This is a genomic window from Leucobacter sp. 1207-22, assembly GCF_052850455.1.
Window position 1 is genome coordinate 461,373 of sequence record NZ_VXCR01000002.1, and the last position, 57,671, is coordinate 519,043.

The 57,671-nt window shown below is 59.9% G+C and carries 54 protein-coding genes and 3 tRNA genes (2 of these 57 cut by a window edge); 21 read left to right on the plus strand and 36 right to left on the minus strand.

All coding sequences use genetic code 11. From position 1 onward, the window contains the following. The 5 genes in view from FW756_RS05360 to FW756_RS05380 are tightly spaced (at most 9 nt apart) and all read right to left on the minus strand, a layout consistent with a single transcriptional unit that may run on beyond the window. A protein-coding gene (locus FW756_RS05360) for a serine hydrolase (protein ID WP_446429125.1) crosses the window boundary here: on the minus strand, positions 1 to 694 show its beginning. Its footprint begins 1,490 nt before the window's first position; 694 of the gene's 2,184 nt are visible here — the first part of the coding sequence; the start codon lies at positions 692 to 694; its stop codon lies beyond the left edge, outside the window. Positions 695 to 703: 9 nt separating this feature from the next. Next, positions 704 to 1,795: a dipeptidase gene (locus FW756_RS05365; protein ID WP_446429126.1), complete on the minus strand. Its 1,092-nt coding sequence runs from the start codon at positions 1,793 to 1,795 to the stop codon at positions 704 to 706. Positions 1,796 to 1,797: 2 nt separating this feature from the next. Beyond that, positions 1,798 to 2,928, minus strand: coding sequence for an o-succinylbenzoate synthase (gene menC / locus FW756_RS05370; protein WP_446429127.1), 1,131 nt, complete (start codon positions 2,926 to 2,928; stop codon positions 1,798 to 1,800). Between the two features lie 3 nt (positions 2,929 to 2,931). Next, positions 2,932 to 3,606: a MurR/RpiR family transcriptional regulator gene (locus FW756_RS05375; RefSeq protein ID WP_446429128.1), complete on the minus strand. Its 675-nt coding sequence runs from the start codon at positions 3,604 to 3,606 to the stop codon at positions 2,932 to 2,934. After that, a complete protein-coding gene (locus tag FW756_RS05380) occupies positions 3,603 to 4,475 on the minus strand; it encodes a GNAT family N-acetyltransferase (RefSeq protein WP_446429129.1) in 873 nt (290 codons plus the stop codon). Before FW756_RS05380 ends, FW756_RS05375 begins: the two co-directional genes overlap by 4 nt. 91 nt (positions 4,476 to 4,566) lie before the next feature. On the opposite strand from FW756_RS05380, the gene FW756_RS05385 reads away from it, so the two are divergent. From FW756_RS05385 to FW756_RS05410, 6 genes are all read left to right on the plus strand, one after another. Beyond that, positions 4,567 to 5,703, plus strand: a complete 1,137-nt coding sequence (locus tag FW756_RS05385; protein ID WP_446429130.1) for a M20/M25/M40 family metallo-hydrolase — start codon at positions 4,567 to 4,569, stop codon at positions 5,701 to 5,703. A 365-nt stretch (positions 5,704 to 6,068) separates the two neighbouring features. Next, on the plus strand, positions 6,069 to 7,838 hold the full coding sequence (locus FW756_RS05390; protein ID WP_446429131.1) for an ABC transporter substrate-binding protein: 1,770 nt from the start codon (positions 6,069 to 6,071) through the stop codon (positions 7,836 to 7,838). 11 nt (positions 7,839 to 7,849) lie between these two features. Continuing rightward, complete coding sequence (locus FW756_RS05395; protein ID WP_446429132.1) at positions 7,850 to 8,917, plus strand: ABC transporter permease; 1,068 nt, start codon at positions 7,850 to 7,852, stop codon at positions 8,915 to 8,917. Positions 8,918 to 8,934: 17 nt separating this feature from the next. Next, positions 8,935 to 9,843: an ABC transporter permease gene (locus FW756_RS05400; RefSeq protein ID WP_446429133.1), complete on the plus strand. Its 909-nt coding sequence runs from the start codon at positions 8,935 to 8,937 to the stop codon at positions 9,841 to 9,843. Further along, positions 9,843 to 11,543: an ATP-binding cassette domain-containing protein gene (locus FW756_RS05405; protein ID WP_446429134.1), complete on the plus strand. Its 1,701-nt coding sequence runs from the start codon at positions 9,843 to 9,845 to the stop codon at positions 11,541 to 11,543. Before FW756_RS05400 ends, FW756_RS05405 begins: the two co-directional genes overlap by 1 nt. A gap of 9 nt (positions 11,544 to 11,552) precedes the next feature. After that, positions 11,553 to 12,773: a D-alanyl-D-alanine carboxypeptidase/D-alanyl-D-alanine-endopeptidase gene (locus FW756_RS05410; RefSeq protein WP_446429135.1), complete on the plus strand. Its 1,221-nt coding sequence runs from the start codon at positions 11,553 to 11,555 to the stop codon at positions 12,771 to 12,773. 105 nt (positions 12,774 to 12,878) lie between these two features. Here the strand turns inward: FW756_RS05410 and FW756_RS05415 are convergent, their stop codons facing one another. Next, entirely contained in the window at positions 12,879 to 13,817 is a 939-nt protein-coding gene (locus FW756_RS05415; protein ID WP_446429136.1) for a S66 peptidase family protein, read from the minus strand. 237 nt (positions 13,818 to 14,054) lie between these two features. Between FW756_RS05415 and FW756_RS05420 the strand changes: the two genes are divergently transcribed. The 3 genes from FW756_RS05420 to FW756_RS05430 are packed head-to-tail and all read left to right on the plus strand — an operon-like array spanning position 14,055 to position 17,133. Next, positions 14,055 to 15,374, plus strand: coding sequence for a M20/M25/M40 family metallo-hydrolase (locus FW756_RS05420; RefSeq protein WP_446429137.1), 1,320 nt, complete (start codon positions 14,055 to 14,057; stop codon positions 15,372 to 15,374). 50 nt (positions 15,375 to 15,424) lie between these two features. Then, the gene (locus FW756_RS05425; RefSeq protein ID WP_446429138.1) at positions 15,425 to 16,318 is read left to right on the plus strand and encodes a serine hydrolase; all 894 of its coding nucleotides are present in this window, start codon (positions 15,425 to 15,427) and stop codon (positions 16,316 to 16,318) included. After that, positions 16,315 to 17,133 carry a serine hydrolase gene (locus FW756_RS05430; RefSeq protein WP_446429139.1) on the plus strand — a complete coding sequence of 273 codons (819 nt, stop codon included), beginning with the start codon at positions 16,315 to 16,317 and terminating at the stop codon, positions 17,131 to 17,133. Before FW756_RS05425 ends, FW756_RS05430 begins: the two co-directional genes overlap by 4 nt. Here the strand turns inward: FW756_RS05430 and FW756_RS05435 are convergent. The 14 genes from FW756_RS05435 to rplS form a co-directional block, all read right to left on the minus strand. Beyond that, positions 17,130 to 17,840: a hypothetical protein gene (locus FW756_RS05435; protein ID WP_446429140.1), complete on the minus strand. Its 711-nt coding sequence runs from the start codon at positions 17,838 to 17,840 to the stop codon at positions 17,130 to 17,132. The genes FW756_RS05430 and FW756_RS05435 overlap by 4 nt on opposite strands. Then, positions 17,837 to 18,769, minus strand: coding sequence for an ABC transporter ATP-binding protein (locus FW756_RS05440; protein WP_446429141.1), 933 nt, complete (start codon positions 18,767 to 18,769; stop codon positions 17,837 to 17,839). The genes FW756_RS05435 and FW756_RS05440 overlap by 4 nt, the downstream gene beginning before the upstream one ends. Continuing rightward, complete coding sequence (locus FW756_RS05445; protein ID WP_446429142.1) at positions 18,766 to 19,170, minus strand: GntR family transcriptional regulator; 405 nt, start codon at positions 19,168 to 19,170, stop codon at positions 18,766 to 18,768. Before FW756_RS05445 ends, FW756_RS05440 begins: the two co-directional genes overlap by 4 nt. A 186-nt stretch (positions 19,171 to 19,356) precedes the next feature. Continuing rightward, positions 19,357 to 19,980: a hypothetical protein gene (locus FW756_RS05450; protein ID WP_446429143.1), complete on the minus strand. Its 624-nt coding sequence runs from the start codon at positions 19,978 to 19,980 to the stop codon at positions 19,357 to 19,359. A 95-nt stretch (positions 19,981 to 20,075) separates the two neighbouring features. Further along, entirely contained in the window at positions 20,076 to 20,987 is a 912-nt protein-coding gene (locus FW756_RS05455; protein WP_446429144.1) for a TIGR01777 family oxidoreductase, read from the minus strand. Then, positions 20,972 to 21,400, minus strand: a complete 429-nt coding sequence (locus FW756_RS05460; protein ID WP_446429145.1) for a pyrimidine dimer DNA glycosylase/endonuclease V — start codon at positions 21,398 to 21,400, stop codon at positions 20,972 to 20,974. The genes FW756_RS05455 and FW756_RS05460 overlap by 16 nt, the downstream gene beginning before the upstream one ends. A gap of 12 nt (positions 21,401 to 21,412) precedes the next feature. Beyond that, positions 21,413 to 22,288, minus strand: coding sequence for an EamA family transporter (locus FW756_RS05465; RefSeq protein ID WP_446429146.1), 876 nt, complete (start codon positions 22,286 to 22,288; stop codon positions 21,413 to 21,415). A 6-nt stretch (positions 22,289 to 22,294) separates the two neighbouring features. Further along, the gene (locus FW756_RS05470; protein WP_446429147.1) at positions 22,295 to 25,366 is read right to left on the minus strand and encodes an aminotransferase; all 3,072 of its coding nucleotides are present in this window, start codon (positions 25,364 to 25,366) and stop codon (positions 22,295 to 22,297) included. A gap of 124 nt (positions 25,367 to 25,490) precedes the next feature. Beyond that, positions 25,491 to 26,087, minus strand: a complete 597-nt coding sequence (gene rdgB / locus FW756_RS05475; RefSeq protein WP_446429148.1) for an RdgB/HAM1 family non-canonical purine NTP pyrophosphatase — start codon at positions 26,085 to 26,087, stop codon at positions 25,491 to 25,493. Then, positions 26,084 to 26,827, minus strand: coding sequence for a ribonuclease PH (gene rph, locus FW756_RS05480; RefSeq protein WP_446429149.1), 744 nt, complete (start codon positions 26,825 to 26,827; stop codon positions 26,084 to 26,086). Before rph ends, rdgB begins: the two co-directional genes overlap by 4 nt. After that, the gene (gene murI, locus FW756_RS05485; protein ID WP_446429150.1) at positions 26,827 to 27,654 is read right to left on the minus strand and encodes a glutamate racemase; all 828 of its coding nucleotides are present in this window, start codon (positions 27,652 to 27,654) and stop codon (positions 26,827 to 26,829) included. Before murI ends, rph begins: the two co-directional genes overlap by 1 nt. A 28-nt stretch (positions 27,655 to 27,682) precedes the next feature. Beyond that, on the minus strand, positions 27,683 to 28,357 hold the full coding sequence (locus FW756_RS05490) for a ribonuclease HII (protein ID WP_446429151.1): 675 nt from the start codon (positions 28,355 to 28,357) through the stop codon (positions 27,683 to 27,685). After that, positions 28,347 to 29,051, minus strand: a complete 705-nt coding sequence (gene lepB / locus FW756_RS05495; protein WP_446429152.1) for a signal peptidase I — start codon at positions 29,049 to 29,051, stop codon at positions 28,347 to 28,349. The genes FW756_RS05490 and lepB overlap by 11 nt, the downstream gene beginning before the upstream one ends. Positions 29,052 to 29,181: 130 nt before the next feature. After that, positions 29,182 to 29,529 carry a 50S ribosomal protein L19 gene (gene rplS, locus FW756_RS05500; RefSeq protein WP_446429153.1) on the minus strand — a complete coding sequence of 116 codons (348 nt, stop codon included), beginning with the start codon at positions 29,527 to 29,529 and terminating at the stop codon, positions 29,182 to 29,184. A 309-nt stretch (positions 29,530 to 29,838) separates the two neighbouring features. Here rplS and FW756_RS05505 point away from each other — a divergent pair, with 309 nt between their 5' ends. Further along, positions 29,839 to 31,248: an MFS transporter gene (locus FW756_RS05505; RefSeq protein ID WP_446429154.1), complete on the plus strand. Its 1,410-nt coding sequence runs from the start codon at positions 29,839 to 29,841 to the stop codon at positions 31,246 to 31,248. Positions 31,249 to 31,426: 178 nt separating this feature from the next. Here the strand turns inward: FW756_RS05505 and FW756_RS05510 are convergent, their stop codons facing one another. From FW756_RS05510 to FW756_RS05520, 3 genes are all read right to left on the minus strand, one after another. Beyond that, on the minus strand, positions 31,427 to 32,431 hold the full coding sequence (locus FW756_RS05510; protein WP_446429155.1) for an Fpg/Nei family DNA glycosylase: 1,005 nt from the start codon (positions 32,429 to 32,431) through the stop codon (positions 31,427 to 31,429). Between the two features lie 104 nt (positions 32,432 to 32,535). Next, the gene (locus FW756_RS05515; RefSeq protein WP_446429156.1) at positions 32,536 to 33,027 is read right to left on the minus strand and encodes a ribose-5-phosphate isomerase; all 492 of its coding nucleotides are present in this window, start codon (positions 33,025 to 33,027) and stop codon (positions 32,536 to 32,538) included. Between the two features lie 24 nt (positions 33,028 to 33,051). Beyond that, on the minus strand, positions 33,052 to 33,654 hold the full coding sequence (locus FW756_RS05520) for a mycothiol-dependent nitroreductase Rv2466c family protein (RefSeq protein WP_446429157.1): 603 nt from the start codon (positions 33,652 to 33,654) through the stop codon (positions 33,052 to 33,054). A gap of 131 nt (positions 33,655 to 33,785) precedes the next feature. On the opposite strand from FW756_RS05520, the gene pepN reads away from it, so the two are divergent. Genes pepN through FW756_RS05540 form a run of 4 tightly spaced genes read left to right on the plus strand, consistent with a single transcriptional unit; the run spans position 33,786 to position 38,775 of the window. Further along, entirely contained in the window at positions 33,786 to 36,365 is a 2,580-nt protein-coding gene (gene pepN / locus FW756_RS05525) for an aminopeptidase N (RefSeq protein ID WP_446429158.1), read from the plus strand. Positions 36,366 to 36,367: 2 nt separating this feature from the next. After that, complete coding sequence (locus FW756_RS05530; RefSeq protein WP_446429159.1) at positions 36,368 to 37,267, plus strand: mechanosensitive ion channel family protein; 900 nt, start codon at positions 36,368 to 36,370, stop codon at positions 37,265 to 37,267. After that, positions 37,264 to 37,704 carry a globin gene (locus FW756_RS05535; RefSeq protein ID WP_446429160.1) on the plus strand — a complete coding sequence of 147 codons (441 nt, stop codon included), beginning with the start codon at positions 37,264 to 37,266 and terminating at the stop codon, positions 37,702 to 37,704. The genes FW756_RS05530 and FW756_RS05535 overlap by 4 nt, the downstream gene beginning before the upstream one ends. Positions 37,705 to 37,725: 21 nt before the next feature. Further along, positions 37,726 to 38,775, plus strand: a complete 1,050-nt coding sequence (locus tag FW756_RS05540; protein WP_446429161.1) for an NAD(P)H-dependent flavin oxidoreductase — start codon at positions 37,726 to 37,728, stop codon at positions 38,773 to 38,775. Here FW756_RS05540 and pdxR read toward each other — a convergent pair. Continuing rightward, positions 38,772 to 40,244, minus strand: coding sequence for a MocR-like pyridoxine biosynthesis transcription factor PdxR (gene pdxR, locus FW756_RS05545; protein WP_446429162.1), 1,473 nt, complete (start codon positions 40,242 to 40,244; stop codon positions 38,772 to 38,774). The two genes, FW756_RS05540 and pdxR, sit on opposite strands and share 4 nt — an antisense overlap. 150 nt (positions 40,245 to 40,394) lie before the next feature. Here pdxR and FW756_RS05550 point away from each other — a divergent pair, with 150 nt between their 5' ends. Continuing rightward, the gene (locus FW756_RS05550) at positions 40,395 to 40,856 is read left to right on the plus strand and encodes an N-acetyltransferase family protein (protein ID WP_446429163.1); all 462 of its coding nucleotides are present in this window, start codon (positions 40,395 to 40,397) and stop codon (positions 40,854 to 40,856) included. A 95-nt stretch (positions 40,857 to 40,951) separates the two neighbouring features. Beyond that, positions 40,952 to 41,812, plus strand: a complete 861-nt coding sequence (locus FW756_RS05555; RefSeq protein WP_446429164.1) for an ABC transporter ATP-binding protein — start codon at positions 40,952 to 40,954, stop codon at positions 41,810 to 41,812. Positions 41,813 to 42,100: 288 nt separating this feature from the next. On the opposite strand, the gene FW756_RS05560 is transcribed toward FW756_RS05555, so the two are convergent. Together FW756_RS05560 and FW756_RS05565 are read right to left on the minus strand one after the other, a co-directional pair. Beyond that, positions 42,101 to 43,075 (minus strand): hypothetical protein, encoded by a 975-nt coding sequence (locus FW756_RS05560; RefSeq protein WP_446429165.1) that lies wholly within the window; start codon positions 43,073 to 43,075, stop codon positions 42,101 to 42,103. 4 nt (positions 43,076 to 43,079) lie between these two features. Further along, a tRNA-Arg gene (locus FW756_RS05565) sits at positions 43,080 to 43,152 on the minus strand. Between the two features lie 161 nt (positions 43,153 to 43,313). Between FW756_RS05565 and FW756_RS05570 the strand changes: the two genes are divergently transcribed. Further along, positions 43,314 to 44,522 (plus strand): MFS transporter, encoded by a 1,209-nt coding sequence (locus FW756_RS05570; protein WP_446429166.1) that lies wholly within the window; start codon positions 43,314 to 43,316, stop codon positions 44,520 to 44,522. 86 nt (positions 44,523 to 44,608) lie between these two features. Here FW756_RS05570 and def read toward each other — a convergent pair whose 3' ends face one another. Next, a complete protein-coding gene (gene def / locus FW756_RS05575) occupies positions 44,609 to 45,172 on the minus strand; it encodes a peptide deformylase (protein WP_446429167.1) in 564 nt (187 codons plus the stop codon). A 100-nt stretch (positions 45,173 to 45,272) separates the two neighbouring features. Here def and orn point away from each other — a divergent pair, with 100 nt between their 5' ends. Continuing rightward, complete coding sequence (gene orn, locus FW756_RS05580; protein WP_446429168.1) at positions 45,273 to 45,929, plus strand: oligoribonuclease; 657 nt, start codon at positions 45,273 to 45,275, stop codon at positions 45,927 to 45,929. Positions 45,930 to 45,998: 69 nt separating this feature from the next. Here the strand turns inward: orn and FW756_RS05585 are convergent, their stop codons facing one another. Beyond that, the gene (locus FW756_RS05585) at positions 45,999 to 46,439 is read right to left on the minus strand and encodes a DUF1801 domain-containing protein (RefSeq protein ID WP_446429169.1); all 441 of its coding nucleotides are present in this window, start codon (positions 46,437 to 46,439) and stop codon (positions 45,999 to 46,001) included. A gap of 131 nt (positions 46,440 to 46,570) precedes the next feature. Between FW756_RS05585 and FW756_RS05590 the strand changes: the two genes are divergently transcribed. After that, positions 46,571 to 46,957, plus strand: a complete 387-nt coding sequence (locus tag FW756_RS05590) for a GntR family transcriptional regulator (RefSeq protein ID WP_446429170.1) — start codon at positions 46,571 to 46,573, stop codon at positions 46,955 to 46,957. 113 nt (positions 46,958 to 47,070) lie between these two features. Here the strand turns inward: FW756_RS05590 and FW756_RS05595 are convergent. The 7 genes from FW756_RS05595 to thrC form a co-directional block, all read right to left on the minus strand. After that, a tRNA-Glu gene (locus FW756_RS05595) sits at positions 47,071 to 47,146 on the minus strand. 173 nt (positions 47,147 to 47,319) lie between these two features. After that, positions 47,320 to 47,766 carry a DUF779 domain-containing protein gene (locus FW756_RS05600; RefSeq protein ID WP_446429219.1) on the minus strand — a complete coding sequence of 149 codons (447 nt, stop codon included), beginning with the start codon at positions 47,764 to 47,766 and terminating at the stop codon, positions 47,320 to 47,322. 100 nt (positions 47,767 to 47,866) lie between these two features. Continuing rightward, the gene (adhP, locus tag FW756_RS05605) at positions 47,867 to 48,886 is read right to left on the minus strand and encodes an alcohol dehydrogenase AdhP (RefSeq protein ID WP_446429220.1); all 1,020 of its coding nucleotides are present in this window, start codon (positions 48,884 to 48,886) and stop codon (positions 47,867 to 47,869) included. A gap of 125 nt (positions 48,887 to 49,011) precedes the next feature. Then, positions 49,012 to 50,535: an acetaldehyde dehydrogenase ExaC gene (exaC, locus tag FW756_RS05610; protein WP_446429221.1), complete on the minus strand. Its 1,524-nt coding sequence runs from the start codon at positions 50,533 to 50,535 to the stop codon at positions 49,012 to 49,014. 151 nt (positions 50,536 to 50,686) lie between these two features. Then, complete coding sequence (locus tag FW756_RS05615; protein WP_446429171.1) at positions 50,687 to 52,021, minus strand: GAF domain-containing protein; 1,335 nt, start codon at positions 52,019 to 52,021, stop codon at positions 50,687 to 50,689. Positions 52,022 to 52,281: 260 nt separating this feature from the next. After that, positions 52,282 to 52,354, minus strand: a tRNA-Glu gene (locus tag FW756_RS05620). A 283-nt stretch (positions 52,355 to 52,637) separates the two neighbouring features. Next, the gene (gene thrC / locus FW756_RS05625) at positions 52,638 to 54,068 is read right to left on the minus strand and encodes a threonine synthase (RefSeq protein ID WP_446429172.1); all 1,431 of its coding nucleotides are present in this window, start codon (positions 54,066 to 54,068) and stop codon (positions 52,638 to 52,640) included. Positions 54,069 to 54,260: 192 nt separating this feature from the next. Here thrC and FW756_RS05630 point away from each other — a divergent pair, with 192 nt between their 5' ends. After that, positions 54,261 to 55,109 carry a DsbA family protein gene (locus FW756_RS05630; protein WP_446429173.1) on the plus strand — a complete coding sequence of 283 codons (849 nt, stop codon included), beginning with the start codon at positions 54,261 to 54,263 and terminating at the stop codon, positions 55,107 to 55,109. Positions 55,110 to 55,228: 119 nt separating this feature from the next. Continuing rightward, positions 55,229 to 55,615: a large conductance mechanosensitive channel protein MscL gene (gene mscL, locus FW756_RS05635; protein WP_446429174.1), complete on the plus strand. Its 387-nt coding sequence runs from the start codon at positions 55,229 to 55,231 to the stop codon at positions 55,613 to 55,615. Between the two features lie 93 nt (positions 55,616 to 55,708). On the opposite strand, the gene FW756_RS05640 is transcribed toward mscL, so the two are convergent. Continuing rightward, positions 55,709 to 57,671: the 3' portion of a BCCT family transporter gene (locus FW756_RS05640; RefSeq protein WP_446429175.1), read on the minus strand. 38 nt of this gene lie beyond the right edge of the window; 1,963 of the gene's 2,001 nt are visible here — the last part of the coding sequence; the start codon falls outside the window, past its right edge; its stop codon occupies positions 55,709 to 55,711.

Consider the following 57,671-nt stretch of genomic DNA (forward strand, 5'->3'; position numbering starts at 1 on the left):
TCGCGAAGGCATCGATCAGTCTCCGGCTGGCTGAGGTGTTCTCACCGTGTACCGCGCGGGCCTCCGCAATAAGGTCAGCGATGTCGAGGCCCTCCTCGCGGAGTGCAGCGTCATCCCAATTCTCGAGGTCTGCGGCGCTCGCTTCGGGATGAAACTGCACCCCACGTACGTGGTTACCGATCACGAACGCCTGATTCTCAATCGCGTCACTCGACGCGAGCAGTACCGCGTCGGCGGGAAGTCGCGTGATCATGTCCTCGTGGTTTTCAATCATCGGCGCTGTGCCGCCAATGGCACTGATCACACGGTCGTCACGACCGGCGTGAGTGGTGTGGATCGCAGTCGCGCCGCGTTCCTTCGGCCCAGTTTTCGCCCGCACTTCGCCGCCAGCAACAGCAGCGATAACCTGTGCGCCGAGGCAGATGCCGAGTGTTGGCAGGTCCTGCTCGATCGCTTGCCGGACAAGTTCACGTTCAGCTGGCAGCCAGGGAGCCCGCACATCGTCGTCTGGCATGAGGCCGCCGCCAAGGAGCACCAGGCCGTCAAAGCCGTCAAGTGATTCTGGGAGGCCGTCTGCACCGTGGGCGGCAACGACCTCAACGCCAGCGGCTTCGAGCCAGGTCGCGAGACGCCGCGGACCGGAACTCGGTGAGTTCACAACGACAAGAGCTTTCGGGGTTCGCGAGGTAGTCATCGATGCTCCTTAGTTTCGCTGTTCGGTATCGACTGCCGGAACGATCACTTCTGCGTTGGCTTCACCGGCAGCGCCGGAAAGGAATGCGCGATAGTCATCATCCGAGGCTTCAAGCACACGAAGCACGTTGCCGTGCGCGAGACCTCGGAGCTCCGTTTCGGTCCACCCGCGACGCTCAAGCTCGGCAAAAAGTGCCGGGTAGCCAGACACGTCGTCGAGCCCCGCAGGCATCGCGTCTGTACCGTCATAGTCAGCCCCAATACCGACGGCGTGGACGCCAGCGATCTTGCGAATGTGGTCAATGTGGTCTGCAACATCGCTGATGCCGACGGGTGGGGCCTCGCCGTGTTCACCGGCTTCCACCCAGAGTCTGCGTGCTTCATTGAGGAACGATGGCACGAAGGCCACCATCACCACGCCGCCGCCTTCGCCAATGCTCGCAAGCACGTCATCAGGCACGTTGCGCTGGTGATCGCAGATTGCGCTCGCACCAGAGTGGCTCACAATCACGGGTCGACTGCTCACTTCGAGCGCGTGACGCATTGTGTCTGGCGAAACGTGAGCGAGATCTACGAGCACACCGATCCGGTTCATCTCTCGCACGACGTCTCGACCAAACTCAGTGAGTCCGCCGTGTACAGCTTCATCGGTCGCCGAATCAGCCCAGTCGATTGTGCGAGACCAGGTCAAGGTCATGTAGCGTGCACCAAGTCGGGCGAACTGGCGAAGTGCTGCGAGCGATCCGCCGACCTGCGCGCCGCCCTCAATGCCGATGAGTGAAGCGATTTTTCCGTCAGCCATTGCCGTTTTCGCTTCAGCACTCGTTCGCGAGAGTCGAAGCTGATCGGGGTAGGTGTCGACAAGCCGATACACAAAGTCGATCTGTTCAAGCGTCGCGACCACCTGCTCCGCGCCCTCAAGGACAGGATCAACCCACACCGACCAGAACTGACCGCCGACGTTGCCAGCCGCAAGGCGTGGCAGGTCGGTATGAAGCTTCGGCGCTCCTTGGTCGAGGCCGTCCGTCGAATAGGCTCGGTCAATTCGACATGCCCAAGCAAGATCGTTGTGTCCATCAATGACGGGAAAACGGTTCGTCATCATCATTTCTCCTCAGCAGAGTCATACACTGCGGTTGCAAGTTCTCGAATCCGGCCGGTGTCTACTGCGAAGCCGAGTCCGACATCGCGCGGCACCGACACGACACCGTCAACGGCGACGACTGGCGGATCAATAATGTCTCGTTCGTAGTACTTGTCTGAACCAGACACGTCTGACGGCAACTGGAAGTTTGGCAGTGACGAGATAGCGACGTTCGCTGCACGCCCCACGCCAAACTCATGCATTCCACCGCACCAGACCGGCACACCTGCATCAGCAGCAACATCATGTGCGCGTTTCGCCTGTGTCAGGCCCCCCATGCGCGACACCTTTATGTTGAGGATCCGCCCAGCGTCCAAGCGCAGCATGGCTTCAAGGTCCTCGATTGTGACCACCGATTCATCGAGACAAATCGGAGTCTCAATCGACTGCTGCAATTCGGCGTGCGCGAGAAAGTCTCGCACGCCGAAGGGCTGCTCGATCATGGTCAGGTTGAACTGGTCGAGCTCCCGAAACACCTGCATTGCCTCTGCTGTTCGCGGGTACGCACCGTTCGCGTCAACGTGCACATCGAGGTCGGGGAACGCGCCGCGCACCGCGCGAACGGCTTCGACGTCCCAGCCAGGTGCAATTTTCAGCTTCACTCGCCCGTATCCGCTACTGCTGTGCCGTTGTACCTCGGCAAGCAGTGCGTCGAGTGACGGTTCAATTCCGAGGGATACGCCAGCGACCACCTCGGTTCGTGTACCGCCAAGTGCACTCGATAGCGAGACGGCATGGCGCTGCGCGAAGAGATCCCAAGCCGCACCAGAGAATCCGGCCTTCGCAAACTCGTGCCCGCGTACCCTGGCCCACTTCGACTCAAGCGCTTTCGGCTCATCCCACACGGCACCGCGTACTGCCGGCGCGAGATATTTGGTCGCAATCAGCCATGCAGTGTCGACGGTCTCCGCGCAGAAATACGGATCGCTCGGTGAGGCAATTTCTCCCCAGCCGACTCGGCCGTCGGTATCGGTGAGCTCTACCAACACATGTTCAATACCTGACTTTCGGTGCGAACTCGTCTGGAAACTGTGCCGCAGCGGCAGTCCCATCGTGAACATTCGCACACGCGCGATTTCACTTGCAGACATGGTCTAATCCCCCGTTCCGCGTTCCGGCTGATACAGCGCGATCTTCGAGGCGAACTGATCCCGAACAGCAAGCCGACGGCGCGCACCTTTCGCGCTCGCCGTCGTGAGTGTGCTCAGCAGGTGACACACCGCTGCAACTGCAGTAGGCGAGTCGGCATACGAAACAGAGCCTGTCCGAACTTTGATGAGCGCTGTAGCAACTTCAGCGAGCGGGCACTCCTCGCTGTCTGTGATGACCACAAGCTGGCCACCTGCCTGCGTGAAGAGCCTGCCCAATTTGATCGTTTCTTCCCTGTACCGCCGCATCGAGAACACGATGAGCACGTCACTCGAACGCACATCGGTCAGAACGGTGATTGGCGAGAGGCCTCTGCCATCGATCAAAAACACGTTGGAGAGTGTTGCCGAAAGATCCGCGTTCAGCAGTTGCGCGTAGGCTGCAGATTTACCTTCACCACCGATGTAACGGCGTCGTGCACTGAGAATCAGGGCTGCTGCGCGCGGCACATCACCCGTCTCTGCGAGTTCTTCGAGAGTTTGTGAGAGCGAACTGAGTTCGCTCTCGATCACCTGAGCTTGAATGCCCTCGGCAGACAGGTTGGTCTTCAGCCGTTCACCAAACCGGTCTTTGGGTGACACTAGGGAACGGTTGAGTGCGTCTTCCTCTTCGTGCTTCATGCGCTCTCCTCAGAGGGTGTGGGCGGGCGTTCAATTCCAGCGCTATCAACGTTGGTGGCGCTGGGTACTGCAAGATACGCTGCGGAAAGTTCATCGACACGTTTGCAATCGACGAGCACCATGCCGTCAGCAATCAGTGCGCTGAGGGAGTCAGCGAGGGCGCGTCTCACGCGCGGGGTTGCCGCGGTGTCTTGATCTGTCGGCAGTGCGACCCAGATGCCATGCTCGGTCTGGACTGGGACTGCCCACTGATCCGTAGTGAGCCGTGGCGGCACTGTGCCACGAACGTCACGATGTGGCGCGACCGATCCGCCAATAGACCATTCGACGACAAGCCGATCAGTTTCGTCTCGGCCGTAGTAATTGCTCAGAAACCCCGTTCCGGTGGCACCGAGGGTCCCGAAGTTGAAGTGGCCGTTGCGGGCGAGAATGGGGTCGAAGGTCCACCGCATTGTCTGATGGCCCCAGCGCTCAGCGACCTCACGTTGCAGGTACTTGAGTTCTCGCCCGATGCCGGAGCCCTGGTAGGCGGGATCAACCACTGCAGACTGCGAGTAGTGGTAGTCGTTTCCGTGTGCGTCGCGCCCGGCAAACCCGTAGGCGAAGCCAACGAGCTTCTCGGCCCGGGTGAAAACGCCGACTGCTGAACCACCGTTGTCCTTGATTGCGAACATGAGGTTGGGGTTGAGCGCAAAACTCGGGTCGTCGTACCCGAACACACGAACGTAGAGTTCGTGCGCCGCACGGAAATCTTCGTAGGTACTGAGTTCACGACCAAACAGCCCTCGCCCGCCCTGAGTATTCAGGTGCGCAAGTGAGGTCCGTGGGTTGGGAGCAACAGTGGTCCCGATCGACATCGTTGTGATCATGATTCGTATCCTATGTCCCGTCGCATCGTCGGGCAAGAGCCATTATTTTCGCCTATTGCCAGAGTTCGAACTCTGGGATACGTTTCGTAACATGACCTTAGAATCATCCGACCGCAACGCCGGGGTCGATGAGCTCGAGCTACTTCGGCAGCTCGTCGAAATCGAGTCCCCGAGCCTCGATCGCTCTGCGAGCGATAATATTGCTCAACTCATTGAGGCTGAGTTCGCTCAGCTCGATGCAACCATCACTGCCAGTCGCTCTGAGGCGGGGACGAGTCTCATTATCGAGCACGGCGAGGAAGACAGCGAACACTACGCTCCCCTTCTACTCGTCGGCCACACCGACACCGTGTGGCCAGTGGGGACGCTTGGCAGCACGGTTCCGTGGCGGCATGACGGCGACCGCATCGCAGGTCCCGGCGTCTTTGACATGAAGTCGGGCATCGTCGTCATGCACGCCGCGCTTCGCAGACTTGCGGGTCACCCGCATCGCAACGTGCGGATCGTGCTGACTTGCGATGAAGAAATTGGGTCACCAACGACGCAGAAGCTTTTGCGATCTGCTGCAATCGGTGTTGCAGGAGCGATTGGGTTTGAGTCGCCTCACCCGGATGGCGCGTTTAAAGTCGGCCGTTGGGGCAGCACCCGACTGCGCCTCAGTGTCACCGGCAAAGCCTCACACGCAGCACTCGATCCGGAGCTTGGCGTCTCCGCAACTGAAGAACTCATCGATCAGCTGGTGCGGGTACGCGAAATTACTTCTCACGCCACGCTCCAATCGCCGGTACTCTGCAACGTGGGAACGCTCTCAGGCGGTGGCCGCACAAACGTCGTACCCGACCACGCGAGCGCCGACCTTGGTTTACGCTTCGTTGATCCCGCAACGGAGGCGCAAGTACTCACTCGGCTTTCCGAGCTCTCCCCTGCCAGGGCAGGTGCGCAGATTCAGATAGAAACGCTCAGCAGCAGGCCTGCTTGGTTGGCGAGTGGTCAAGACGCTGCGCTCCTGCAGGACGTTGCGGTCGCGGCGGCCCGAATCGGCCAGTCAGTCGCGGGACGACCAGCACATGGCGCCGGCGACACGAACCTTCTTGGCTCACTCGGCATCCCAACGCTCGATGGCTTTGGTCCACGCGGTGGCGGCGCTCACGCGGTCACCGAACACATCCATGTCCCGTCCCTGTTCGAGCGGATCGACCTGCTCACCGAGTTCTTGAGAAAGGAATAACTGTCACAGCAAAGATTTGTGCAACTTCGGCGCAGATTTTGCATAATCTTGGCGAAATCAGATGATCCGAAACGTAAGTTCAATACACATTTCAGTCACGATCTCGCCAAGTCCTGCGAATTGTCTTTACAAAAACTGGGCACTAGCCCTAGCATCAGGATTACTCGAAACGAGAAATACGATTCATATCTTTGAATCAGCACGGTCATGATGGGGTGAACGATGCGACTCACAGCGATAGTCGAACGAAACAGCGAAGTTTCGTCCCATTCGCACGCAGGTCTCCCCGCACATGGCATCACCAACTCAGAGCCACGCCTCACAGACCCATTTCGTGTGACAACCGAATTAAAGGAGATCCGGTAATGAAGATCATGAAACCCCTCATCGGAACGGCGGCTGCGCTTGCGCTTGTCGCTGCACCGGTGACTGCAGCATTTGCTGCAGATACCAACGACCCAGAATCGTCGATCCGCCTCTCGAGTGACATGGGTCAGATTGACACGTTGAACCCGTTCACCGCGGTGTTCAACGAAGCGCTCATCGTGCTCGCCTATGAGTACGAGCCACTCGCTGGCATCGATCAGACCGGCGACTACGGTGGGATCCTCGCAGACGACTTCTCGGTCGACGGAAAAACCTGGACCTACGAGATTCGCGAAAAGGCCACCTGGTCTGATGGTGAACCTGTCACCGCAGATGACGTCGTATGGACATACGAAGCTGTCATGAACAACAAGCCGCTCCAGGTTGCGAACGGTGAGTCGGTCGGCAACATCGAACAGGTGGTTGCCAAGGACGACAAGACCGTCGAAATCATCACAAAGGACCCAACGCCGCTGCACCCAGGCATCTTGCCCATCGTGCCAAAGCACGTGTGGGAAAAGATCGACAAGCCTGATGAGTACGCGAACACCGAAGACGTTGTCGGTAGCGGCCCCTTCATCATTGACGAGTACAAGCAGGGCACATCGATCACCATGAAGTCGAACCCCCACTACTGGGGTGGCAAGACCGGTGTTGAGAAGCTCCACATTGTCGGCTTCAAGAACACTGATGCAGCGGTGCTCGCACTGCGCAACGGTGAAATCGACATGCTTGGTGGTCTGAACTCGGCCCAGTACGACTCGCTTGCAAACGTTGAAGGTGTGACCCCGTATCAGGTGAAGTCGAAGCACTTCTTCAACCTCACCATCAACGGTGGCTGGAAGACCGCAGGCGGCGAAGCATTCGGCAACCAGAACCCCGTCCTCGAAGATCAGGCGTTCCGTCGCGCACTCGGCCAGGCCATTGACCGCGATGTTCTCGTAGACCGCGTCCTCAACGGCCTGGGCAGCCAGGGCCCGACCATTCTTCCGCCAGGCAGCCCAGGTGGCATGTTCACCGAGCTTGAAGGCGCAACACTCCCCACTGGTATCGACGAGGCCAAGAAGTCGCTTGAGGCCGCTGGCTACACCACAGATGCTTCGGGCAACCGTCTCGACAAGGATGGCAACCCCATCACCCTGCGTATGATGTTCAACGGTGGCAGCACCGCAAACACCGCAACCGCAGAGTTCGTTGAGTCGTGGTTCACCGACCTCGGCATCAAGATGGAACTCAAGAACACCAACTGGGACGAGATGGGCGAGCTGCTCCCCAAGGGCGAGTACGACATGTACATCGATGGCTGGGGCGTTTCAGACGACCCCGACTACATGCTTTCGATCAACACGTGCGCAGTCCTTCCTGAGTCGCCAGGCGCGTCAAATTCGTCACAGTCAGGCATGTGCAACCCCGAGTACGACAAGGTATTCAAGGCACAGCACACCGAGCTTGACCCCGCAAAGCGCACTGAGCTCGTACATCAGGCACTGCAGATGATCTACGAATACGGCAACACCGCAATGTTCTACTACGACGACGCACTCGGCGCATACCGCTCCGACCGCCTCGAGAACCTCGTAGAGGTCAACGGCTCACCTTACAACCGCTTCTCCATCGCGCAGGCCACCATCAAGGGCCAGGACAGCGCGTCGAGCGAAGGCGGCGCAACCGGCTGGATCATTGGTGGCGGCATTGCTGTCGTCGTGGTCGCGGCTGCAGCCATCTTCCTCTCAACTCGCCGTAAGCAGAACGCGGACGACCGAAAGTAAGTGAAATCACCATGGAACGCGTGAATCCGGGCAACGCTGCCCCAGAAACAGAGACGAAGCCAACACTCACTGGCAATGCCTCTGACGAAAGCGCTGATGTTCGTCATGGCGGAAGTACCTGGCGGTATCTTCTCGTCAAGGCGGGTGGCTCAGCTGTCAGCCTCCTGATGGTAGTGCTGCTCGGGTTCTTCGCGTTCCGCGTGCTTCCCGGCGACCCGGTGGCCCTGATGACTCGGGGCCGCCGGGTAACCGTGGAGCAAATGGAGCAGCTCCGAGAACAGTTCGGTTTGAACAAGCCGGTGTTCGTACAGTTCTGGGAGTATCTTGTCGGCTTGCTCACCGGCGATCTCGGCACATCCTTCGTGTTCCGCCGGCCTGTGACCGAACTCATGGCACAGTATGTTGGCCCAACGCTTCTCCTGATGAGCGTTTCAATGGTTCTCACGGTCAGCCTTGGCGTTTGGGTCGGCCAGCGCGCGGCGTGGAAGCGCGGCGGCTGGTTCGACAAGTCAGCGACCTGGACCTCTCTCTTCTTCTGGTCGATGCCCACCTTCTGGTTCGGCCTCCTGCTGCTGCTCGCATTCTCGGGTACAGGCATCTTCCCGAGTAGCGGCATGGTGACCGTCGGCTCGACACTCACCGGCTGGGCGCACGTTCTCGACGTGGCACGCCATCTCGTATTGCCAGTGCTGGCACTCTCGATCGCTTCATACGCACAGTACGTCCTCATCATGCGCTCTTCGCTCATCGAGGAGCTCGGTCAGGACTATCTCGTCACCGCACGCGCAAAGGGACTTTCTGAAGACGGGGTGCGCCGGAAGCACGCGCTTCCGAACGCGCTGCTGCCAACCGTCACCATGATTTTCCTGCAGCTCGCTGGGCTCATTAGCGGCGCAGTCACCGTCGAGACCGTGTTCTCTTGGCCAGGTCTCGGGTTCCTCACGTTCCAAGCAATTCAGGGCCCAGACTTCCCAGTTCTGCAGGGCACCTTCGTCGTGTTCTCCACGATTGTCATCGTCATGAACTTCTTCGCGGATATTCTCTACCGCTTCATTGACCCCCGCGTTCGTGCGGCATAGAAAGGCGGCGACGAAACATGGATACTGCAACCGTTTCAACCACCAGCGCAAGTGCGCTTGCTCGCAAACGCCGTGCTGACGCGTTCCGCGCCAACTGGCGCGCATTTGCCAAGCAGCCTGGTGGCATTATTGGCCTGATCGTGTTGATCATCGTGCTTGGGCTTGCCGCCTGCGCACCGCTCATCGCAGATGTCTCGGTACTTGACCCCACCAACGCACAGGGTCGACCGTTCGAGTCCCCTTCAAGCACCTTCCCGCTCGGCACCGACTATCTCGGTCGTTCGGTGCTTCCGCTCCTCATCTGGGGCGCGCGCACGTCGCTCACCGTCGGCATTGCCGCAACCCTCATGTCGATGATCATCGGCACCCTCATGGGACTCCTTGCCGGCACCTTGCATGGTTGGCGATCTGCCATCGTGATGCGCGTCATCGATTTCTTCCTCATCATCCCCGGCCTCGTGCTCGCAATCGTGCTTGGAGCCGTCCTCGGATCCAGCACGTTTACGATCGTCGTCGCTATTGGCGTCACCTCGTGGGCCGGAACCGCGCGAATGATCCGCGCACAGACCCTCTCACTCGAAAACCGCGGCTATGTTGAGCGCGCTCGCGCATTGGGTGCATCGCAGACACACATCACCTGGCGCCATATTCTTCCCGGCGTGATGCCACTCGTACTCGCAAACACCTCGCTCGCCGTTGGCGTTGCGATCATCTCTGAAGCCACCCTCGCGTTCCTCGGAATCAACGGCGGCGGCATCTCTTGGGGCACGATGCTGCAGCAAGCCATGGGCTCTGGCGCCGCCGTCGCAGGCTTCTGGTGGCTCATCGTTTCCCCGGGCGCCGCAATTCTCATCGTTGTTCTTTCATTCACCCTCGTGAGCCGCGCCCTTGAAACCGTGGTCAACCCGACGCTCGGAGGTCGCTAATGTATGCACTGCAGTTCGAGGATGTCTCGATCTCCTACCGCACCCGCAACGAAGATGGTGAACCCATCGATTACGAGGCCGTCAAAGGCGTCACGCTCAGGCTCCCCCAGCGCGGCACGCTCGGCATCGCTGGGGAGTCAGGCTCTGGCAAGTCGACACTCATCATGTCTGCGCTCCGACTCCTCCCCGACAGCGCGACCGTCACTGGCACCGTCAAGCTCGGCGACAAAGACATGAACGAGCTGTCCTGGGGTCAGGTTCGGGCGGTCCGCTGGAAGGAAGCCTCTATTGTTTTCCAGGGCGCGATGCACTCGCTCAACCCTGTACAGCGGATCGGTAAGCAGATCGCTGAAGCGATGCAGCTGCATGATCCGCAAGGCCACACAAAGCGTGGCAAGAACGCCTACCGTGACGAGGTCATCTCGCTGCTCGAACAGGTCGATCTTCCCGCTCGCACGGTGGACTCGTATCCGCACGAAATCTCCGGCGGTCAGAAGCAGCGCGTCATGATTGCGATGGCACTCGCGTGCGATCCAGAAGTCATCATCGCAGACGAGCCGACAACCGCACTCGATGTCATTGTGCAAGAACGCGTCCTTGACCTGTTGACGAAGCTCGTCGAAGAGCGCGGCTTGTCACTGCTCATGATCACGCACGACCTCTCAGTGCTCGCACGAACGTGCAAGGAAATTGCGGTCATGTACCACGGCGAAATCGTCGAGTCCGGACCCTCGCTCGAGATCCTCACGAACCCACAGCACCCGCACACGCGAGCATTGACTGATGCCGTGCCTGTCATCGGTGACCCGAAGAGCCGGATGAACCCCGCGAGCCGAAAGCAAAGTGACCCAGGCAGCACCACCGTCGTGACGGTCGTGCCAGAGGGGCCAGGTGAGGAACTGCTCGGCGCAGACGATCTCTCCGTACGATTCCAGACACGCGTTGGCGAAGTGCGAGCTGTCGATGGCGTCGATCTCAGCTGCCGTGAAGGCGAGATTACGGTGCTCGTAGGCCAGTCTGGTTCAGGCAAAACAACGCTTGTGCGTACGGTGCTTGGACTGCAGGCACCGACGGGCGGCAATGTTCGGTTCCGCGGCAAGCCGCTCAGCCGTAAGCAGCGGGATCTGCGGGACTATCGCGGAAGCGTACAGTTCGTACTGCAGGATCCCATGTCAGCACTCAACCCGAAGCACACAGTCTACGAACTGATTGCAGAAGGCATCCGAGTGCAGGGACTCCAAGGTGATGAGCGACAGCGGGTGCGTGAGGCACTCATCGCTGCTGAGCTTTCGCCCCCTGAGCGCTTCTTCGCAAAGCTTCCGAGCGAGCTCTCTGGCGGTCAACGTCAGCGGGTGGTCATCGCAGGAGCACTCGCTCTCGAACCAGAATTCATCATCGCCGATGAGCCAGTCGCGTCGCTGGATGCTTCGGTTCGCGGCGAGATCCTCGCGCTGCTTCTTCGACTCAAGCGCAATCTTGGCCTCGGTTGCTTGGTCATCACCCATGACCTCGGTGTCGCTTGGAACATCGGTGACCGAGTGCTTGTGATGCACCAGGGCCGCATCGTTGAAAGCGGAGCCGCCGACGACGTGCTCCTTCGCCCAGAACACGCATACACGAAGCAGTTGCTCGCTGCGGTTCCGACCATGCGCGAACCAGCCGCGGTGCAGACGACACATGATCACGTCGACGAGCAATAGGAGAAAACTATGACAGACATCGAAACCATCCTTGCTCGCGCGACCGATCCGCGTTTCACACGTCCCCGCATCCTGGTGCTTGAGGCAGACACCGGCAGGGTCCTCCTTGAGCGGGCGGCCGACCGCGGTGCCGAAACCGCAAGCGTCATGAAGACCATCACATGCGCGGCTGCACTCCACGAGCTTGGCCCAGATCGACGCATCGCAACCCGTGTGGTGCAGGGTTCAGAACCAGGTGAGGTCGTCATCATCGGCGGTGGCGACGTCACCCTCAGTCGCGTCCCCGGAGACGGGCCGACCTATTACGACTCTCCTGCCAGGCTCGAAGAACTCGCGAGGCTCACGCTCGCGGCACTCGACGGCAACGTACCGACACGTCTGGTCTACGACGATTCGTTGTTTGCCGGTGGTGAGTGGCTGACCGGTCAGTGGCTTGAGGAAGATCGTCATCCTGAGGGCTACATCCCGATGATTTCTTCGCTCCAAGTCGACGGCGACCGCGAAGACCCAGCGGCCGACGATAGCCCCCGTAGCGCTGACCCCGCCGGGTTCGCTGCGCGTGCATTCGCGGCCTATCTGGGTGGCAATCCTGAGATTGTGCGCGGATCAGCCCCAGCCGACGCCGCAGAACTCGCTCGGGTTGAGTCCCACCCCATTGAGCAGCTGGTGCGCGAATGTTTGAAGACCTCAGACAACGGCCTGGCGGAAGCGCTCGCGAAGCTTGCCGTCATTGAGCGTGGCGAAGATGGCACCTTCGAAGGTGTGCGCCGTGGCCTCACTGGCGTGCTGCGCGATCTCGGCGTACCACTCGAGGGCGTGGAGCTGCAGGATGGCTCTGGCCTCAGCGACCACATCAAGGTGCCAGCGCGCACGATCGCTGATCTGCTTCGACGTGCGCGCCTGCGCGAGGGCGCACTCGGCATGCTCGATGATCGCTTGAGTCGGACTGGGCCAAACGGCACGATGTACAGCAAGCGCTTCACTGGCGAAAATGCGGTCGTGGGTGACGCGGTCCGCGGGAAGACCGGCTTCATCAATACGGTGCACTCCCTCGCCGGAATCGTGCGCACGGTCGGCGGCGAGGACCTGGTGTACGCGGTCTTTGCAATGGGAGAAGACATGAGTCCAGAGGACCCCTCGCGTGAGGCGATCGATGACTTTGTGACCAGTCTGCATCTCGCTGGCGATGCCCTGCTCGCTGGTCAGGAGCGTATTTCGCTCCCGGATTAGGCGTTGTCGCCTTCCTCTGAGGCTTTCGACAAGGCAGGAGGCCCCGACCATCAACCGATGTTCGGGGCCTCCTGCTTTGCCTGAGTGAGGTTCACACGCGGTGGGTTACCCGGCAAACTCGATTCGCGGATTATCGTCTGCGATGAGCGTTGCAGTCACTCCTGCCCCGATGGGGAATGATGATACATCTGGGCCATGGCCGAAGCGCAGGCCCCAGATGACCGGCACGCCGAGTGGCTCGAGGAGTTCCCGCATCAACGCTTTGACCTCGTCGAGGTCTCCGCAATCGACCCAGGTACCTAGGCCGACCGCGACTGCACCGTCAAAGTAGCCTGAACGCAACAGAATCTGCATAAGTCCGTCAATGCGATATGGCGACTCGTGCACTTCCTCGATCAGTACGATCTTGCCCCGAGCACGGTCGCCCGTTGACGGATGCGAACCCACGTTCATTGCGAGGAGCGAAAGGTTCCCGCCGGTGAGGTCACCGGTTGCAACTCCAGGCACGAGTGTCTCGGTGTCTGCGTCTCGCGCGATCTCGAGCGGCCCGGCCCCGAGCACGGCGACGCGAAGATCCTCAACGTTGTTCGGAGACTCCAAGAGATCGTTGGTCGCGATCATCGGAGTGAACCACGTTGGAACGCCAAGTCGCTGCTGCCAGAACTCATGCAGCGCCGTAATGTCAGAGGATCCGATGAGCGGTTTGGGTTCGGCTGCCGCGAGCGCATCCGCATCAAGAAGATCAAGGATGCGGATCGCACCGTACCCGCCGCGCACACAGAACACCGCGTCAATCGATGGGTCTGTCCAGGCCGCTGTGAGATCCGCCGCGCGGTCGGCGTCGCTGCCAGCGAGATACCCGTGGGCACGCTCGTGCCGGTCGAGCACGTGTGCGCCTCGCACTGGCTCAAGTCCCCAGGATCGAAGCAGCGCCTCAGCTTTCTCAACGGCTTCTACGGTTGACGGGCCCGAGGGGCTGACAAGCGCGCAACGCGCCCCCGGCTCCAGCGCTCGAAGGGCGGGTGAGGTATGCCGCATGGTCATGTCGCTCCTTTGTGACAGCGTGGTCGCCGGGCCCCGTTGCCCAAGCAGAAAGTGCCCACAAAATCCACCTTACGTTTCGTATCAATGGAATACAAGCGTCGCGAAGATACCAAAATACACAAACAAAACCATAAAATTGGCTGACTTCTTCGCGCTTCCCGGTTAGGGTTTATGTGACGTAACTTCGGAGCTCCAACGGCGGTGCTCCGGTCGAACCTCAGAGAGGACGGTTCGCGCGTGACCGCAAGCATGACTCCGGCAGAACTGTGCGCCCACTTCGTTCGCTACGACACTTCAAACTACGGCGAGGGCAAGAGTGCAGGTGAGACCGAGCTCGCAATCGAGATTGCCCGCATACTCACCGATGCTGGGTACTCCCCCGAGATGTATGCCCCTGAGCCATCTCGCACGTCAGTCATTCTCCGTGTCCCTGGGCGCGATCGTTCCAAGCCTGGAGTACTCGTACACGGCCATACCGACGTCGTGCCGGCAGAGCCTGAGCAGTGGAGCGTGCCGCCGTTCGAAGGGCGGATCGCTGACGGTTACGTCTACGGTCGCGGCTCGGTCGATATGAAGGACATGGTCGCGATGATGGTGGCGACGGCGCTCGAATGGGCAGCGGACGGCACTGTGCCAGAACGGGATGTCGTGTTCCTCTGGGTCGCAGATGAAGAGGACCGCGGCGATTGGGGTGCAGGCTGGCTCGTGCAGGAGCATCCGGAGCTCTTCGCCGGGATCGGTGCAGCCTTTGGAGAGTCGGGCGGACATACCACGCCGCTCACCGCTGTGGACGGATCCACCGTCACGCTTGTTCCCATCGCTGTCGCAGAACGCGGAACACTACACATGCGACTACGCGCCGAAGGTATTTCAGGGCATGGATCACGGCCAGCACCTGGAAGTGCAATCTCCAAGCTCATCGCCGCAGCACAGCGCCTGAACGAACACCAGTGGCCACTGCAGATTGGCGAGGCCGTGCGTGCGTATATCACCGAGACCAACAGCGCCCTCGGCTACGAGGTTGATCTCACAGATGACGCCGGGGTTGCCAAGGCAATTGACCAAATGGGTGAGGCAGGGCTCGTTGCCGGCGTAACCGTTCGCTGCTCTTCGACGACAACGGTGCTCAACGCTGGCTACAAAGTCAACGTGATTCCCGGCGTCGCCGAAGCAGAGGTCGATGTGCGCTGTGTACCTGGAACCTTCGAATCCACACAAGCGGTACTCGCTGAGCTCGTCGGTTCAGAGGTCTCATACACCTTCATTGATCCCGGGGAACCGACAGAGTTCTCCCAGCACTCCCCGTGGTTTGCGGCAATGCGGGCGGCGGTACTGAGATCACAACCCAATTCCGTTGTTGTCCCGTACTGCATGGGTGGCGGTACTGACGCGAAGTCGTTCGCAAAGCTTGGCATCGAATGCTTCGGCTTCGCGCCCCTCACCATCGACCCCGAGGGCCGCCGCACAGCTGGTGTCCACGGCGTAGATGAACGCGTCCCAGTCGCTTCAGTGAATGGCGGACAACGCATTCTCAGCGACTTCTTGCGCGCGGTGTAGACCGCGCATCCATTTTTCTCTATTCAAGCACCCAGCATTCAAGGACACTCGTGGACAACCCAGACTTCGGACTCGATGACGAGCCAAGCGGCATTGTGAGCGACTACTCGGATGGCACTCCCGTCATCTCATATGCGCTCGTCGACGCTGACGGTGCAGTGCTTCGCGAGCGAGCGGGGACACTCCCCTATTACTCCGCGTCAACCGTCAAGGTTGGTGTTCTGGTTGCCGCTCTGCGAATGGTACAGGCCGGCACGTGGCACCTCAGCGATCCACTCACCGTTACTCACGAGTATGCGAGCATCGTGCCAGACGCGCCTCGGTTCGTCATGGAAATCGAGGAGACCGACCCGGGCCTCGGCGCCCCAGGTGATACCGTCACGCTCGCCCACGTACTCAACCGGATGACAACCGTGAGCGCGAACTGCGCAACGAACATGCTGTTCGAAGCGCTCGGTGCGGATCAAGTCGCCGCGGTCTCACGTGATGCAGGCGCGCCAGACACCGGAATGGACCGCCCCTATTCAGACGTTGCTGGGCTCGAAGCAGGCATCACGAATCGAGCATCAGCGCTCGGCCTCGCGCGGCTCATGGCAGCGCTCGTTCGTGGCGATCTGCTTGACACAGAACACACCAACATCGCGAAACAACTCCTCCGAGAGCGTGAAGAGCCGGTGATCAGCGCAGTCGCCTCCGCAGTGGGGTGCCAGAACGCAGTCGTCACCGACACCGGCAGCAAAGGCGGTAGCGTCGACGGAATCGCCCACGACTTCGCCTTCATCGAACGCGACGGCACCATGCAATGCCTTGCGGTCTGCACACGCGGCTACACCTACGAACAAGGCGCAGCCGCAATCTCAGCCGTCACAGCGGCACTGCTCGCGTCCTGTCCCCGCGCACCAGCCACAGACGGCCCAGCCAGCCCGATTGGAGCACACGCATGAGTGTCACAAAGCGTGGAGAGCCAAGCGTCTCCTTTACTCTCCTGGACCACACCGGTGCAGCGCTCGCCGCATGGGATGAGCACCAAACCTACTACGCCGCAAGCACCATTAAGCTCGCCGTAGCCGCGGCAGTGATGTTCGCGGTTGAGGCGGGAACGCTGCGGCTGTCAGACGAATTCCCTGTGCGCACGAGCTTCGCGAGTCGCGTGCCAGATGCCCCAGACTTTGACTTTGAACCAGCAGAGCAAGACCCAGGTCTCCCCGCCGTTGGCACACCGCGCAGCGTCGAGTGGTACCTCGAACGCATGATCACTGTGTCGTCAAATGAGGCGACCAACATCCTCGTTGAGGCACTCGGGGAAGGGACTGTCGGCCTCGAAGCTGTCGGATCCGCACTCGAACGACTGGGGCTGCAAGACATCGAAGTCTCGCGACTCATCTGTGACTATCCGGCGGCGCTCGCTGGATATACACATGCGGTGACCACTCGGAGTCTCGCAAACCTCGCACTTGCCGTCGTGTCAAGCACAAAACTCGCGCCAGCCTCGCGGGAAGTCATGCTCCGGTACATGCGCGCTCAACAGTTCCCAATGATCGCAACGGCGCTGCCCCAGGGCACTGTTTGGGGTTCGAAAAGTGGCTGGGACGAGGGTATTCGACATGACGTTGCTGTGATCGGTGAACCCGGCACTGCAGGATTCCGGGTGCTCGCGGTCTGCACGAAGGCCTTCCTTGCGGCAGGTGCACAAGAGGCGATTGCAGCGGTCACCCAAGCTGCAATCGCCTCTTCATGCGAGCGAATTACCGCGGACTAGCGAACCGCCGCCCGACGCATCGTGACCCAGGTGCCGATCAGCGCAACGAGTGCAACAGCGATGGCACCAATCGCGAAATCAAACCGAGTGATACTCATCACGATCTCAATGAAGTTCGGTGCAATCAGGAGCACTAGCAGCACGAGAAGCAGACCGAGCACGACGCCAGCGATGATCGGCCCCTTCGTTCCGAATCGCACCCAGATCGCGCCGAAGAAGCCACCGACCGAAACAGCAACGAAGGTTCCCAAGAACGTTGTCACCGCGAGCACCCACGCGTCACCAGCGCCAAGCGCGTAATTGTCGAGTGCATATGAGCCGAAGAACCAATGGTCCGTCGCAAGTTCAATCCATAACAGCACCGTCATCATCGCTGAGACAAACACCGAAAGAATGAGGTTCGCAAGCGCCGTACCGAGCACGTACGCACGGCGGGTGGTACCGAGTGCAAGCGCGAACGGGAAGGTCGTTGACACCGCCTGTACCCCGTAATACACGAGGAACCCAGGCAGCGCATACGCCACCGCAAAGTTTGATCGTGCACCATCTGCGTACGCCGGGCTCTGGGGGTCCAACCCTGCCCGCTGGAGCGCGAACGAAATAATCATCGTAATGACCAGGACCAGTGAGATGATGAAGGCCGGAGTGCGGAACATCGCCTCAGGCTTGTTCATATGCAACCGGGTCACCTGTGTGATGTGCTTCATGAGCGAGCCCCCTTCGAATCGTGAGCCGCAACATTGCCAGCATCGCCGCTCCCAGCTGCCTCACGGTCATACCCGTACGCAGACACCAGCTCTTGCAGCGTCACCGAGTTGAGGTCAAGATCAGCTGCCGCAGCGGCGCTCCGGTCCGCGTCAGTCAGGACCTCTTCGACCACCGCAGTCGCGAAGCCACCCGTCCGCTGCAAGCTCAGGGTCTTGCGACCAGAAACGAACGCATCAACCGCAGCACTTCGCCCGGCAACCTGGTACGCGCTTCCTCGCAGATCATCAACATCAGCGTCCTGCACCACACGACCGCGATCAAGAATCACGACCCGTTCGAGTAGGCGGTCCATCTCATCAATGAGATGTGTTGAGAGCACGATCGTGCGCGGATGCTCTTGGTAGTCACGCAACAGCACATCGTAGAAGTAGGCGCGTGCAGTCGCGTCGAGCCCAAGATATGGCTCATCAAAGAATGTCACCGGCGCACGCGAGGCAAGGCCGATCACAATGCCGAGTGCCGACAACTGGCCACGTGAGAATTTCTTCACCACGGTCTTCGTCGGGATGCGGAAGAGCGTCACCAGTTCATCAGCAAGCTCCTGCGACCAACCGGGGTGAAAAACCTTTGCAGCGCGCAGCGCGTGCTTGAGCTTGTAGTCATCTGGGTAGCGCTGGTTATCGCGTACGAAACTCAGCTGCTCGATCACACGCTCATTCTCGAAGGGTTCCTCGCCAAGCACCTTCACTGTGCCTGCGGTGGGGCGATCCTGCGCAGTCATGAGCGACATGAGCGTCGTCTTCCCTGCGCCGTTTCTGCCAAGCAGGCCAGTGATCGTGTTGGCTCGAATCTGTACGGTCACCGCGTCGAGCGCGCGGATGTCACCGTACGCTCGCGTGAGGTCACGCGCCTCAATGGCTGTAGTCATGATGTCTCAGTTTCTGTGTGAGCGGGCCCCGATGGGAGCGCGGATCGCTCAGCTTCGGCAGCGACCAGGCGCTGAAGAGCCGCCTCGTCGATTCCGAGCATCGCCGCTTCCGCAAGCATCGGCCGAATGAAGCTCTGAACAAATTCCTGATGACGTTCAGCAGATAGCGCGTCAAATGCGCCCTCCGCGACGAACATACCGATACCTCGGCGCTTCACCAGCACCTCACGCTCAACCAAGAGATTCAGCGCCTTGCCCGCGGTTGCAGGGTTGATGCGCAGATGGAGTGCAAGCTCGTTCGTTGACGGAACCTGCTCCCCCTCCGCATATCGACCACGCAGAATGTCACCGGCAATACGGTCGGCGAGCTGCAGAAAGATTGGGCGCGTGTCGTCGAACATTTGCCACCTCCGTTACTCTCGCAGCGAGCCTATCGGCTTATCTGGTTCATTACTTCACTAATGAACCTACGCACCGCCGGTGGGTTTGTCAAACCGGTCGTCAAGTTGGCGGCTTGGTAGACCGGTAGCTCGGTCGCCAGGCTGCCCGACTGCCAGGCGACCTGGCGGCCCGGCGGCCAGCACTACCTAGGGCAGCAACGGTTCAGGGATGACCAGTACCTGTGATGCTGCCGCAATGAGTGGCGCGGTATCGATATCAATGCAGCCTTCGTCGATGCCGATTCCTCGAAACGCGAAGTACAGTTTTGCGGTGCCAACAGGTGGCATCGGCCACAGCCAGAAGCCTTCCTCTGTGGTAGAGAATTGCTCGCCGCCTTGCCCGGCACCGCCAAAACTCCCAAGCACAAACCCGTCGGGCTTCTCCTCCCACGTAACGCCAGTCTGGTTGAAGGAGTCAACCGTGGTGCCGTCGGGGAGTTCAAGCCCCACACGTAAGGAGTCTCTCAACATAGCGGCCCGGTCGCCCCATAAATGGTGATCACCCAGCGCTCTGGACAACGCTTCCCGCTCCGCAAACGTCATACCGCTCGGGTATCGCGCCTCTACCCGGAGAATGAATTTCACACCTTCTGCGTAAACGTCCGCGCGCTCTAGCACCAGCATCACGTTTCTGGCGCGACCGAGCTCCATCGCATACGGCACCGCAACCGGGATCTCATTGTGGCTCGGCTGCACCCAGCCTGGCACCGCGATTGGTGCAGCTTGTTCATCATGGTCATCAGGTACTGGCACGTATGTAAAGAAGCTCATGTGCACCACTCAATCCGAGCCCACAGCAGCCGTCAAGCACCGATTTCTCACCGGACACGGAATGCCCGAGGGACGAATCTTACTGACGAGAGATCTTACTTTTCACGGATCGCGCTAGCGACCGCAGCTTGAACCGTTTCGTGTGTGAAGACAAAGCCAGATTCGAGCAGCACGTGAGGTCGCACATCAGCGTCCGACGTCAGTAGCGACTCAGTCGCCGCTTTCCCAAGCCCGAGCCGCAAGGCCCACTCCGGGGCAGGCAGCAGGAACGGCCTACGCAGATTCCGTGCGAGCGCCCTTCCCGTCTGATTCGCGGTCGCGGGCGTCGGCCCGCAGAGATTCACTGGGCCTGAGAGTCGCTCATCAAGCACATGGAGTATGGCTCGTACCTCATCGGCGAGCGAGATCCAGGGCCAGATTTGTTTCCCTGATCCGAGTGGACCGCCAAGGCCAAGATTGGTGAGCGTCACCATCGGGCGCAACACTCCTCGACGATGGATCACCGGCGCCGTGCGCAGCAATGCTACAGACGTCACAGCTTCAGCTTCACGAGCTGCTGCCTCCCACTCGACACACAACTTTGCTAGGAAGGTACCCCCTGCAGGTGAGGCCTCGTCCAATATCACTCCGGGCGCCGAGCCATAAAAGCCCACAGCCGAACCAGACAACAGCGCAGGCCGTGCGCCAGTCATGCGCTGTAACGCGCGAACGATGGTGCGCGTCGATTCCAGACGGGAAGCAACGAGCTCACCACGATACTTACTGGTCCAGGGCAGGCGTCCGACGCTCGCACCATTGAGCAGGACGATCGCGTCGAACCCTTCAAGCGATTGAGGAGAGAGCTCTCCGGACTGGGGGTTCCAACTGATCTCGTGCGCGCTCGCTGCAGGGCGCCTCACGAGTGCTGCGACTTTATCACCCCGGGCAAGCAATGCCTCCTTGAGTGCAGAGCCAATGAGCCCGGTCGCGCCGCCAATGAGCACACGCATGGCTACACCCGCTCCCACGTCGCAACTCCGCCTGCCACCACATGAAACAGCGGGTGAGGAGAGGGAGAGCTCTCAGACCAGAGAGCAGCGTCTCCCGGGCTCCGCCGTTCAAGCTTCTCCCCGAGATGCGCCCACTCGTACTCAAGCTGACCATCAGACACCGGGATCAGCTCAGTCGTTGGTTCCGCACGTAAAATCTTTGACCCGTCAAAGCGGTATCCCCGAGCCACTGCTTCATCATGTAACCCGCTCAGATATGCGCCCACCATGAGGAGTGGGTCGCTCGTCGCCCGGAATCGCTCCAGCTGCGGGTGATTTTTATATCCCTTGGTGAGCTCAGCGAGCACAGCTTGCGCCAGCAGCGCTTCGCGCCAGCCAGCCACAAGGCCAGCACGATCAAGGTGACTCGGGTGTAACGACCACATTCGCATTTGGCAGCCCTTCTAGACGCTATCGAAGTCTCTACGACCCCCGCGCTGCGCAGCAGCGCCCGCAATCACCACGAACAAGATGCCGATAATCTGCATGAGCACCGGAGTCTGCGAAAGCACGAGGAAGCCGATCACGACACCGATCCCCGGCTCAACCGCCATAAGCGTACCAAACGCTGTCGGAGTCATCCGTTTGAGCGCAAGCATCTCCAACCCGAATGAAACAACAGGCGCGAGCAGCGAAACACCCGCGGCGAGCAGGACAAGCTGCCACGTCACATCACCCGTTACGACCTGCGGCAAGCCAATCGGCATCGTCGCAACAGCAGCGATTGGGATAGTGAGTGCGAGCCCAGAGATTCCGCTAAAACGATCACCGACGCGCTGCGTCAGCAGAATGTACAGTCCCCAGCAGACGCCAGACAGTACGGCAAAGCCGATGCCCACGAGATCCGCGCTGCCACTCCATGGCTCGGCAAGCAGCACCACACCGACGAGCGCGAGTGCAGGCCAGACGAGAGCAGATCGCCGTTTGCTCATCACTCCAGCAACGGTCAAGGGCCCAAGGAACTCAATGGCCACTGCTGTTCCGAGCGGCAATCGTTCAACTGCCGCCAGGAACGTTGCAGTCATGTATCCAGTCACCACGCCAAGCGCGATGAGGAGCGGGATATCCGCACGACGAACGCTACGCAGACTTGGGCGGGCAATGATGAGCAAGAAGGCCGCACCAAACATCATGCGCATCCAGGAGGCGCCTGCCGGCCCAACCCCAGCAATGAGGTGGACCGACAGCGCGTTGGCGAGCTGGATCATCGCCATCGCCGCAGTGGCAAGCAGCCACGGCGGAATCCCCGTTCGCGGGGCCTGCGGAATACGCGCGAGCACCCGGTATTACCAGCCTTCAGTCAACACGCGGTCAAGCTGAGCGACCATGAAGTCGGCGCTTTCCTCTGTGAGGCACAGCGGTGGCTTCACCTTCAGCACGTTTGAGCGTTCAGAGGTCGTCAGTACAACGACGCCAAGCTCTTTCAAGCGCTCACAAATCGCTGCGGTTTCTTCCTTCGCTGGTTCGAGAGTTTCGCGGTCACGAACCAGTTCGACGCCAAGGTACAGGCCTTCGCCGTGGATCGGCCCAATGATTTCGTGACGCTCCGCGAGTTCACGGAACCCTGCAGCGAGGCGTGCGCCAACCACACGCGCGTTCTCTTGGAGTTGCTCATCACGCATTGCGTCGAGCACCGCGATGCCAACTCGGCACGACAGTGGGTTGCCACCGGCCGAGGCAAAGAATTGTCCCTGGGTAGCAAGCGCGTCTGCGATCTTCTTCGTCGTGATGACACCACCGATGGGGAATCCGTTACCCATCGGCTTCGCAATCGTAATGATGTCAGGTGTCACGCCAGACTGCTCAAAGCCCCAGAAGCTTGAGCCCATACGGCCAAAGCCCACCTGTACTTCATCGGCGATGCAGACGCCGCCCGCAGCTCGAACCCGCGCATAGACGTCGCGCAGATAGTTCTGCGGGAGCATCACGCCGCCAGCGTTTCCAAGCACAGACTCGCAGATGAAGCCGGCAACATTTCGCCCCTCTTCAGCGAGAGCATCAAGATCACGACCGAGGTCAGCGGCATACTGCGCGCCTACGGTCTCATCCGACGCTGCCCCACGGTATGTGCCGCGGAATCGGTTCGGGACGTCAGCGACATGCACCCAGTCGGGGCGGTTCTCAAGCGCATAGGGGTTGTCATATGCACTCGTGGTAACCGCGTCACTCGCCATCGTCCAGCCGTGGTAGGCCTCCCGCAGCGACACAATCGTCTTTCGACCTGTCGCTGCCTGTGCAAGCCTGAGCGCAAGGTCAACGGCCTCGGAACCACTATTGACGAGCAGGACGGTGTCGAGCCCTGTTCCAGCCGGCAGCATCTCAAGCAAACGCTCACTGTACTCAGTGAGTTCGCGGTACAAGAAGCGCGAGTTGGTGTTCAAGATGCGGATCTGGCGGCTTGCTGCTGCTGCGACACCGGGATGGCCATGACCAAGACCCGTGACGTTGTTCACCATATCGACGTAGGACCGGCCGGTGGTGTCGATGAGGTGATGACGCCAGCCCCGCTCAATCTGCATCGGTCGCTCGTAGTAGCGTTCCTGTGCACTCGCAAAGATGCGCTGGCGACGGCGAAGCTCGTCTGCTGCTTCGTCACGCTGTGCGTAGGAGTCGAGACCGAGCAATCCCGCTGGGTCCGCCGTGAAGCGATCCCACGCTGGCACACGATCAGGCGAGACGAACTGCGCACGCCCGTCGTCGGGAACCTCGAGCGAAAGAATCGCTGGCACGCTTTCAACAAGCTCACCAAACTCGGGCTGGGAGTTACCGGCATTCTCACCAACGGCGTCTGCACGGCACAGGGTGACTGCGACGGGTCGCGGATCAGTGCCTGCCAGAAGTGTGGCAATAGTCTCACCAGCTACGACAGTGCTCTCTGCTGATACCGTCGCCTGAACACCGTCAATCGACAGGTACCACTCGGCACCGACCAGCTCGATCAGGAGTCCACGCTCAGTCGCGACAACAACCTTGCCGTCTACCGGCGCTGCAACAGCGGCTTCGGCACCAGCAGCGACGGTAATCTCGGTGGCAATAGGCCAGGTCTCGGCAGCGCCGTTCGAGTTGACCGCAGTGCGGGTGAGGCGGAAAACGCCATACGGGAGCACCACGGCAGCAGCGCCCTCAGTAAGTGCATCGCGCACGAGCTCAGCTTCAGTCTCGGTCGCAAGGAACTTTCCTGCTTCAAGTGACTCCGACTCAACACCAAGATCGACAACACGTACCTCGCCAACAAAGCCAGGCAGCAACGAGGTCAGCGGATCCGCACTCGTCGCAATTGGGCGTTCGATCTCTCGCAGCCCCGCACCGCACGCAATCCCATCGCGACCGAGCGCAGCGAGCACCTGCTCGGTCATCTCCGCGAGGGTGTAGCGGGTGGCCGAATCGAAGATCGCTTGCTCGCCTGCGATGCGTTCGCGGGCGTAGTCATTGTCACCATCGATTTCGAGCTGTCGCCACCCGCTCGCTACGAGGTGAGCGGCACGAAGCACGACGAGCGGCCAGATCGCACGCGCCTCCGCGTCAGACACTGCGGCGAGTCGATCAAACGCCGTAATCGTGTCGAGCGTGCGGAGGGGACGTTCTGGTTCATGGTGAAGCATCGACGACACGGTCACCGAAAGCTCAGCGATCCGCCATCCATAGCCAAGGTCGCCAAGATCAAGCACCGTGTGGGGATGGAAGCGGCGGTCGTCACCCTGCTGCGCTACAACGTTGTCGTCGGTCAGATCGCCGTGGATCGCCTGTACTGGCAGAGCGTCTGCGAGCGGGAGAAGCGCAGAATGTGCGGCAATCGCAGCTTCGAGCACATCTTCACGAAGGTCATCGTCGGTAATCGCAGTTGCGAGACGTAGGGTCTCTTCAAATGCGCCGCGCATATCCCACGGGTTTGGGCGACCAAGTCCATGGTGTTCGAGTTCAGCGAGTGCATTGACTGACGCAGCAGCGAGCGAACCGAATTCTTCGAGCACTACGGGAGCGAGATATCCGTGATCAACGAGTGCGACGCCATGTGCAAACTCGCTTCGACGCACGGCGAAACCGTTCCAGCGCTGGGTGAGCTCACCGTTAAGCCCTGGCAGGACACTTGCGACTGGCACCCCGGCCGCGCGATACGCATCGAGTGCAGCGTGTTGAGCGTCACGGGCTTCGTCCCCAAAGACCGGATTGTCGATGCGAAGCACGCTCTTCGTGCCGTCTGCTTCAACGATCATAAAGTTGCGATCTTGGTTACTTCCAAGCTCCGTCGCCGATACCTCGACCCCGTAGAGGTCCAACGCAATCGTAATCGCGTCGGTCACACTAATGTTCGGGCGGACGAGTCCGCCTTCTTCGGTGATATCGGTCGGGTTGTGCATCTTTACAGTTCCTTAGTTACGGGCCGCGTTACAGGCAGCAGGTACAGGTGAATATTATCGCGCCAGATACACGAATGCCGCCTCGAGAGCATTCCCGAGGCGGCATTACGATACTTTTCCTGCGTTATTCGGAGATGAGTCGCTTCGCAATCGCCGGGGCTAGCGCGGTGAACGCACGATTTCGGTGTGAAACCAGGTCCTTTTCTTCCGGACGCATTTCTGCTGCAGATCGGCTCTCTCCCGCGGGTCGGAAGATCGGATCGTACCCAAATCCGTCAGTGCCTGCGCGCTCCGTGAGAATATCGCCAGCCCAGTTGCCAAGCTCACACACTTCTTCACCGTCTGGCATGACCAATGCAGCAGCACAGACGAAACGTGCTGCACGATTTGGCTCAGCGATGTCCGAAAGCTGCCAGAGCAACAGCTCAAGGTTCTTCGTATCGTCACGCTCCGGACCCGACCAACGCGCCGAAAAGATGCCGGGGCAGCCACCGAGAACGTCAACGGAGATGCCTGAGTCATCTGCCACCGCGGGCAAACCAGTGTGCTTTGCCGCTGCACGAGCCTTGATGAGCGCGTTTGCCTCGAAGCTCAAACCGTCTTCAACCGGTTCTGGCCCGTCATAGCTGACGACCTCGATGCCAGGCACCAACGGTTCAAGTACGCGACGGAGCTCAGCCAGCTTTTTCTGATTGTGGCTGGCAAGTACGATCTGGGTCATGCGGCATCCCCAGCGAGTGCTGCGGACTGCGCTTCGCCCAGTTCAGAGATGCTCGCGAGAGCGAGATCGAGCAGCGTATTGAGCTCGTCACGACTGTAAGGGACGCCCTCGGCAGTACCCTGCACCTCGACGAGACCGCCTGTGCCGGTCGCTACGACGTTCATATCAGTGTCAGCTTTTGAGTCCTCGACGTATGCGAGGTCACTCATCGGCACGCCGTTCACGATACCAACCGAGACAGCTGCAACGCTGTCCTTCAGCGGCTGAGCCTTGCGTCCGATGTGTCCGTTCTCGCGAGCCCACTCAATCGCGTCAGCGAGCGCAACATATGCGCCAGTGATTGACGCGGTGCGCGTACCGCCATCTGCCTGAAGAACATCGCAGTCGATCACGATCGTGTTCTCACCGAGCTCGGAAGTATCGATCACCGCGCGAAGGCTACGACCAATGAGGCGCGAAATCTCGTGGGTACGTCCACCGATCTTGCCGCGCACCGACTCACGCTGCATGCGATCATTCGTCGAGCGGGGAAGCATCGAGTACTCGGCAGTCACCCAACCGGTACCCTCGCCCTTCAGCCAGCGAGGAACACCTGGAGTGAACGATGCGGTGCACAGCACCTTCGTGTCGCCAAAGCTGATGAGCGCGCTACCCTCAGCTTGCTTGCTCCAGCCACGCTCAATTGTGACGGGGCGCATCTGCGCTGGCGTGCGTCCATCAACACGGGTCATGTCGCTCATCAGTTCTCCTTTTGTGGATGTGGTTCGACCGGGTCTACTTCGATGCCGAGCATACGACGCGCCAGATCAGCAAAGTGCTCTCCGTCTTCACCGGTCGTTTCGTAGCGGATCACTGGCTCTCCAGCATCAACGGGGCGCAGCAGTTGCTCGTCCGTGAGCACCTCGTACACCCGGTTTGCGGTTTCAATGTCACTCGATACGAGCGCAACGTCAGGACCCATGACTTGGCGGATCGCACCTCGCAAGAATGGATAGTGCGTGCAGCCAAGCACAAGCGTGTCAATCTCTTTTGCTTTGAGCGGCGCAAGGTACTCGGATGCGATCGCGAGTGTCTCTTCGCCAGAAGTTTTGCCTGCTTCAACGAGCTCGACAAAGCGCGGGCAGGCACGAGAGGTGAGGTCAACGCCAGCGCTCACGCGGAAGAGGTCTTCGTAGGCACGTGAGCGGATCGTTCCCTTCGTCCCGATCAAACCAACGCGGCCATTGCGCGTTATCGCGAGCGCGCTACGCACTGTTGGGCCAATGACCTCAACGACCGGCACGTCATACCGCTCGTACGCATCACGAAGCACGGCAGCTGACGCCGTGTTGCACGCGATGACCAGCATCTTCACGCCCTCAGCAACCAAGCGGTCCATGACCTCAAGTGCAAGTCTCCGCACCTCAGCAATCGGTCGCGGACCGTACGGCGTGTGAGCGGTGTCGCCCACATAAATCATGGATTCATTCGGCAACTGGTCACGAATGGCGCGCGCTACCGTCAATCCCCCGACGCCCGAATCAAAGACTCCAATGGGCGCATGCTGAGGGTTACTGCCAAACTTCACGGGACAAGCCTACCGTTTCGCCCGTCGGCTACTTTTCTTTCAACCAGGTAATACGGTGCAGTTCGGTCACGCCGTATTCTTCCAAACCTGCATAGTGAGCGGCGGATCCGTACCCCTTATTGGTGTCCCAACTGTAGCCGGGATGCTGTTCGTGCGCCTCACGCATGAGTTCATCACGAGCGACCTTTGCGCGCACCGAAGCGGCCGCTACGCTCGCGCAGGCGCGATCCGCACCGACCCGAGTGCGGACATCGAGCGGGGATTTCAGCTGCGGCGTCAGCCAGTCTTGCGAACCGTCGACGAGAATCACTGCGCGCGTCACATCGATGCCCTGTTCGTGGAGTTGCAGGAGTGCACGACGTGCAGAGGCGCCGAGCATCGCAGTAATCCCGTGCTCATCGATCTCTGCAGCGGTGGCATATCCCACAGCTCCAGCACCCCACTCCTCAACGAGCGGAGCGATCTTTTCGCGCCGCTTCTCCGTGAGCAACTTTGAGTCGCGGAGCCCTGCTGGAAACTCTTCGGTGCCGCGGGTGACGACGTGTGCACCAACGGCGACAGGACCAGCAATCGCCCCACGGCCGACCTCGTCAATGCCGATAACAAGTTCAGCACCCTCAGAGAACCACTGCCACTCAACATCAAGCGTTGGGTCCTTCTCAGGCGGAGCCTTGCAGGTCAGCGGTTCGCAATCAGTTGCCACGGGCTTCTTCTACTCCAACGAAGGTGTTCTCAGGGTTCGACAGCCAGCTCAGCCGGTTGAGCGGCCAGTTCAGCAGGAACGCGCGCCCGACGACCTCGGTCTCAGGCACGAAGCCCTTGCCAGGACCGTCCTGGTTGTATCGAGAGTCCTTGCTTGCGTAACGGTTATCCCCCATGACCCAGAGTGAGCCCTCGGGGACAACAACGTCGAAATCAATGGCGGAGGCCTTCTTCTCCCCTTCAGGGATGACGATGTATGGCTCATCGAGCGGCACGCCGTTCACTGCCACGCGCCCACCGGTGTCACAGCAGGTCACCCGGTCGCCGCCGATACCAATGACGCGCTTTACGACGTAGTTGTGGCTGGTATCAGCCGCGAGACCAACAGCCTGCAACACGCTCTCGACACCGCTGGGATTTGAATCACCGCTGCGCGGGTAGAGCCACCCACCGGGATCGCTAAACACGACGATGTCGCCACGTTTGACGTCTTGCACGTTTGGGACGAGCTGGTTCACGAGGATCCGGTCATCAATCTGGAACGTGTTCTCCATCGACTGCGATGGGATATAAAAGCTACGAACCAGGAACGTCTTCAGCAAGAACGACACCAGGAAAGCCACCACGACAATGACGATGAGGTCACGGATAAACGTTAGAAAACCGGATCGTCGCCCGCGGGCTGTTTTGCTCATGTCGCTCCTGAAATTAGCGGTTCCCCGTCGCGTACGGGGATGTGATTAGCGTATTGCATGGCACCAGTGAAACGCCTCAGGCTCCCACCTACGAGTAGATGAGAGCCTGAGGAGATCAAGAGGGCAACAATTACTTGTCGCGCTTCTCCTTGATCTTTGCCTTCTTGCCGGTGAGGCCACGGAGGTAGTACAGCTTCGCGCGGCGAACGTCACCACGGGTGACAACCTCGATCTTGTCGATCGCAGGCGAGTGGACGGGGAACTTACGCTCAACGCCAACCTGGAAGCTGATCTTACGAACGGTGAACGTCTCGCGAACGCCGTCACCGTGACGGGAGATAACAACACCCTGGAACACCTGGACACGCGAACGGTTGCCCTCAACGATGTTCACGTGAACCTTAACGGTGTCACCTGCGCGGAACGCGGGGATGTCGCTCTTGAGCGACGCGGCATCGACGTGGTCGAGCTTCTGCATGATTGTCTCTCTCTGCGCCCGCCGCAAGCCGGAACGCTGAAATATAAATTGAAAAGTAAGTGCGTGCATCACGGACCATGCGAAACCCTCGCGGCAGCGTCGCGCCGTGGCACAAGCTTCAATTATGCCATAAGTGCGAACACTCTTCATCACGCGTACTCGCGCGTGTCCACCCCGTGGCTGCGACCGGCGTAGACTGTCACGATGACCAACACCTACGGTCAAGACAGTCAACGGCGCTGAGTCATCGAAGCAGCACCCCCGGTTGAGTGGCTCAGGCCTTATACCTGACCCTTCGAAAGCGACATTTTGTCTAGTTCAGCTTCCTCAACCGTGCGCACAAATGCGACACCGACGAACTCTCGTTCACGTGTGATCCTTGCGAGTCTCATCGGAACAACCATCGAGTTCTACGACTTCTACGTCTATGCAACTGCGGCCGTGCTCGTATTCCCCACGCTCTTCTTCCCGACCGGCAACGAGACGACCGCGCTCATCGCGTCCTTCGCTACTTTCGGTGCCGCGATGCTCGCGCGCCCGGTCGGCGCAATCTTCTTCGGCCACCTCGGTGACCGGCTCGGCCGCAAAACGACCCTCGTTGCGTCCCTCCTCACGATGGGTGTTGCAACGTTTCTCATTGGCCTGCTCCCCACGCATGACAGCATCGGCGCCTGGGCAGCAGTCCTCCTGCTCATCCTGCGTCTCGCTCAGGGCTTCGCCATTGGCGGCGAGTGGTCTGGTGCTGCTCTCGTCGCTACTGAGAACGCTCCCGAAGGCAAGCGCGCGTGGTACGGCACCTTCCCCCAGCTCGGCGCACCGCTTGGCTTTGTCATCGCAAACATGTTGTTCTTCTTCATCAACAACGCCCTCGCTGACCCAGCATCTCCCGGAATCGCATCCGAGGCATTCCTCAGCTGGGGGTGGCGCATCCCCTTCCTCTTCTCAGCGGTCATGGTGATCGTTGGCCTCTGGGTTCGACTCAAGCTCGTCGAATCTGAGGCGTTCGAACGCACCAAGCAAACCGGCAAGGTTATCCGGATGCCACTCGTAGAAGCATTCAAGAACCACAGCAAGGCGCTCATTCGCGCCACCTTCGCGATGTTTGCAACCTACGTGTTCTTCTACCTGATGACGTCATTCACGTTGACCTTCGGCACGCGTCCCACCCTTGAGGCAGCACAGCGCTCTGCAGCAGACGCTGGCACTCCCTTCGATGCGTCGACCTATGTCGCAGGCCAGGGATACACCTACAACGAGTTCATCCTGATGCTGGTCTTCGGTGTTGTCTTCTTCGGCATCTTCACCCTTGTTTCGGGGCCGCTCGCCGACCGCTTCGGTCGCCGTCGTACCCTTATCTGGGTCACCATCGCCATTGCGCTGTTTGGATTCACGTTCACGCCACTCCTCGGTGGCGAGACCGCTGCGGTTATGTTCTTCCTTGCACTCGGATTCACCCTCATGGGACTAACATTTGGGCCGATGGGAGCGTTCCTTCCAGAGATGTTCCCAACCAACGTTCGCTACACAGGTTCTGCGTTTGCCTACAACGTCTCCTCGATTCTTGGTGCTGCGCTTGCCCCAATCATCGCTGTCTGGTTGTGGGGCCTCGCTGATGGCAGCCCGATGTACGTTGGCTGGTACCTCACCGTCGCTGCGCTCATCACACTCATGTCGCTCCTGCTGACCCCTGAGACAAAGCACATCGACATCAACGAGTAGGTCACCAGCGGGATACCTCCCGCGCATATGCAATCGGCCGCCAATATGTTCAAGATCCGAAAATCTGACATATTGGCGGCCGATAACCTATTGGAGGCGACTCGCAACGGCGGTCAGTGCGCACACCCGATGCCGTGAGTCCGCGTGAGCGCGATCCGCACCCGAATCTCAAGCGCTACTAGTGCTGGCAGCCGGGGCACCAATACAGCTTGCGGTTCGCCATCTCCTCAAGAACGATGTTTGTGCCGCAACGTTTACACGGCGTTCCCTCGAGCTTGTACACCCAGTGCCGCTCATCGCGCTCGACGAGCGCCTTCTCGTAGGCTTCGCCCTCAAGCCCGTCGATCGTCATCATCTGACCCACCGTGATTCCGGTTTCCAGGAGCGCCGCCCAGTCATCCCACATGGCTTCAAGCACGGTTCGGTCGATCGTATTTGCGGGGGTGTGCGGATCAATTTCAGCGCGGAACAGCATCTCTGCTCGGTACACGTTGCCAATTCCAGCGACCACCGACTGGTCCATGAGCACCAGACCAATGGCGGTCTTCTTTTTGCCAGCTCGTTCGACAAACCGCTGCTTTTCCACTGGCGTGTTTGCGTTCGCGGGGTCGGGGCCAAGCTTTTGGATGACCGCGTCGACCTCTGCTGGCGTCAACACTTCACATGCGGTGGGGCCGCGCAGATCCGCGCATACGAGGTCATTGAGAAGTCGCACCCGCACCTGCCCGACAGGCTCAGGTGGCCATTCCGATGCCGCTGCGGAGGCTTTGTCGCTCTCAGCCATACGCACACGGGTCCGACGGGGCGCGCCGATCGACGTCACCGAGTCTTCAGCGTCAGCATCAATCGGGCGCGAACCACTCGGACGCGAGTGCTCTCCGGTCTGGCCAAGCTTTGAGTGCCCTGGCGTCTGTCCGTGGATCTGAATAGAGTCGTCGACGCGCACTTCGCCAGCGAAATCCCAAGCGCCGTAGATTCCGAGGTGGACGCGCAGCCAGTATCCACCTTCGAATTCAAGGAACATTTGTTTGCCGACTGCGCGCGCATCGATCATCTTGCGACCGCTGATCAGTTCAGCGCCCTGCGCAAACCGGCCCTGCGGACTCGTAATCTCTGGCGCAGTGCCAACGAAGTTCACACCGAACTGGCGCGCAATTCGGTGTACGGAATGCCCCTCAGGCATAAGAACTCACCTCACATATACAAGAAGTGGGGCTCGGGAACGCGCACGCACGGACCCAGAACCCCACCCTCATGATTGACCTCACCGGCCAATCTTGGAAATTCTTAGAGTGAATCGACCTGCTTACCGGCGATAAGGCCGGTGCGCTCGTACTCGCCAAGCTGCCCGATGCGGCGCACGTGGCGCTCATCACCGGGGAACGGCGTCGCGATGAAGAGATCGATGAAACGGATCGCATCTTCAACGGGGTGCTGACGCGCACCAATCGAAATCACATTGGCATTGTTGTGTTCGCGAGCGAGCTCAGCGGTCGAGTCGTTCCACACGAGTGCCGCGCGGATCCCCTCAACCTTGTTCGCAGCGATCTGCTCGCCGTTACCCGAACCGCCGAACACGACGCCGAGGGCCTCCACGCCGTCACGCTCATCGCGAGCTACCCCGAGTGCTGCGTTGATGCAGAACGAGGGGTAATCGTCGAGAGCGTCGTAGGCCTCAGGACCGTGGTCAATAACTTCGTGGCCCTGGTCTGCCAGGTGCTGCTGAAGCTGCTGGCTGAACTCGAGACCCGCGTGATCGGTGGCAACATGAATGCGCATGGTGACTAGTTTACCCGGTGCGGATTAGAACTGCGGACCGGCGGTTCGTCCGCGCTTGAGTTCGTAGAAGCCAGGCACGCTTGCAGCCATGACCATGCCGTCCCACAAACGCAGCGCAGCGTCTCCCGCAGGCGCAGGTGTGACAACCGGGCCGAAGAACGCGTTGCCGTCAACCGAGATGATGGGAACTCCGACATCAGGACCCGCTGTCGCCATCGCAAAGTCGGTATTCTCTCGAAGCACCGTATCGTCAGCGGCATCGGCGCGTGCTGCAAGGCTCTCGTCGAGCCCCACTGCGGCGAGCGCCTCAGCAATGATCGCGTCGTAGTCGTCACGGTCGTCTGGGTGAATACGAGTGCCCACCTCGGTGTAGAAGCGTCCTACCGCTACATCTCCAGCGACCTCGTGGATTGCGATTGCGATCTGGCCGAGGCGCTTGCCCTGCCGGTGGCCTTCTGCGTGCGAGCCAGCGTCGCGGCCTTCGTTGAGAATCGCGAGGCTAATGGGGCGCCAGGTGACTGGGAATCCACGTACCTCTGACACCTCATGCACCCAGCGGCTGGTCATCCAGCACCAGGGGCAGATGGGATCAAAGAAAAACTCAACGTTTGGTGTCTGCTCACTCATGGTTTCACCCTATCTGGGCTGTGCCAATTCTGGGCGAGATTTCTGTCGCGTTCACGCCTGTTCAGCGCGGTCATTGGTTTGGACGAATACAGTGGACTCATCACATTGTTTTTCGTGGAGTGGAGATCACAGTGCCAGGAGAAAACCTCACTCGTCTTGAGGCCCAGGAACGCGCTCGCGTCGTACAGAGTCAGAGCTACGAAATTGCTTTGCACCTTGCGTCGGGTGACGAGACGTTCCAATCAGATACAACGGTTCGGTTCACGGGCGAAGCTGGTGCTTCGACCTTCATCGACCTCATTGCTGCATCGGTTGAGCTCGTTGAGCTGAACGGTGTCTCGCTTGATCCGGCGGAGGTATTCGCTGATTCGCGCGTGCAGTTGCCAAGCATTGCCGCAGAGAACGTGCTGCGTATCAAGTCGACGCAGCGTTACATGAACACCGGCGAGGGGCTTCACCGCTTCGTCGACCCGGCTGACAACGAGGTCTACCTCTATTCACAGTTCGAGGTCCCCGACTCGCGTCGCATGTTCCCCGTGTTCGAGCAGCCCGATCTGAAGGCAAACTTCCAGTTCACGGTTACCGCTCCTGCACGCTGGAAGGTAACGAGCAACCAGCCGACACCTGAACCAGTAGCGGTTGCTGACCCCTCTGGCGTCGGTGTTCTCGGCGGCGAAGCACTCGCGACCTGGACGTTTGAACCCACCCCGGTCATTTCGAGCTACATCACCGCGCTCATCGCAGGCCCGTACTATGAGGTACGCAGCGAACTCACGAGCAAGGACGGTCGTATCATTCCGCTCGGCGTCTTCTGCCGCCACTCACTCTCCGAGTACATGGACGCAGACTACGTCTTCGACAAGACCCGCGAGGGCTTCGAGTTCTTCGAGAATGAGTTCGACTTCCCGTACCCGTTCGACAAGTACGATCAGCTGTTCGTCCCTGAATACAACATGGGTGCAATGGAGAATGCTGGCGCTGTCACGTTCACCGAGACCTACGTGTTCCGCAGCCAGGTCACCGATGCCATTCGTGAGCGTCGCGTTGTGACGATCCTGCACGAGCTCGCGCACATGTGGTTTGGTGACCTCGTCACCATGCGCTGGTGGAACGATCTCTGGCTGAACGAGTCGTTCGCCGAGTACATGTCGACGCTTGGCGTTGCTGAGGCGACCGAGTGGTCGGATTGCTGGACCACCTTCGCGGCAAGCGAGAAGTCATGGGCATACCGTCAGGACCAGCTCCCTTCGACGCACCCCATCAAGGCTGAGATCCGTGATCTGCAGGATGTTCTCGTGAACTTTGACGGCATTACCTACGCAAAGGGTGCTTCAGTTCTGAAGCAGCTCGTCGCGTGGGTTGGCCGCAAGCCGTTCATGACCGGCGTGCACGATTACTTCGTGAAGCACCAGTTCTCGAACACCGAGCTGCCCGATCTCATGACCGAACTCGAGGCGCAGAGTGGTCGCGACCTCACTGACTGGACCCAGAAGTGGCTGGAAACCGCCGGCGTGAATACGCTTCGTCCCGTCTTCGAGGTTGATGCTGATGGCAAGTTCACCAGCTTCGTAATCGAGCAGACCGCACACGCTGACTACCCAACTCTTCGCCCTCATCGCATTGCTGTTGGTCTCTACGAAGAGCAGAACGGTGCAGTTGTTCGCACCAAGCGCGTCGAACTCGATGTCGATGGCGCGCGCACCGATGTCACTGAACTCATCGGCGAGCAGCAGCCTGCACTCGTGCTCCTCAACGACGATGACCTGACTTACGCGAAGATTCGCCTCGATGAGCGTTCGCTCGAGACCGTCTCTGCTCATCTCGGCGACATCACAGACTCACTCGCACGCGCCCTCGCCTGGAGCACCCTGTGGGATGCGACTCGAGACGCAGAGTTCCCTGCCTCACGTTTTGTTGACATCGTTCTCGCGCACATGGACCGCGAGACCAACTCGACGACACTGCGTACCCTGCTCAACCAGCTGATCCTCGCTGCTTCGAGCTACGTCGCACCAGAGCGTCGCGCAGAAACGCTCGAGAAGGTTGCAGACACGCTCTGGCAGCGCGCAATCGATGCTGAGCCCGGCACCGATGCACAGTTCCAGTTCGTCAAGGCATTCGCGCAGCTCGCCGCGACTGACGATCAGCTCGACTCAGTTCTCGCACTTCTCGAGGGCAAGATCGAGCTCGAGAAGCTCGACATCGACACCGACCTTGGCTGGGAGCTGCTGATCGCACTCGCTGCAGGCGATCGTGCCACCGCAGCCGAGATCGACAAGGCACTCGAGAGCGACCGTACGGCGACGGGCAACCAGTCTGCAGCGCACGCACGTGCAGCACTTCCGACTGCTGAGGCAAAGTCGGCAGCCTGGGACTCGGTGTTCGTCGAGTCAGACAAGCCAAATGCGATTGTACGGTCGACTGGCCTCGGCTTCTTGCGTGCACACGATCGCGAGCTCCTGACCCCGTTCGTTGAGCCGTACTTCGCGTCGCTGACTCAGCTCTGGGATTCGCGAAGCTACGCAATCGTCGAAGAGCTCGTCGACGGGTTCTTCCCGTCACCGCTCGCAGACGCTGCACTTGAGCAGGCAACCCGCGCGTGGCTTGATGCAAACGAAGAGGCTGCACCTGCGCTGCGTCGCCTCATCATCGAGAACCACTCGGGCATCGTGCGCGCACTCGCCGCACAGCAGGCTGACGCGGCGGCCTAACGATGTTCATCTCTGAGGTGGCGGCGCCTTTAGCTGACTTCTACACGACTTTTAAGCAGCCAATCAACATCTTGATGATCATTGCGATCGCCCTGTTTGCGAATTGGCTGTTGAGGTTCGCCCTCCGGCGCACGGTGCAACGCATCGTACAGGGCGTGAAGAAAGCGCAAGACGTCGATTCCACCTCAGAGCTCACCGCTGCACCGTACATCAATGCACGTGCGGTGCAGCGGACCCGCACCCTTGGCACCGTCGGTCGCCACGTCATCACTTGGTCAATAGTCGTGTTCGCGCTCATCGCCATTCTTGCGAACATGGGTGTGAACCTCGCAGCGCTTCTCACCTCGGCCGGCATTGTCGCGGCAGGCCTCACCTTTGGCGCACAGAACATCGTCAAAGACATCCTCAACGGCTTGTTTATGGCGTTTGAAGATCAGCTCGGCGTTGGCGACTTCGTCACCATCGACACGATCTCAGGAACCGTGGAAGACGTTGGCATTCGCGTGACTCAGGTGCGCGCCTACGATGGCACACTCTGGTTCATCCGCAATGGCGAGATTCTCATGCTCGGCAACGCTTCCCAGGGCTGGGGTCGCGCAGTGATCGACATCACCGTCGACGCAGACCAAGACCTCAAGCACGTGGGTGAAGTCGCAGTTGACGCAGCTGAAGATCTCTTGTCGCAGGAGCAATACCGCCGCAAGGTGACTGGCTTCCCAGAGATCCTCGGTCTCGAGAGTGTCTACGGCAATCGGGCGACCCTGCGTTTGACGATGCGCACTCGCCCAGAGGCGCGAGATGAAGTCCGCCGAGCATTGCGCGCCGCGATTCGTCGAAGCTTCAATGAGAACGGCATCAAACTGGCGGATGAACTCCCGCCAACACTCGGAGGTAAAGCATGACCGATCAGACACCAGCGCAGCCTCGTTTGACGCTGCGCAAGGACGAGAATGGTGATGCCTTGACCGATACGGTCTGGGCGCAGATCGGTGGCGAGGAAACCTTCGAGTTCATCGCCGCAAAGTTCTACGAGGGCGTTCGAGAGGACCCGATTCTCGCCCCCATGTACCCACAGGACGACTGGGACGGCGCCATCCGCCGCTTCCGCATGTTTCTCGAGCAGTACTGGGGAGGCCCGGGAACCTACTCGGCAGAACGAGGTCACCCCCGGCTGCGGATGCGTCACGCGGCATTCCACATTGACTCGGACGCACGCGATCGCTGGTTGCAGCATATGAACGCAGCGCTCGATGCAGCAAAGCTTCCGCCGATGCACGATGCTGCGATCCGCGACTATGTCGAGCGAGCGGCGTTCTCGCTCATTAACCAGCCAGGCTAGGCGCAAGCTCAGCAGGTTGCCGTGCGTTCCGATCCACTTCTGCAGACACCGGTCCCACTGGTTGCCGCTCCGATGGCGGGTGGCCCGACCACGGTAGCGCTTGCGCGTGCAACCGCAGCAGCGGGCGCATTTCCGTTTCTTGCGGGCGGATACCAAACTGCAGATGCGCTCATGGCGCAGGTCGCAGAGCTACGCGAAAGCACGCCACGCTTCGGTGTGAACCTCTTCGTCCCCCAGCCAGAACCAACGAATATCCCAGAGTTTCGCGCATACGCAATGGCGATTCAGCCGGAGGCGACTGCGCTCGGGGTCACCCTTGATCCGCGGCCCCGCGTCGACACCGATGATTGGGACGCCAAGATCGCGGGGCTTGTTGCGTCTCCCGTTCCCGTTGTGTCGTTGACGTTTGGCTTACCGGTCGACGGTGCCATTAGTGCGTTGCAACAGGTCGGCACGCAGGTCTACGCGACGGTCACGTCAGCGGCAGAGGCTAATCTTGCGCTCGGTGCTGGCGTTGATGGGCTCGTCGTGCAAGGTGCTGCAGCGGGCGGCCACTCGGCTATTCACGACCAGCATGCGGCGCTCATGCCAAGCGCAACTGACGAGCTTGTTGCTGAGATACGGCGCATCACTGATTGCCCGCTGATCGCAGCAGGAGGGGTAGATGGCCCCTCAGCGGTGTCGGCGTTGCTGAGCCGCGGCGCTTCCGCGGTCGCAGTCGGCACGCTCCTCCTTCGTGCCCATGAAGCCGGAACCTCACCCGCCCATCGGTCAGCGCTGACAGATCCACGTTTCACACAGACTGTTCTCACGCGAGCTTTCACTGGCCGACTTGCCCGTGCGCTCGACAACGACTTCACCGCTCATTTCGCGGATCTCGCCATCGAATCGTACCCGGCCGTGCACCATCTCACTCGGCCGTTGCGAACAGCTGCCTCCAGGCAAGGCGATACTGAGCGGCTCCACCTCTGGGCAGGCACAGGCTACCGCGCGGCACGAGACGAGCCAGCGTCCGAGATCATCAGTTGGCTCGCAACGGGATGCCACTCCCTGCCCACCGCAAGTCGCTAGCGCCCAAGTTCGGCAAGCACAGTCAATAGCTCGCCTACTCCCCGCACCAAACGAGGCGTTGTTTCGTGCCCGTACCCAATTGCCAATCCATTTCGCAGCTGCGAACCGGTCGCAAACTCTGCGAGCGGTTCCACAACGACTCCGCGTTGGCGCAGTCGCACAGCTGCAAGAGTCGCATCAATGTGCGGCGGAAGTTCAAGCACAACGTGCAGTCCCCCATCAGCTCCGAGCGCGTTGAAGCCGCGCCGCTCAAGCATCTCAAGCACGAGCTCCCTGCGGTGACGGTACTCGCGCTTATTGCGCGCCACCGCCCGTTTCAGTCCGCCACTGGCAACAAACTCCGCAAGCGCGAACTGTGTATGCGCTGACACGCTCGAGCCAATCGCAGTGCGAGCGCGAAGCAACGCCTCCCGCATGGGCGCATTGCCCTGCGGCAATACGATCATTCCGCAGCGCAGCGTCGGGCTAAACGTCTTGTTCAGGCTTGCGATGTACAGAGTCACCCCGTGCGCGTCAAGTGAAGCCATGGACGGCAACGCCGGGCCGGTGTGGCGAAACTCGCTGTCATAGTCATCTTCAATCACGAATGCGTTGTTCTGATGCGCCCATTCGAGCAGTGCCAGCCGCTCATCTGCCGGGAGTCGTCCGCCAAGCGGATACTGGTGGCTCGGTGTCAGCATGACCGCGTCAAGATCCACCTCTGAGTCCACGCGTGTGAGATCGGCGAGATCAATGCCGTGTTCGCCAACTCGTACTGGCACCGCTGTGGCTCCTGCGCTCGTCAGCGCAACGACGCCATCCCGATAACCAGGGTCTTCAACCGCAATTCGCGGCGTTCGATGTGCGCGCACCTGTGCGAGGGCAATTCCAATCAGGAGCAGGGCTTCAGAAGTTCCAGACGTAATAATGATGTCGTCACCTGCGCACCTCACGCCACGAAAGAATCGAACGTGCGCCGCCAGCGCGTTTCGGAGTTCGCTGTACCCAGATGCCGGGATTGTCTCACTCGACCATGATTCGTGCGCGGCGCGACCCAAGGCCCGCAGCCATTCCCGCGGCGGATCAGCAGACACATACGGCTGTCCAGTGATCAGCGTGATTGGCGCCGAGTTGGTCGACGCAGCAGGGCTCTGCGCTGTATTGCTCCGCGCTCCGGCAGACAGATCAGCTCCCGCTTCGGCTGTGCCCGTTGTGGGCGCCTTGACCAGCCACTCTGGAATCTCGGCAGAGACCAGGGTGCCAGAACCTGGGGCGCTATCGAAGAAGGCTTCGCCAAGCAGCTGCTCGTAAGCCCCAACAACAACCGTGCGCGAAACGGCCAGCGACTCGGCAAGTCGCCGCGTCGACGGCAGTCGATCGCCAGGCAACAGTTTGCCAGTGATGATCGCGTCACGAAGCTGCTCGGCAAGCTGCGCCGTTAGTGGCTGCGTCGAATCGCGTTCGAGATGCAGCAGTGGAATGGGATCCATGTCAATCTCACTTCCAAAGTGGTATTCCTGGTTTTACCAATTTTGGCATATTCTTCGATACCACTTACCGAGAGGATTGGGTAACCGACGTCGGATGCCAGCTTTCGCGCGCACACCGGCTCACTCCACAACACCAACGAGGAACACAGCATGAACACCACTCCCCTGCAGGTACGCCCCATCGCAGCAGCCGACGAGCAGCGCTGGCGCGAACTCTTCCGCGCCTACCGCGAGTTCTACAAGCTCGAAGAATCAGAAGAGGTTGTCTCACGCGTGTGGTCGTGGCTCATGGCCGGTGATCACGGAGCTTACGCGCTCGTAGCTGAGCTCGATGGCGCCATTCAGGGCATCGCGCACTACCGCTACTTCTTCTCACCCTATGTCGGTACCAAAAACATCTTCCTGGATGACCTGTTCACCACACCAGACGCACGAGGCCGTGGCGTTGGCCGCGCGCTCATTGGTGCGCTCACCGACAAGGCCGCGGCTGAAGACTGCGGCATCGTCCAGTGGGAAACCGCAGACGATAACCACACCGCGCAGGCACTGTACGACTCGCTCGCGACGAAGACGACCTGGCTTACCTACGAGGCTCTTCCCACCCAGAAGTAAGCGCACATGACTGCGGGACTGAGGGGGCTCCTGCCCCTCAGTCCCGCAGTCGTTCGCCAGACAACGCATTTTGACGACGCGGTATAAAGGATGTCATGCAATACCCAACGGTGCTCCAGCTCTCCCACGTTGACATTGTGCGCAACGGACGGACAATCCTTGACGATATCCAGTTCACAGTCCGCGCTGGCGAGCACTGGGCACTCATCGGCGCAAATGGCGCCGGCAAAAGTACCATGCTCAGCATGTGCGGTGCCGAGGCGCATCCCACACGCGGCACAGTGCACGTGCTCGGTCAACAACTCGGACGGGTCGAGATCCGCGCATTGCGCGAATCAATCGGGCACGTCAACCCGCGTCACCGCCTGCAATCGCCGCTTTCCATACGCGAGGTGGTGCTCACCGGCGCCACTGGCACAACTGAGCTCATGAGACAGTGGGAACCCGGAGCAGACCTTGTAGAGCGCGCAGATGCACTCATCGACCTCCTCGGACTCCGTCCGGTCGCGCACGCTACTTGGCCAACCATGTCCCAAGGCGAACGCGGCAGAACGCTCATTGCGCGCGCACTCATCGCGGATCCAAAACTTCTGCTTCTTGACGAGCCGTCGACAGGGCTTGATGTCGCAGCTCGGGAACAGCTTCTCGAAACCATCGACCAGCTACACGATTCACACCCTGAGCTCGCGACGGTGCTGGTCACGCACCACCTCGAGGAACTTCCAGAGACCACAACCCACGCTGCGCTTCTCAAGCACGGCAAGATTCTTGCCTCCGGTGCCGCACCAGAGGTCTTGACGACTTCGCTCGTCTCAGACGCGTTCGATCACCCCATCAATATCGAACGAGTAGACGGACGCTGGTTGGCTCGGGCTCGGCGTCGCCCAGCCGCGTCGGTGGCTGAGCTACCGCATCCCCTTGCCGCTCACGCGACACCGTCGGAATCGGTGAGCTAGCCGGCTGCTTGTACCGTTGCAGGCAGCACACAGACGGCACAATAAGCCAGAGCGAGCAACATTGATGCCCCGAAGACTCCGCCGCCGAAGACGAGAAAGGCTACTTCAGCCTTCCGTGGTTTTGGGATCGTCCGCGCTCCGGCCACACCTGCCACCTTTCCTAGGTCTGTGCTGCGCCCTTCAGCACATCACAGTTCACATACTCGCAGTGCTAGCTGAGTATTGGCGGCACTCATGAACGTTCTCGAGGATTGGCGAAGTGCGGCGGGGCGCCAACAGCCGCAAACTTCACTCAGATGTGATGCGCCGAAAACGAGTGCCATGTGTCGCCGATAATTCACCAACGGCTTTGAGGCCCGCTGCACTCAGCGCGCGAACATGCCGCTGCAGCAATGGCGGGAGCGCTGTCTGCTCCTGAGCTCGCGCACCGTCGCCAACCCAAACGTACAGACGCTGTGCGCGAGCTGGCCCGCTCGAACGGACCTCAAGCCGCGCCAACGCACCGGATCGATGCCAGTTCAACGATTCGATGTGGCGCAGCGGAAAACTCCACACACGTTCGTCCGTCGAGACCTGAAGTGAGGCCGGAAGCCACCTCACCGTGACGCGCCGCCGTTGAACGCGGTGTAGCAGCACCTTGCCCAATGCGAATGGCAGCCACGCGCCGACACCGATGACCAGCGCAGTGACCATCGGTCCGGCGTGCAAGAGCCATGCGCCACCCCACCAAAGCAATGCAGCGACAACCGCTCCAGTTGTTCCGATGCACGCGGCGATCCACGCCCAATACGCACGCGGGGCCAGCGGAACAGCCTGCAGCTCGCAGCTCGATCGAACATGCTCGACTCGCCAGGCTGGCGGATCGGGACGCCGCCTTCCGCTATGCAACAGCGCCCTGGCGAATAAGGTCATCGCAATCCACGTGCCCGCAGGGCAGCCAGCCACTGCAGCGAATTGCAGCAGACCAACGATCGGAGCAGGCATCCCCAACATACTTTGCCTGACGCCAGCACTCGAAGCACCCACGACAAGCACAGCAAGCAGCACGAGGATTGCGGCCAGAACAATCACGCTGACGCGTGGTGAGTATCGTCGTTGAACCAGTGCCGCGCCCCACATCGCACCGCACCCGCCAGCGAGGATCGCCAAGAAGAAAGGCACAAGCTCCATGCCAGCGCCAGCGAGAAACGACGGAACTGCGCCAACCGTGCACAGCAATGCCCAAGTAGCAGGTGACGTCAGAACGTTCAGCGTATTGGTCAAAAAGTGCCCCCGGTAGGATTCGAACCTACGACCAGCGGATTAGAAGGCCGCTGCTCTATCCCCTGAGCTACGGAGGCCACCAGAGCAGTCTACTATGTACGCTCTCGCAAAAGCTGCTCTTTCAATGGGCCGGGTGCGCCGCCTCAGCAGGGTGGCACTGAGCATGCTCGAGAGTGCGGCGAGCCGAACGCCGGTGTCACCGAGCATCACGGCAGTCCCCCGCAGCTAGACTGGTTCAATGTCACAGCAGTCGAGGTCCTCGTTACCGTTTGAGGTCTGGGCGCTCGTCGCTGGCGGGTTCACGGTCGCGCTCGGGTACGGCGTTGTTGCGCCAGTAATTCCACAATTTGCGCTCGAGTTCGGGGTATCGACGTTCGCTGCCTCTGCGATCGTGAGCGCATTCGCGCTCATGCGTCTCGTCGGCGCTCCCCTCGCTGGTTGGGTCGTCGTCAAGCTTGGTGAACGGCGCACCTATACGCTTGGCATTTTGATCGTCGCGGGGTCAACGGGCGCGGCGGCACTCGCACAGTCCTACTCGCAATTCCTGGTATTGCGCGGGGTGGGTGGTCTTGGATCGGCGATGTTCACCATCGCTGCGACCGCTCTACTCGTAGAGGTGAGTCCGCCAGATGCCCGCGGTCGGGTTGCAAGCGTCAACTCGGCGTCGTTCCTGCTCGGTGGACTTCTGGGCCCGGTGCTTGGCGGTATCGTCGCGGGATATGGCGTGCGCGCGCCGTTCGTGTTCTACTTCATCACGCTCGTTATCGCAGCAATTATCGTGACGGTCGCACTTCGGAGTAAGCACGCGACCGCACGCAAGGCAAAGTCAGACCAGCCAGCGCGACCCATGAAGCTCGGTGAAGCTCTGAGCTTCCGTCACTACCGAGCACTCTTGGTATCGGTATTCGCGTTCGGCTGGACCTCATTCGGTGTGCGCATCTCAATCATCCCGCTGTTCGTCGCGATCGTATTCAATGGAGACGCGGCTCTCGCAGCGTGGGTGCTTGCAGGATACGCGGCAGGTAACGCGATCCTCATTCTTCCGTCCGGGCGCTGGAACGACACGATAGGCCGCAAACCCATGCTTGTCATGGGGCTCAGTGTCGTCGCAGTGAGCTACGCGACGTTCCCACTTGCACATGAGGTCTGGCAGGCTGCCGCGATCATGGTCGTTGCGGGCATGGGTTCTGCGCTTGCGAATCCTGGCCACCAGGCCGTACTCGCGGACGTCATGGGGAGCCGCCGCGGTGGCACCGTTGTCTCGACGTATTCGATGTCGAGCGACCTGGGCGGTGTACTCGGCCCACTTGTTGCCGGCGCAATCGTCGATGCGGCAGGATTCGGATGGGCGTTCGCGGTTACAGCGGCGTTGACTGCGATCGCCGCGGCGTATTGGACCATAATGCCTGACTCACGCACGTTGCGAGCGGATCGCACAGCGGACTGAGCCCGGCACATCATTCAGCCCAATGAAACGTGTGAACCCCCTCCGAAAAGGGGGTTCACACGTTTCACGCCTCAGCGGCAAAACAACTATGCGTCGAGGTCGTCCTCGCCCGGCATCCAGGTCAGGCCAGGCTGGCCCCACCCGTTACGGCGACGCGCCTTCAGCGCTGCCTTGTTTTCAGGGTGCTGCAGTCGGTCGACATAGAGCAGCCCGTTGAGGTGATCGAATTCGTGCTGCAGGATACGCGCGAACCAGCCAGATGCCTGAATCTCGAAGGGGTTGCCGTCAATGTCCTGCGCACGGAGCAACGCGCGTTCTGAACGACGGAGCGCAAAACGCTCTCCCGGGAACGAGAGGCAACCTTCTTCTTCATCCTCGCCTGGGATGCCAGGAACCGGCGGTGAGATCCACAGCTCTGGGTTGATTGCGACGCCCTGCGCAGGCGCCTCGTCTTGGTCCTCATACATCCACACGAAGATGCGCTTATTAATGCCGACCTGAGGGGCCGCGAGACCAACGCCAGGCGCGGCAACAGTCGTATCGAACATGTCGTCGACGAGCTTGCGCAGATCCGCATCGAACTCAGTTACCGGCTCAGCCGGGCGATGCAGTACGGGCTCACCGCAAATCGTAATGGGAAGAACAGCCATGCTCCAAGCCTACCTGCGCCGATAGACTGGGCTTTCGCGCGTTGCGTTTTCTCGCACGATTTCGCGTTTCTTTTCCCCAAATGTCCACAAGGAGGCCCACGTGTCGAACACACCCGCAGAGCAGATCGTCTGGATCGATTGCGAGATGACGGGACTCGACGCGGATCGTGATGGCCTGTGCGAGATTGCACTCATCATCACCGACTTCGACTTGAAGCCGCTCGACGCGAAGGGTTTCGAAATCATCATCAATCCAGGCGAAGCCGCCATGGAGAACATGAACGATTTCGTGCGTGGAATGCACGAGAAATCAGGTCTGCTCCCGAAAATTGCTGAGGGTGTTACCGTCGCAGCTGCCGAAGAGCAGGTGCTCGCGTATGTGAACTCACTCGTCACCAAGGGTCGTCGTCCGCTCGTCGCTGGCAACACCATCGGCATGGACCGACGTTTTATTGCAAAGTACATGCCTACCCTCGAAGAGCGTCTGCACTATCGCAGCATCGACGTTTCGACAATCAAGGAACTCAGCCGCCGCTGGTACCCACATGCGTACTCGCTCGCGCCAGAAAAGCGCGGCGGTCACCGCGCGCTCGCTGACATCGCTGAGTCAATTCAGGAGCTTGCGTACTTCCGCGATGCTGCCATGCTTCCGCTCCCTGGCCTTGAGCGCCCCGCGGTGAAGGCTGTCGCCGCACAAACCACTGACTCATATCGCGAACTTATCGATGACGCAATCGCGGGCGGCAAAACCGAATAACTCTGACAGTCTGAGCACTCATCAGTCGCGGCTCCCCACCAGGTGCCGCGACTTTCTGGTTTCCGAGGGTTACTCGGCCGTACCCTTTCTCGGATCGGGGTCGTCCTCACGCCCTGCCCCAATGCGAATCAGCTCGCGCAGCACGGCCTCGTCGATATCCTCAAGCTTGCGCACGTAGACGCAGCCTCGACCCTCTGAATACTTCCCAAGCTGCGGGAGCAGTTGCGCCCCTTCTGGGAGGTCTTTGAGTCCGTACAGGGAAAGCTGGGCCTTGCGCGGCGAGAAACCCACTTTGGGCCAGGTGCCACGGGTTGCCGTCTTCGCTGGTGACACGTACTGGTAGCTGCCATAGCCGATCATAGTTGGTCCCCACAGCACCGGCTGTTCACCGGTCTCTTCGAGAAAGATTTCTGCGAGCCTCAGGCCATCACTGCGTCGTTTCAACGGTTCGACGGCATCAAGAAACTCCGCGACATTCGCGTCAGTGGGCTGCGTCTTCGGCGTGCTCATGATTTTCACCTTAGTCATTTCAATTATTGCGTCAATGAGATCTCAGGTTTTCACCGACGCCACATCGATCTACAATGACGTTACATCGCTGCACAGTCGCACGATTTCACAACACCCGAAAGGAACATCGAATGGACATCATCGTCAAGCTTTCGGTTGACCCACAATCGTCAGTGCCACCATATGAGCAGCTTCGACGCCAGATCGCCCAACAGATCATGCGCCACGAACTCGCTGCCGGCGATCGTCTTCCCCCAGTGCGCAAGCTTGCCGAACAGCTTGGTATGGCTGCGAACACCGTTGCACGCGTCTACCGGGAGCTCGAAGCGACGGACTACGTCGTCACCCGCGGACGTGCGGGCACCTTTATCTCGGATATTGCACCTGCGGATCCGCAAGCGGCAGAAACTGCGACGGCACTCAGCGCCGCATACGTCGCTGAAATGCGAGAGCTTGGGTTTGGCCCCACGGTCATCACTCAGTTCATTGCAGCGGCACTTCGAGGGGCCGCTGAATAGAGCGACACGAACCCCGAGTGCGCGACCGCGCCGCAAACTCCAGGGCTGAACCAGAGCCTTACCGAAGAAACAAAAATCCCTCACCTGTTCTCAGGTGAGGGATTTTGCCTAGTTGGTGACCCCAGCGGGATTCGAACCCGCGTTGCCGCCGTGAGAGGGCGGAGTACTAGGCCGCTATACGATGGGGCCGTGCTGACATGGCCTCGGGAATCACTCCCCGCTGCCGTTGCAACATGTATATTTTTGCACGCCGTTGAGTTCACCTGCAAATCGGAGCATTATCTTCGGCAAGTCGCAAGGTATAGCCTCAGTTTTCCACGTTCGTCAGCAGCCTCTCATGGCGACCTTCTGTCTTTACATCCTTACTGCAGCAGCTTCGAACGAATGAGGAAACGTTGCCCTTCAGGGGCTTCAAGCGAAAATCCGCTTCCTCGCCCAGGGACAGCGTCTACCGTCAAGTGTGTGTGGGCCCAGAGAATGAACTGTTCCCCTGACATCCAGAAGCCAATTTCACGCTCATTTGAGAGTTCGAGCGTTCCGAGCAAGACGTCTCCCCCACCCACGCGAAATTCTCCGGCGGAATAGCACATTGGCGCACTCCCGTCACAACACCCACCCGACAGGTGAAACATCAGTGGACCATGCATCGACCAGAGCTTCTCAATCAATTCGATCGCACTCGCGGTAAAGGCGAGCCTGCTGAGCGTCTCTCCGGCGACCTCCGGTCTGGCCGCAATGGCGTGAACTTCTTCGGTTGCCGCACCCGAAGGTTCTCGCTCTACGTATGGTTCGCGTTCCTTGCCTTGCATACTCATGCCTGCCTCCTGTGTGACTGCCGCCGCTGCAGGAGTTGAGATGATCCACCCCACAACCGAAGCGGATCATCTCAACTCACACCGCTTATGCGTTTCAGCGATCCGCCAGACGCAACACCACGCGACCATCAATGCTGCCAGCGCGCATTTCGTCAAAGACGTCGTTGATATCGCCGAGCGGACGCTCAGCAATCGTCGGATGGATCAGGCCACGAGCATAGAAGTCGAGAGCCTCAATCATGTCTTGCCGGGTGCCGACAATCGAGCCGCGGATCGTGAGCCCCTTGAGCACAATGTCAAAAATAGGTGCGGGGAAATCCCCCGGAGGAAGCCCATTGAAGGCAATCGTCCCGCCGCGTCGGGTCATGCCGATCGCCTGGCCAAACGCAGATGGGTGCACCGCAGTTACGAGCACGCCGTGTGCACCTCCCGTCGCCTGTTGAACAGCTGCAACTGGATCTTCGTCGCGGGCGTTCACCGTGACTTCCGCGCCGTGAGCTTTCGCAAGCGCCAGCTTGTCGTCAGCAATGTCAACTGCGACAACTCGCATGCCCATTGCCACCGCATATTGCACCGCAATATGTCCCAGGCCACCGATACCAGAAATGACCACCCATTGGCCGGGACGCACTCCCGTAACTTTCAGGCCCTTGTATACGGTGACGCCAGCGCACAGCACGGGAGCAACTTCAGCAGGATCAGACCCAGCCGGAACGATTGCAGCGTACTCGGCGTCAACCAGCATGTATTCCGCGAACGAACCATCAACTGAGTAGCCGCCGTTCTGCTGGCTTTCGCACAGCGTCTCCCAGCCAGTACGGCAGTGTTCACAGTGCCCGCAGGCCGACCAGAGCCATGCGTTACCGACCATGTCGCCGACCTGTACGTTGGTGACTCCTTCGCCAACGGCCTCGACGATGCCCACGCCCTCGTGTCCAGGAATAAACGGGGGTGTGGGTTTCACCGGCCAGTCCCCCTCCACCGCATGAAGATCCGTGTGACACACGCCGGTGGTGAGTACGCGCACGAGCGCCTGCCCACGGCCAGGAGAAGGTGTCGGCTGCGAACTCACGTTGAGTTTTGCGCCGAATGAAGGGACGACTGCTGCTTGCATTGCTTGAGCGTTCATTGGAATAAACCTTTCAACATTTCGAGTGCGCTTGCACCCGTGAATTGTGTGCTGAGCTTCGGCGTCATTCTCAGCGACGCCGCCGGCCAAGACGGCCTGTGAAGTGAGGCTTAGAAGAAGCCGTCTGCCTCTTCCTTGTAGCTGACTAGCAGGTTTTTGGTCTGCTGATAGTGGTCAAGCATCATGAGGTGGTTTTCCCGACCGATGCCGCTCGACTTATAGCCGCCAAAGGCTGCGTGCGCGGGATACGAGTGATAGTTGTTGATCCACACGCGACCGGCCTGGATTGCCCTGCCCGCTCGGTACGCGGTATTCCCGTCTCTGCTCCACACCCCGGATCCGAGACCGTAGAGCGTATCGTTTGCAATCCGCATCGCATCATCAAAATCTTGGAACGTCGTGGCAGCAACGACCGGTCCGAAGATTTCTTCTTGGAAAATCCGCATGGAGTTATCGCCACGGAAGACCGTCGGCTGGATGTAGAAGCCACCTGCGAATTCGCCACCGAGATCCTCCGGCCCACCACCGGTCAGCACTTCCGCTCCTTCGAGCCGACCAATCTCCAGATAAGACTTGATCTTTTCGAACTGATCATTCGAAGCCTGGGCACCCACCATCGTCTCGGTGTCGAGTGGGTTGCCCCGCTTGATCCGCTCAACGCGTTCAACCACTGCATCAAAGAAGTCTGTAGCGATCGACTGCTGCACCAGCGCACGCGATGGGCACGTACACACTTCGCCTTGATTCAGCGCGAACATCGCAAAGCCCTCTTGGGTTTTATCCCAGAACGCGTCGTCTTTGGCCATCACATCTTCAAAGAAGATGTTTGGGCTCTTCCCGCCAAGTTCGAGGGTTACCGGAATGATGTTTTCCGATGCGTACTGCATGATGAGACGACCGGTGGTGGTCTCTCCGGTAAATGCAATTTTCCGGATGCGCTTGTTGGTCGCGAGCGGCTTGCCCGCCTCGGCGCCAAAGCCGTTCACGATGTTCACCACACCAGGTGGCAACAGGTCACCGATCAGCTCAAACAATACGAGAATCGAAGCCGGTGTCTGCTCTGCTGGTTTCAGCACGATCGCGTTACCTGCTGCCAAGGCTGGAGCGAGTTTCCACGTCGCCATCAAGATAGGGAAGTTCCACGGAATGATTTGCCCGACCACGCCGAGCGGTTCGTGGAAGTGATAGGCAACAAGATCTTCGTTGATCTGCGAGATGCCACCTTCCTGCGCACGTATCGCAGCCGCAAAGTAGCGGTAGTGGTCGACCGCCAACGGCAGGTCAGCAGCGAGTGTCTCGCGCACCGCTTTGCCGTTGTCCCAGGTCTCTGCGACCGCGAGCAGTTCGAGGTTCGCCTCGATTCGATCCGCAATCTTGTTCAGCACGTTCGCACGCTCGGCGGGACTGGTGCTCCCCCAAGCTGGCGCTGCGGCATGCGCCGCGTCGAGTGCGAGTTCGATGTCTTCCGCGGTCCCCCTGGCGACCTCGCAGAAGACCTGGCCTGTGACGGGAGTCACGTTTTCAAAATACTGGCCCTTCACAGGAGGAACCCACTCGCCACCAATGTAGTTCTCGTAGCGACTCTTAAAATTCACTAGCGCCCCGGGCTGTCCGGGCGATGCATACACGACCATTGTTTCGGCCTCTTTCGACGTCGTTGTCTTGATGCCCTCAGTGGTCGTTGTGCGCCGCTGTTTGGTGAGCACCGGGAAAGGTAGCTTTCCTGTGGCTCAGCCTATGCAGGCGACGTTGCATCAACGTTGCAGTGCGCCAGATCGGCTCATCTCAGGGCCGCAACGACTCAAGTCGCGCAACAACTCTTGCCCTGCGAGGGCTCTGCGGGGGCAAGACTTGCAGAAGCGTCTGCCACACCTCAACGTCCTCAGTTCCCCACCGCAGCGCATAGTCGAAGAGCAAATCAGGAGTCGCCTGTTGCAACAGCGCCTCGCGCAACGTACCGTCGACATCGCGTCGCAATTCTTCCGCAACCGGAGCGTCAGAACCAGGCAAGACAGGACCTTCATAGGCCGCGAATGCAAGCCTATGCGCGCCACGTGCAATTGCTTCAAGCGCTTCGACCGCGTCAACACGGAGCGATCCACTGAGCCGATACGGTCGCGCGAGGATCTGCACTCCCGTGTTCTGTGCAGTCAGCCATTTACGCAATCGCACAAGCTCTGGGCGAAGCGTTCCTTCAAATTCTGCTGCTCCATAGACCCGTTCCGCAAGGTCCGCTGCTCCGAGCCCGGCAGGCTCAGTAGCAAGGGCGACGAGAATCTCGGCGTGCCTCTGGCTCAGCGGAACCGCGCCAGCACTCAGTTCCAGGAGCGCAGGATCACGTCCGAGCACCATGAGACGAGGTACAGCAGGTGGCGTTGAGTGCCGCACGACACGGTTTCCTTTGCCTTCGCGTTGGATCGCCGCTTTCAGCGCGCCAACCGCAAGCTCAGCTTCAACCGCCGCGAGTGTCGCTTTGACGAGTGGGAGCACATGGGGTGAGGCCGCAAGATCTCCGCCAGTCACATCGAGCACACCAATGATTGCGCCAGTGCTGGGACAATGCACTGGCGCGGCAGTGCAACTCCACTCGTGCACGGCACGCGAGTAGTGCTCAGCACCGAGCACTTGAATCCCGTGATCAAGCGCGAGCGCGCTCCCTGGAGCACTCATGCCTACCTCCGATTCAGACCAGTCCATGCCGGGCCGAAATCCAATGTCTGCGGCTTTCCCGCGAAGTTCCCGGTCACCCTCCACCCACAGGAGCCTTCCCGCCGCATCGCCCAGTGCAACGATGAACCCGCTTTCCGTTGCCTCCTCAAGTAACAGCCTGCGCACCACCGGCATCGCCTGGCGCAACGGATGCGTACGCTGCAATTGTTCGAGGTGCTCAGCAGAAAGCGCCTCAGCACACGGCACACGATCAGGGTCAGTCCCCCGGGTGCGCAGCCAAGAATCCAGCACCACTGGCCGCAGCATCGCCAGGCTGGCATGTCTAGCATGCAGCTCTGCCCTCGTCACACCGTGCCGGCCGGTAACGAAGTCTTCGTGTGCTTGCTCAAGTACACGCCTGCGATCTCGTACTGACTCCCCGCGCCTGAGCGCGCGCCACACGTTCGACATTTCGGCCTCCCTGCACGCCAACCGAGCGTCGTCGCCACGGTTGCCAACGAGGGTAACAGCGGATCCAGAGAAGGTGTAGTGTTCGCTGCCGAAACAGCGATTTATAGGCTCGCCCAAGGTGATCAGCGCCACATCACTTCGCGAGACACCGGCACTCGCTGACACCGGCACTCGCTAATACTGGCTCGCATCACAAGATGAGATGCCCTTGGAAAACAAAAATCCCTCATCTGCGAGAGATGAGGGATTTGCCTAGTTTGTGACCCCAGCGGGATTCGAACCCGCGTTGCCGCCGTGAGAGGGCGGAGTACTAGGCCGCTATACGATGGGGCCGTGCTGACTTCGCCGCAGGAATCAATTCCAGCTGCCGTGGCAACGAGATATATCTTGGCATGCATATGACTTCATGCGCAAATTGACACAAATTCGCCGGGAGTGTCACCGCAGTTTCGCCTGATCAGAGGACGACTCGCCCCGCATCAGAAAAAGAGGCAGGCAGGAGCGCAAGTAATACCACTGTGGGGCGCAGAAGGAAGTGCTTCTGCGCCCCACAGGCACCAATCAGGCGAAATTCACGAGGTCTCTCCGCAACTCGGGCGAGTTGCAAGACCTCAAGTTATGGCTTGACTGCCCGTGCCGCGACGAACTCGCGCAGCTGCGCCTCGTCGTCCGCCATCTCGGTGACGTGCTGCGGGAGATCGAGCAGGCCCGAAAGATGTTCTGGCATGCCAAGCTGCTTGCCGGTTGCTTCGAATACGATCTCCGGGAACTTCTCGGGCTTTGCGGTTTCAAGCACTAGCATGGGCACGCCAGGCTCCAGGTGCTCACGCGCGACCTTGACGCCGTCTGCAGTGTGCGGGTCGATGATGACCCCCGTTCCCTCAAACGTTGCGCGGATCGTAGCCACACGGTCAGCGTGAGTGCTGGTGCCACTCACGAAACCAAACTCACCCTCGAGACGAGCGTGTTCTGCGGTGAGGTCGATTTTGCCCGTTTCGTCGAGCTCTCGCCATGCAGCCGAGAGACGTTCTCCGTCACGTCCGAGGAGATCGTAGATGAACCGCTCAAGGTTCGACGCCTTCGAAATATCCATTGAAGGGCTTGAAGTGAGATACGTTTCCGCCGAACTCCGGGGTGCGTACAGGCCCGTACGGAAGAACTGGTCGAGCACATTGTTCTCGTTTGCAGCGAGAACAAGCTTGCGCACAGGAAGCCCCATCGTCTTCGCCATGTGGCCAGACAGAATGTTGCCAAAGTTTCCAGAAGGTACCGTGAAGGACACCTCAAACCCTGCGCGCTCGGTCACCGGCAATGCATCAGTAACACGTAGCCACGCCCAGAAGTAGTAGACCATCTGCGCGCTGATACGACCAAGGTTGATCGAGTTCACGGTGCCCAGGTGGTTCTCACGCTTGAATTCAAGATCGCCCGAGAGGGCCTTCACCAGGTTCTGGCAATCATCGAAAACACCCTCAAGCGCGATGTTATGGATGTTCTCGTCATCGAGCGAGTACATCTGTGCACGCTGGAAGTCACTCATACGCCCCTGGGGAGACAGCATAAAGACAGCGATGCCGTCCTTGCCGCGCAGCGCGTATTCAGCCGCGGAGCCTGTATCCCCCGAGGTCGCACCAACGATGTTCAGCGTGCGATCAGTGCGGGCTAGCACGTACTCAAGCGACTGGCCAAGGAACTGCATAGCCATGTCCTTGAAAGCCAAGGTCGGCCCCTCTGACAAGCCGACGAGCGTGATCTCATCGTCAAGCTTCGTAACTGGCACAACCTCATCAGCAACGAACGTGTCGCGGCTATAGGCACGTGCGCACATCGCGTCCAGGTCAGCACGCGGAATGTCATGTGCGTACAGGCTCAGCACTTCAGCCGCGAGTTCGGGGTATGAGAGGTCGCGCCACGATTCGATCGTCTCGCTTGTCACCTGCGGAACAGTCTCAGGGACTACAAGGCCGCCGTCAGTCGCGAGACCTTCAAGCAGCACCTCACCGTACTCTGCAGGTTCCATACCCCCACGGGTCGAAATGTACTTCACGTCGCTCCTTTGGCCGTGTCTGGGCCAGTCCAGGCCAGTCATCAGCTGCCACATCACTGTGTGTCAGCAGTGTTCATTCTTCCAGGATTCACCATCCCATGTGAAACCGAAGCATATTTCTCACGTTCTTTTACGGTTTGTAAAGCTACGATCAAGCGAAACCTAGTTGACGGCACAAAGGACGAACCTGATATGACGCACGCGAACCACCTCCGCAAGAAACTTCCAATCCTCGCGGGGGCAGGCGCTGTAGTTGCGCTCGTTCTTGGCGGCCTCACAGCGTGCTCAACCGGCAGCGACTCCGAAAATTACGTGTCACAGACGAAATTCGACTCGGCTCCGGCGAACATGCAGTCGGGTGGTGCGCTGTTTACCTCGACTGATTCGGTGGTCGCATCGGCTCCCCTCTCGGCGGGCGCGGATCGCGTAGCAACCGACACGTCCTCAGTGAAGGCCCCCACGCAGGTCTCGGTCTTCGTTGACTTCATGTGCCCCGCGTGTGGCTCATTCGAGCAGACTTTTGGCGAGATGCTGACAGAGAAGGTCGATGCGGGAGAAATCTCTCTCGAGGTCACCCCTTTGACCTTCCTGAACCGTATGTCTCAGGGAACCAACTACTCCACTCGTGCGGCCAACCTATTTGCCTGCACGGTGTCACAGCAGCCTGAGTACGCGTACGAACTGCAGTCGACGCTGCTGAGCGCGAAGGTACAGCCTGCCGAGAACACGAAGGGTCTCTCAAACGAAGAGCTCGTCAAACTCGCAAAGGAGGTCGGCATCGCAGACACTCAGGAGTTCGTCGACTGCGCAATGACCGTCCCCTATGGCGCCTTCCTTGACAAGAATTCAGAAGAGATGCTCAGCGGGTCGGGAATTGTCGGCCTCGCAGACGGCGCAAAGCTCCTCGATGCTGAACACAACCCGCAGGCAGACGGCCCCCAGCGCCTCTTGGGCACTCCGCTCGTACTCATCAACGGTGAACAGTGGGACTACTCGCACGACCCGGATCTTGATAAGGCGCTTGCCGCAGCGGCAAAGTAATGGCACGGCGCGTTACGGAAACAACGCAACGCGCCGCTGAACCCCCTGTGCTCTTCCATTGAACTCGCAAAGTGGAATACTCTCGTAGCGTCTACAGTTCATGCACAGGGGGTTCAACCATGCTTAAGGGTTTTAAAGAGTTTTTGATGCGCGGAAACGTCATCGACCTCGCGGTCGCTGTCGTCATCGGTGCAGCATTTAACGCAGTCATTGATCGCATGGTTACATCGTTCATCAATCCGATCATCGGAATGATCTTCAAGGCAGATTCACTCGATGGCGCCCTCGCAGTTACGCTCCCGGGTGGCGGCGTTCTCGCTTTCGGAGCAGTGCTCGGCGCACTGCTGAACTTCGTCATCGTTGCCGCGGTTGTCTACTTCGTTTTCGTGCTCCCGATGAACAAGCTTAAGGGCGCACCAGCAGAAGAGGCTCCGGCAGGACCCACGACAGACGAGCTTCTCACCGAGATCCGCGATCTCTTGAAGGCTCAGCAGGAGACAAAATAACGTCACCTCACAACGCAAGAGGGGGTGCAGCCGGAATAATCCGGCTGCACCCCCTCTTGCGTGGCTGGGAATTCCCAGCACGCGATCCGCGCCCTACTTTTCAGGCGCCGGATCTGTCGGCGAATCTGATTGCTCGTCAGACTCCGGCGTTCCTCCCCCAGGATTCTCTCCCTCAGGCTTCTCGCCAACCGTCAGCGAAGCGTCACCAGACGCCGCACGGGACGGCGGGTTTTCCGCAGGATCCTGGATTCGGCCTGGCTCAAGGGTGCGGCGAACGTCTTCCGCAGTGATGGTGTCGATCGGCCCGGTCGTCGCGTCAATGTACCACTCAGTCAGTGCGGGATCTTCACTGTCGAAACCGGCACCAGCACCCTCGTCTGCGGGCACTTCACTCGCCTCGAACACAAAGTCGTCACCGTACTCATCGATGCCACGACGCACACCCTGCGCAATCGCAGCCCGAGCGTATCGTCGCCGAATAATAAAGGGGTCAGTACCGAGCTCTCTCGCCCAAGAAATCATGATGCCAATGACGATGATTGCGAATGGGAGGGCAGACACCACCATGATCGACTGCAACCCCGACAGCGCAGTGCGCCCGCCAGCGAGCAGCAGCGCCGCCGCAATGGTGCCCAGGAGGAGTCCCCACAGCACCGTCACCCACTTTGCGGGTTCTGGACGACCCGACTGAGACATGGAGGCCATCACAATCGAAGCCGAATCGGCTGCGGTCACGAAGAAGATAATGACGGCAGTCATCGCGATCACCGAGGTAATCATGCCAAGCGGAAGACGTTGCAGAAGCTGGAACAGCACCTCTTCACTTGTGCCGCCTGCTTGCAGGTCAATGCCTTGCTGAGACATCCAAATAGCCGTGCCACCGTAGACAACGAACCAGGCGATGACAATCGCAGAGGGCACGAATACCACGACGGTCACAAACTCGCGCAGGGTACGGCCACGTGAAATCTTCGCAATGAACATGCCGACGAATGGCGTCCAAGAGACCCACCACGCCCAGTAGTAGGTGGTCCAGGAACCGAGAAACTCGACCGCCTCAGGACCATCATTCGCGTTCAAAGACAGCATCGAACCAAGCTGGTTGAAGAACTCGACGAGCGATGCAGGCATGTAGTTCAGCAGGAACACGGTCGGGCCCGCAATGAGTACGAACAGGCCAAGCAGTCCCGTCAAGAACATGTTGGTGTTCGACAGGATCCGAATACCGCGCTTGACGCCAGAGACCGCGGAGGCAATGAACAGCGCCGTCAGAATCGCAATCGAGCCGATGAGGAACATGTTCCCCATCTCGCCAAGACCGGTGACCAACATGAAGCCGCTCTGAATCTGCAGCGCGCCGATTCCCAGCGAGACTGCCGTACCGAACAGCGTGACGACAATGGCGAAGAAGTCGATCAAGCGTCCGAGAATACGATTGCTCGATCCAGGAAACACCGGCTCAAACAGCGCCGAGATCAGTGGAGCGCGCCCGCGCCTGAACGTGCTGTAAGCAATTGCTCCACCCACGAGTGCATAGAACGCCCACGCAATGGGCCCCCAGTGCAGGATGGTTTGCGCCATTGCAGGCAAGGCTGCCGCAGGCGATCCGCCGACGACCGCCTGGCTCGGGGCCGGATTCTGGAAGTAGGTCAGCGGCTCAAGCGGGCCGTAAAACAGCAGGCCGATACCGAGGCCTGCTGCGAAAAGCATCGAGACCCATGAGGTTGTTGAGTACTCTGGCTCTTCCTCGTCTGCGCCGAGCCGAATACCACCTGTGCGACCGTAACCAACGACGATCATGAAGAGCGCAGCAGCAATCGCAAGCGCGCCAAATAGCCACCCAAAATTCATGGTGACCCAGGTGAGGGAGGTTGACCCGACCTCAAGCAGGTTCTCTGGGGCGATGAACGCCCAGGCAATCACGCCAAGTGTTGCGACAACAGCGCCGCCAAGGACAAATTTGTTTGTAGGGAAACGCGTTCCAGTCTGCTCAACACCAATTCCTGGGAGCAACGCCGGGTGTGGAATTCGAGAGGTCTCCGGAACTCCTTGAAGT

Coding starts and splice junctions, on each gene's coding strand:
- FW756_RS05630 (WP_446429173.1), top strand. CDS start 54,261: ATGACGCACGCGAACCACCTCCGCAAGAAACTTCCAATCCTCGCGGGG.
- FW756_RS05530 (WP_446429159.1), top strand. CDS start 36,368: ATGTTCATCTCTGAGGTGGCGGCGCCTTTAGCTGACTTCTACACGACT.
- FW756_RS05435 (WP_446429140.1), bottom strand. CDS start 17,840: ATGAAGCACATCACACAGGTGACCCGGTTGCATATGAACAAGCCTGAG.
- FW756_RS05520 (WP_446429157.1), bottom strand. CDS start 33,654: ATGAGTGAGCAGACACCAAACGTTGAGTTTTTCTTTGATCCCATCTGC.
- FW756_RS05445 (WP_446429142.1), bottom strand. CDS start 19,170: ATGTTCGACGACACGCGCCCAATCTTTCTGCAGCTCGCCGACCGTATT.
- FW756_RS05510 (WP_446429155.1), bottom strand. CDS start 32,431: ATGCCTGAGGGGCATTCCGTACACCGAATTGCGCGCCAGTTCGGTGTG.
- FW756_RS05375 (WP_446429128.1), bottom strand. CDS start 3,606: ATGAAGCACGAAGAGGAAGACGCACTCAACCGTTCCCTAGTGTCACCC.
- FW756_RS05600 (WP_446429219.1), bottom strand. CDS start 47,766: ATGCAAGGCAAGGAACGCGAACCATACGTAGAGCGAGAACCTTCGGGT.
- FW756_RS05365 (WP_446429126.1), bottom strand. CDS start 1,795: ATGACGAACCGTTTTCCCGTCATTGATGGACACAACGATCTTGCTTGG.
- FW756_RS05515 (WP_446429156.1), bottom strand. CDS start 33,027: ATGCGCATTCATGTTGCCACCGATCACGCGGGTCTCGAGTTCAGCCAG.
- FW756_RS05615 (WP_446429171.1), bottom strand. CDS start 52,021: ATGTCGAACGTGTGGCGCGCGCTCAGGCGCGGGGAGTCAGTACGAGAT.
- FW756_RS05430 (WP_446429139.1), top strand. CDS start 16,315: ATGAGTGTCACAAAGCGTGGAGAGCCAAGCGTCTCCTTTACTCTCCTG.
- FW756_RS05385 (WP_446429130.1), top strand. CDS start 4,567: ATGACCTTAGAATCATCCGACCGCAACGCCGGGGTCGATGAGCTCGAG.
- FW756_RS05460 (WP_446429145.1), bottom strand. CDS start 21,400: ATGCGAATGTGGTCGTTACACCCGAGTCACCTTGATCGTGCTGGCCTT.
- FW756_RS05450 (WP_446429143.1), bottom strand. CDS start 19,980: ATGAGCTTCTTTACATACGTGCCAGTACCTGATGACCATGATGAACAA.
- menC (WP_446429127.1), bottom strand. CDS start 2,928: ATGTCTGCAAGTGAAATCGCGCGTGTGCGAATGTTCACGATGGGACTG.
- FW756_RS05395 (WP_446429132.1), top strand. CDS start 7,850: ATGGAACGCGTGAATCCGGGCAACGCTGCCCCAGAAACAGAGACGAAG.
- FW756_RS05550 (WP_446429163.1), top strand. CDS start 40,395: ATGAACACCACTCCCCTGCAGGTACGCCCCATCGCAGCAGCCGACGAG.
- FW756_RS05555 (WP_446429164.1), top strand. CDS start 40,952: ATGCAATACCCAACGGTGCTCCAGCTCTCCCACGTTGACATTGTGCGC.
- pdxR (WP_446429162.1), bottom strand. CDS start 40,244: ATGGATCCCATTCCACTGCTGCATCTCGAACGCGATTCGACGCAGCCA.
- FW756_RS05590 (WP_446429170.1), top strand. CDS start 46,571: ATGGACATCATCGTCAAGCTTTCGGTTGACCCACAATCGTCAGTGCCA.
- def (WP_446429167.1), bottom strand. CDS start 45,172: ATGGCTGTTCTTCCCATTACGATTTGCGGTGAGCCCGTACTGCATCGC.
- FW756_RS05405 (WP_446429134.1), top strand. CDS start 9,843: ATGTATGCACTGCAGTTCGAGGATGTCTCGATCTCCTACCGCACCCGC.
- adhP (WP_446429220.1), bottom strand. CDS start 48,886: ATGCAAGCAGCAGTCGTCCCTTCATTCGGCGCAAAACTCAACGTGAGT.
- FW756_RS05410 (WP_446429135.1), top strand. CDS start 11,553: ATGACAGACATCGAAACCATCCTTGCTCGCGCGACCGATCCGCGTTTC.
- FW756_RS05535 (WP_446429160.1), top strand. CDS start 37,264: ATGACCGATCAGACACCAGCGCAGCCTCGTTTGACGCTGCGCAAGGAC.
- FW756_RS05585 (WP_446429169.1), bottom strand. CDS start 46,439: ATGAGCACGCCGAAGACGCAGCCCACTGACGCGAATGTCGCGGAGTTT.
- FW756_RS05440 (WP_446429141.1), bottom strand. CDS start 18,769: ATGACTACAGCCATTGAGGCGCGTGACCTCACGCGAGCGTACGGTGAC.
- FW756_RS05380 (WP_446429129.1), bottom strand. CDS start 4,475: ATGATCACAACGATGTCGATCGGGACCACTGTTGCTCCCAACCCACGG.
- exaC (WP_446429221.1), bottom strand. CDS start 50,535: ATGGTCGTGTATGCATCGCCCGGACAGCCCGGGGCGCTAGTGAATTTT.
- rph (WP_446429149.1), bottom strand. CDS start 26,827: ATGAGCGACATGACCCGTGTTGATGGACGCACGCCAGCGCAGATGCGC.
- mscL (WP_446429174.1), top strand. CDS start 55,229: ATGCTTAAGGGTTTTAAAGAGTTTTTGATGCGCGGAAACGTCATCGAC.
- FW756_RS05415 (WP_446429136.1), bottom strand. CDS start 13,817: ATGACCATGCGGCATACCTCACCCGCCCTTCGAGCGCTGGAGCCGGGG.
- rdgB (WP_446429148.1), bottom strand. CDS start 26,087: ATGACCCAGATCGTACTTGCCAGCCACAATCAGAAAAAGCTGGCTGAG.
- FW756_RS05390 (WP_446429131.1), top strand. CDS start 6,069: ATGAAGATCATGAAACCCCTCATCGGAACGGCGGCTGCGCTTGCGCTT.
- lepB (WP_446429152.1), bottom strand. CDS start 29,051: ATGAGCAAAACAGCCCGCGGGCGACGATCCGGTTTTCTAACGTTTATC.
- FW756_RS05470 (WP_446429147.1), bottom strand. CDS start 25,366: ATGCACAACCCGACCGATATCACCGAAGAAGGCGGACTCGTCCGCCCG.
- FW756_RS05570 (WP_446429166.1), top strand. CDS start 43,314: ATGTCACAGCAGTCGAGGTCCTCGTTACCGTTTGAGGTCTGGGCGCTC.
- FW756_RS05400 (WP_446429133.1), top strand. CDS start 8,935: ATGGATACTGCAACCGTTTCAACCACCAGCGCAAGTGCGCTTGCTCGC.
- rplS (WP_446429153.1), bottom strand. CDS start 29,529: ATGCAGAAGCTCGACCACGTCGATGCCGCGTCGCTCAAGAGCGACATC.